We start from the raw sequence: 57,185 nt of genomic DNA, 5'->3' as shown, positions 1-57,185 counted from the left end.
CACCACCACGCGGCCCTCGAAGCCGTGCAGCCCGGCGATGCTTTCCAGCTTGTCGCGCACCGGATCGATCAGATCCTGTTCGACCCGGACGATGATGCGGGGCTCGTCGAGCACATGGGCGAAGCATTCCTGGACGGTGCGCACCACCTCGTCGAAGGCGTGCCGCTCGCAGGCGGCGGGCAGGATCTTTTTCAGCACGGCCATGGCGACGCGGGCCGCCACCCGCTGGTTGGCGTCGGCGGCCTCTTCCTGGGCCTGGCCCAGGCCGGCCAGGGCGGCGGCGACATGGGCGATGGCCTCGGACAGCCGATGCTCGGTGGAGGCCATGGCCTCGGCCTGGCCAGCGCGCAATCCCTCCTCGTAGGCGGCCTCCCGCACCACCTGGAGGTCTTCCTCGGTGAAGGTGGGGGCGGGCGGCGCCTCGGGTTCCGGCTCGTACTCGCGTTCGGCCTCCGCCGTCTCCTCCGGCTTGGGCCGGGAGGCCTGCGGCGAGAAGTCCAGGTCGAACATGAACTTCTTGTAGGTCATCAGTACACCAACTCGTCTTCCTCGCGGCCCTCGGAAATGACGATCTGTCCCGATGCCGCCAGTTCCTTGGCCATGACCACGATGGCCGACTGGGCCTGATCCACGTCCCTCAGGCGGACCGGTCCCAGCGCCTCCATGTCTTCGCGCAGCATCTTGCCGGCGCGTTCGGACATGTTCTTGAAGAACAGTTCCTTGACCATGTCGTTGCCGCCCTTGAGCGCGATGGCCAGCTTGTCCTTCTCGACCGAGCGCAGCAGCACCTGGACGCCGGCGGCGTCGAGGCGGATGAGGTCGTCGAAGGTGAACATGAGGGCCTTGATCTTTTCCGAGCTTTCGCGGTTGCGCTCTTCCAGGGCGCTCATGAAGCGGTTCTCGGTGTTGCGATCCAGGTTGTTGAAGATGTCGGCCATGAGTTCGTGCGAATCGCGGCGCTGGGTCCGGGCCAGATTGGTCATGAACTCGCTCCTCAGCGTCTTCTCGATGCCGTCCAGGACTTCCTTCTGCACCACCTCCATGCGCAGCATGCGCATGATGACTTCCATGGCGAAATTCTCGGGCAGCACGGCCAGCACGCGGGCGGCGTGATCGGGCTTGATCTTGGACAGCACGACGGCGACGGTCTGCGGGTATTCGTTCTTCAGGTAGTTGGCCAGCACCTGTTCCGAGACGTTGCCCAGCTTGTCCCACATGGTGCGGCCGGCGGGGCCGCGGATTTCCTCCATGATGGCGGCGACGCGGTCCTTGGGGATGGACTTCATCAGCAGGCGTTCGGTGGTGTCGAAGGTACCGGTCAGCGAGCCGGTGGACGACAGGGCGTCGGCGAACTCGACGAAGACGCGCTCGACCAGATTGGACGACACCGTGCCCAGGCTGGCCATGATCTGGGACAGTTCCTTGATCTCGTCGTCGCCCAGCATGCCGAACAGCTTGGCCGAGTGCTCCTCGTTCAAGGACAGCATGAACATCGCCGCCTTCTGCGGGCCGGTGAGGCTGCGGTAGTCTTCCTTGATACGGCCCATAAGACGCCCCTATCAGCTTTCCTGGTACAGCCAGTTGCGGATGATCGACAAAGCCTCTTCCGGATGCTTCTCGACGATCTCGCCGATCTTGCGGATCGAGGACGCCTTGACGCGGCCCTCGACCTTGTCGATGTCGATCAGTTCGTCGGCGATGACCTCTTCCTCGCCGCCCAGGCCGGGCACCGGCATGCCGCTGGCGCCGGGTCCGGTCAATTGCGGCATGGCACCGCCCTCGGCGGTCAGCAGGCGGCGGCCGTCGGGGCCGACCTGACCCTGCATGGATTCGATGGCGCGGCTGATGAGCGGGCGCAGCACCAGCAGCAGGAACAAGATGGCGACCACCGACAGGCCCAGGTTGGAGGCGACCCGCTCGACGAAGTCGCGCCGCATGCCGAAGATGAATTCGCCGGGTTCTTCCGCCTCCAGCAGTTCCTCACCCTTGTAGAAGGCCATGGAGGCGACCTTGACCTGGTCCTCGCGGTCCTTGGTGAAGCCGATGGCCGATTTCACCAGCGCCTCGATCTGGGCCAGTTCCTCGGGCGTGCGCTCACGATAGCTGGTCTGCTTGCCGTCGGCGGATTTCTCGCGGACGCCGTCGACGATGACGGCGGCCGAGACCTTGCGGATCTCGCCCATCTCGCGCACCGTGTTCTTGGTCTTGCGGGAAATCTCGTAATTGATGGTTTCCTGGCTCTTGTTGGCCTTGGTCGAGGTGCGGACATTGCCCGAGGCGGTGGCGTTGGGGTCGGGCAAGTTCTGCTGCACCGTCACCGGGGTCGGTTCGGAATCCTTGCTTTCCTCGCCTTCGTTGATGGTGACCTGCGAGCGGACCACCTTGGTCTCGGGGTCGAATATCTCCTCGGTGGTGACGGCATGGCTCATGTCCATGTCCACCGTGACCTCGGCCCGGACGCGGCCCGGTCCCAGCGAGCGTTCCAGAAGGTCCTCGATGGTCTTGACCAGCCGCGCCTCGATGTTGAGGCGCATCTCCTCGGCGGTCTGGGCCATGTGCTCCTTGGCGTTCTCGAAGCCCTTGGCCAGCAGGGTTCCCTTGTCGTCGACGATGGAGATGCGCGACGGCTTCATCTTGGGCACCGCCGCCGCGATCAGGTGCTGGATGGCGGTGGTCTGGGATTTTTCCAGCCGGGTGTTGCCCTGCATCTTCAGGACCACCGAGGCCGAGGGCTCCTGGGTCTCGCGCGAGAAGGCCTCGCGCTTGGGCAGCACCAGATGGACGCGGGCGAACTTGACCTTGTCGATGGAGCGGATGGTCTTGGCCAGTTCCCCTTCCAGGGCGCGAACCATGGTGATGTTCTGCTGGAAACTGGTGGAGCCCAGCGCGTCTTGCTTGTCGAACAGTTCGTAGCCGGCCATGCGGCCGCCGGTGGGTAGCGCCTGTTCGGCCATGCGCACCCGCAGGTCCAGCTTGCGGTCCTTGGGCACCCAGATCTCGCTGCCGTCCCTGCGCAGTTCGTAGGGAATCTTCTCGGTGGTCAGCTTTTCGATGATCTGCTTGGAATCGCTCAGGTCCAGGTCGCCGTACAGCAATTCCATCTGCGGCGCGGCGACGCGGCTCATCAGGTAGATGAAAAAGCCGAGAATGCTGACTCCGACGCCAGCGATGGCGGCGAGGCGCATGGGGCCCAGGCCGCGCAGCATTTGCAGGAATGCGTTCACGTCGTCTCCATCGCCCCGTCGCGTCGGCGGCCGTCGATGCGGCGCGCGACGGCGTCCAGCCTCGCTTCTGGTCGCCAGCCTATCGTCCGGTCACTGAAGAGATGGTTAACGGCCCGGCAAAATTTGCCGGGTCGGGACACCACCTAGGGCGGCAGCAGCGTTCGCAGCGCCCGCGCCGCTTCGGCCACCGAGGTCTTGAAGTCCAGCGGGTCGGGTTGGCGGAACAGCCGCATGGTGGGGTACCATGGCGATGTGGCGGGGTCGTCCTGCCAGCGCCAGTCCGAGACATGGCGCAGCAGGACCCAGACCGGCCGTCCCAGCGCTCCCGCCAGATGGGCGGTGGCGGTGTCGATGGTGACGATCAGGTCCAGTCGCGCCATCACCGCGGCGGTATCGGCGAAACTGGCGAGGGCCGGGGCGGCGTCGATCAGCAGGCGGTCGACCCCCAGCCGGGCCAGGTCGGCGGCGCGCGGCCCCAGTTGCAGGCTGTAGATCGCCACCCGCGCATCGGTGAACAGCGGCAGCAGGTCCTCCAGCGGCCACGACCGGTCCCTGGGCGTGGTCTTGCCGGCCCATACCAGCCCCACCGACAGGACGGTTCCCGGCGGACGCGGCACCGACAGGTCGGGGCGCGGCGGCGGGGTCAGATAGGGCACGGCGGCGGGGATGGTCTCGAAGGTGGTGCCCATGACGTGGGGCAGGCTGGCCATGGGCAGCCACAGGTCGTAGGGCGGCGGCGGCGCCCCCTTGCTCACCAGGGCGACGACGCCGGGCAGGCTCGCGAACAGGTCGGCCAGTTCCGGCTGGCATTCCAGCACGACGGCGGCGCCAAGTCCGGCCAGCAGCGGAACGTAGCGGGCGAATTGCAGGGCGTCGCCGAACCCCTGCTCGCTGGTCAGCAGCACGGTTCGGCCGGCAACGGATTCGGCGCCGGTCCAGCGCTGGCCGGGAACGTCGCGGCGGGGATTGCGGGCGAGGCCGAGGCGGGCCTCGTAGCCGGCGAAGCCGCGCCGGTAATCGCCCAGGTAAAGGCGGCTCAGCGCCAGATCCCACTGGTATTCGGCATTGGCCGGGTCCGACGCCAGCACCCGTTCCAGCAGGCCGGCGGCCTCGTGGTGGCGGCGCTGGTCGCGCAGCAGCAGGGCCAGATTGTAGAGAAAGCCGATGGAGCCGGGATCCAGTTCCACCGCCCGGCGCAACGCCGCCGCCGCTTCATCCAGCCGTCCGAGATCGCGCAGCGCGTTGCCCAGGTTGGACAGGGTGGCGGCCTGATCGGGCTCCAGCGCCAGGGCGCGGCGATAGCTGGCCACCGCCGCCTCGGACTTGCCCAGACGGCGCAGCGCCGCGCCCAGATTGGCGTGGGCGGTGGCCCAGCCGGGCCGCAACTGGGCGGCGCGGGCGAAGGCCTGGGCGGCAGCCTCGATCCTGCCGCCGCGCCAGGCCTCTCCTCCGGCGGCGAAGGCCCGCTGGGCCTCGGCTTCGGACGCGGCCGCCGTCATCATGCGCCTTCGCCCAGGGTGAACAGGAAGGTGGCGCCCTCACCCGGAACCGATTCTATCCAGATGCGGCCACCGTGACGTTCGACGATCTTCTTGCAGATGGACAGTCCGATGCCGGTGCCGTCGTAATGGTCGCGGGTGTGCAGGCGGGAGAAGATCTTGAAGATGCGGTCGAAATAGATCGGCTCGATGCCGATGCCGTTGTCGGCCACCGCGAAGACCCGGTGTCCGTCCCGCATCTCGGTGGTGACGCGGATCACCGGCGATCGGTCGGGCGAGCGGAACTTGACGGCGTTGCTGATCAGGTTCTGGAACAGCAGGAACAGCTCGTTGGCGCTGCACACCACTTCGGGCAGCGGCTGTGGCACCACGATCTCGGCCCGGGCCTCGGCGATGACGGCGCGCAGGACCTTGACGACGTTGGCGAGGACGGTCTCGGCCGAAACCGGCGCCGGCGGGTCGGCGATGCGGCCAACGCGGGAGAATTCCAGCAGGTCCTGGACCAGCCGGTCCATGCGGATGGCGCCCTCCTTGGCGTAGGCGATGAATTCGTGGCCGTCCTTGTCCAGGCGTTCGCCGTAGCGTCGTTCCAGCAGCGCCATGTAGCTGCTGATCATGCGCAGCGGCTCGCGCAGGTCGTGGGAGGCGACATAGGCGAACTGCTCCAGGTCGGCGTTGGAGCGTTCCAGCGCCTCGGTCCGTTCGGTCAGTGCCAGTTCCGCCTGCTTGCGTTCGGAAATGTCGCGAACCACCACCAGGAGCGCGTCGCCGCTTGTCCCCATGCTGGCGCGGCGCACGCCGACCTCGACCCAGAACAGGCTGCCGTCGCGCCGCCGGGCGTGCCACTCGAACAATTGCGGCTGGCCGGCCCTGGCCTTGGCCAGCCAGGCATGGGCGCTAGCCTCGTCATAGGGGGGCACGCCCTCGCTCAGCCGGCCGGCGGGGGCGCCGATCACTTCGGATTCGTCGTCGAAGCCGTACATCTCCAGCATGCGCCGGTTGACCGCCATCACGGTGTCGCCGTCGGTCCGGTGAATGAAGATGGCGTCGTTGATATTGTCGAAAATGGCGCGGAAGCGGCCTTCGCTGGCGGCCAGGGCCGCCTCGGCGTTCTTGGCCGGGGTGATGTCGGTGATGGTCCCGATGTAGCCGTCCAGCCGCCCTTCGCCATCATGGCGCGGCGACGCCTGTCCCAGGACCCAGGTGACCCGGCCGTCCGGGGCCAGGAAGCGGTATTCCGACTGGAACATTCCCCCCGTCTCCAGCGATCTGGTCCATTCCCCGGTCACCCGTTGGCGGTCGTCGGGATGCAGGGTTCCGGTCCAGCCGTATCCCAGCATGTCCTGGGGGGAGCACCCCAGGATTCCGGCGGCCGGCTGGTTGGCGAACACGCAGGCGCCGTTGGCGTCGGTCTCGAACATCCCCACCGGAGTCAGGCCGACCAGTTCGCGGTAATGGCGCTCGCTGTCGCCCAGGGATGCCAGCGCCGCCTCCAACTGGCGCGTGCGGGCGCGCACCTGCCGGCGCAGGCTCCAGGTCCAGACGCCCAGCAGCAGGCCGCCGGCGGCGGCAAGCCCCAGAATTGGAATGATCTTTTCCAGATAGTGGACGCCGGACGGCAGGGCGGTTCCCATCCATTTGGCCTCGATGCGGTCCCATTCGGCGGCGGTGATGCCGGCGAAACCGTTCTCCACCACCGTGGCGAGGTGCTGGTTGCCCTTGCGGTAGGCGCGGTGGAACTGGCCGGAATAAAGCGGGGCGGTATGGCGGAACTGGCCTTCCAGGGATTTCTTGTACAAGAAATGGCTGGCGGGGGGCTGGTCGGCGCAGAACAGCCGGACATCGTGCCGTCCGGCGGCCTCGATCATGGTTTCGTAGCTGGAATAGCGGCGCAGGCTCTTGATTCCCCGCTCCTCCAGCCAGTCGGCGCAGGCGTCGCCGTCCTTCACCCCGATGGTGAAGCCGCGCAGGGTGTCGACGTTGGAAATGCCGGAAATGCTCCTGTGGACGTAGATGGGGACGTCCAGCGTGGCGTAGGGCTTCGAGAAATCATAGGACTTCCGGCGTTCCGGCGTCTCGAAGATGGTGTCGATGACGTCGGCGCCGCCAGCCTCCATGGTGCGGCGCGCCCGTCCCCAATCCATGGCCAGCAGGTTGACGTGGATGCCGGTCCTGCGGCTCCATAATTCCCAGGCGTCGCGCAGGATGCCCTGTAGCGTTCCGTCGGCCGAGCGGAAGATGTAAGGGGGGTAGTTGTCGTCCATCACCACGGTGATGGCCTTGGGAGACGCATCGTCGTCGGCGGCCAGGGCCGGACCGGTGGCGGCCAGCCCTGTCGCCAGCACCGCCACGGTGGCAAGCCGCCTCCACCAATTCACAGCCATCAAGCAGCCATCCACGACTATTGGGCGGGAATCCCCATCCTCAATATCGCACGATGTTGCGGATCATGCCATCACCACCAGCAGGTCCTTGGCCTCGACCTGGGTTCCGGGGGTAACGGCGACCGAGGCCACCGTGCCGGCGCGTTCGGCCCGCACCGCCGTTTCCATCTTCATGGCCTCGATGGCGACCAGCAGGTCGCCCTTCTCGACCTCCTGGCCGGGGCGGGCGGCGACGCTGACCACCAGACCGGGCATGGGGGCGGCCACATGGTTGGCGTTGCCGGGCTCGGCCTTGGGCCGGGCCACCCGGACGGGGGCGACCTTGCGGTCGGCCACCTTGACGGTGCGGGGCTGGCCGTTCAGTTCGAAGAACACCTTGCACTCGCCGCCCTCGTCCGGTTCGGCGATGGCCAGGAAACGGACGATCAGGCTCTTGCCCTTTTCCAGGTCGATACTGATCTCCTGTCCCGGCTGCATGCCGTAGAAGAACACATCGGTCGGCAGGGTCGAGACGTCGCCGAAATGGCGCTGGTGCAAGGCGTAATCGGTGAAGACCTTGGGATACATCAGGTAGGAGGCCAGTTCCTCCTCGCTGATCCGGCGGCCGGCCTTCTTCTCGGCCTCGGCCCGCGCCGCGTCCAGGTCGGTCGGCGGCAGCACCGCGCCGGGCCGGACCGTGATGGGGCTGGCGCCGTTCAGCACCTTTCGCTGCAACGCCTCGGGGAAGCCGCCCGCCGGCTGGCCGAGATCGCCCCGGAAGAACGACACCACCGATTCGGGAAAGGCGATCTCCTTGTCCGGGGCCAACACGTCGGCCGGGGTGAGGTTGCTGGTGACCATCATCAGCGCCATGTCGCCCACCACCTTGCTGGTGGGGGTGACCTTGACCACGTCGCCGAACATCCGGTTGACGTCGGCATAGGCCTGGGCCACCCAGTCCCAATGCTGCTCGACTCCCAGCGAGCGGGCCTGGGCCCGCAGATTGGTGTACTGGCCGCCCGGCATCTCGTGGCGGTAGACGTCGGCGGTGCCGGAGCGGATATCGGCCTCGAACGGCGAATACAGCGCCCGCACCCCTTCCCAGTAGCGCGACAGGCCGTTGAGCGCCTGATGGTCCAGGCCGGGGTCGCGGTCGTGGCCCGAGAGCGCGGCGCAGATCGAGCCCAGCGGCGGCTGGCTGGTCAGGCCGCTCATGGCATCCATGGCGGCGTCCACCGCGTCGACTCCGGCGTCGACCGCCGCCAGCACCGAGGCGGCCGACAGGCCGGAGGTGTCGTGGGTGTGGAAGTGGATGGGCAGCCCCACCTCCTGCTTCAGCGCGCGCACCAGGGCGGCGATGGCGCGTGGCCGGGCGAGTCCGGCCATGTCCTTGATGCCCAGGATGTGGGCGCCGGCCTTTTCCAGCGCCTTCGCCATGGTGACGTAGTATTTCAGGTCGTACTTGGCGCGGTCGGGATCGAAGATGTCGCCGGTATAGCAGATGGCCGCCTCGCACACCTTGCCGGACTCGGCTACAGCATCCATGGCGACCCGCATGTTGTCGACCCAGTTGAGGGAATCGAACACCCGGAACACGTCGATTCCGTTTCCGGCCGCCTGCGCCACGAAGTGCCGGACGACGTTGTCGGGATAATTGGTGTAGCCGACCGCGTTGGCTGAACGCAGCAGCATCTGCAACAGCAGGTTGGGCATGGCCTTGCGGAAGCCGGCCAGGCGTTCCCACGGGTCCTCCTTGAGGAAGCGCATGGCGACGTCGAAGGTGGCGCCGCCCCAGCATTCCACCGAGAACAGGCCGGGCAGCAGCCGGGCATAGGCCGGGGCGGCCGCTTGCAGGTCATAGGTGCGCATGCGGGTCGCGATCAGCGACTGGTGGGCGTCGCGGAAAGTGGTGTCGGTCACCAGAACCCGTTTCTGGTCCAGCATCCACCGGGCCAGTCCCTTGGCGCCCAGCCGGTCCAGCAATTGCTTCGATCCGGCCGGCGGATCGCCGAGGGGATGAAGGGGGGTATCGGGGCGGATCAGGCTCTTGGGCTTGGCCAATCCGTCCACCTCGGGATTGCCGTTGACCATGACGTCGCCGATGAAGCGGAGTATCCGGGTGGCGCGGTCGCGGCGATCCTGCTTCGCGAACAGCTCCGGCGTCTCGTCGATGAAGCGGGTGGTGTAGGCGCAGCCGACGAAGCGGGGATGGCTGATCACCGCTTCCAGGAAGGTCAGGTTGGTGGCGACGCCCCGGATGCGGAATTCGCGCAGCGCCCGGTCCATGCGGGCGATGGCCTCCTCCGGATTCGGCGCCCAGGCGGTGACCTTCTCCAGCAGGGAATCGTAGTGCCGGGTGATCAGGGCGCCGGAAAAGGCGGTGCCGCCGTCGAGCCGGATGCCGAAGCCCGCCGCGCCGCGATAGGCGGTGATGCGGCCGTAATCGGGAATGAAGTTGTTGGATGGGTCCTCGGTGGTGATGCGGCACTGGATGGCGTGGCCGTTGAGGATGATGTCGGCCTGCCTGGGCACCTCGGACCCCGGGGTGCCGATGGCGCCGCCAGCGGCGATCCTGATCTGCGCCTTGACGATGTCGATGCCGGTGACCACCTCGGTCACCGTGTGCTCGACCTGGACGCGGGGATTGACCTCGATGAAGTAGAACGCCCCCGAATCCATGTCCATCAGGAATTCGACGGTGCCGGCGTTCTCGTAGCGGGCGGCGCGGGCCAGCTTCAGGGCGGATTCGCACAGCAGCGAGCGCTGGTGGCCGTCGAGATAGGGCGCGGGCGCCCGCTCGACCACCTTCTGGTTGCGGCGCTGGACCGAGCAGTCCCGTTCGAACAGATGCAGCAGGTTGCCCTTGGAATCGCCCAGGATCTGGACTTCCACATGGCGGGCGCGGCGCACCAGCTTCTCCAGATAGACCTCGTCGTTGCCGAAGGCGGCCTTGGCCTCGCGCCGGGCCATCTGAACCAGCTCGATCAGGTCGTCGGGGCCTTCCACCACCCGCATGCCGCGGCCGCCGCCGCCCCAGCTCGCCTTCAGCATCAGGGGGTAGCCGACCTCGGCCGCCAGTCTCAGGCAGCTCTCGCCGTCGTCGGGCAGCGGACCGGTGGCCGGCATCACCGGCACGCCGGCCGAGACCGCCAGATTGCGCGCCGCCACCTTGTTGCCCAGCAGGCGCATGACGTCGGAACTTGGTCCGACGAACACCATGCCGGCGGCGCGGACCGCGTCGGCGAAATCCGGGTTTTCCGCCAGGAAGCCGTAGCCGGGATGGATGGCGTCGCAGCCGGCCTCCCGGGCCAGGTGGACGATCTCGTCGATGGCCAGATAGGCCTCGATCGGCCCCTTGCCCTTGCCGATCAGATAGCTCTCGTCCGCCTTGAAGCGGTGAAGGGCGAATCGGTCCTCGGTGGAATAGACCGCCACCGTCGCCAGCCCAAGCTCGGTGGCGGCGCGACAGACGCGAATGGCGATCTCGCCGCGATTGGCGACCAGCAGCTTGCGGATGGGATGGCGAGGCGATGAGCTCATGGGGCGGCACCGATCATCATGTTGGGGTTCGGTGGATAAAACTTTTTACCAAGCTTGTAAAGCTGGTTTAATAGGTCTACATATGCTCCGTTGCGACTTTACATCAGCATTGCCTGAGGTTACAGACAGCTTATCCATCTCGGGGTCAAACAATGACGGAACCGATTCGGCCGGCCAAGCTGGCGGACACCATCGCCGATCACCTGGAACAGCTTATCCTGGAAGGCAGCCTGCGGCCGGGCGAGCGTCTGCTGGCCGAACGCGAACTTGCGCAGCGCTTCGACGTGTCGCGCCCCTCCTTGCGCGAGGCGCTGGAGAAGCTGGAGGCCCGGGGACTGCTGACCTCGGGGCGGGGCGGTTCGACCTATGTGGCGCCGCTGCTGGGCGAGGGCTTCACCGAACCGCTCTACGCCGCGCTGGCGTCCAGGCCCGAGACCACTTTCGACTACCTGGAATTCCGCCGTTTCGTCGAGGGCTCGGCCGCCTATTTCGCGGCGCTGCGCGGCACCGACGTCGACCGCGCCCTGATCCGGTCCTGTTTCGAGACCATGGAGGTGGCCCACCAGCAAGACGATTCCAGCGACGAGGCCGAGGCCGACGCCGCCTTTCACCTGTCGGTCTACGAGGCGTCGCACAATCTGGTGATGCTGCACATCATGCGCTCGCTGTCGGACATGCTGCGTAAGGACGTATTCTACAACCGGGTCAAGCTCTATCAGCGCCAGGGCGTGCGCGACCTGCTGCTGGAACAGCACCGCGCGGTCTACGAAACGGTCATGGCCGGCGACCCCGATGCCGCCCGCGCCGCCGCCGAGGTCCATATCGACTTCACCCGCGACGCCTTGCAGGAAATCGCCAAGGCCGAGGCCCGGTTGGAGGTTTCCCTGCGCCGAATCGCCCGCTCCGATCTGGTGTCCGCCCGGAAATAGCGAAGATGTCTCGACAATTTCGGTTCCGAGCGTGTAAACCCTGGTGTGGGGTGACGGTTCGGGGTTGATGACGGCATGAGTCTGTTTTCGCGACGTCCCGGGGTGGACTCTGTCCAGCCCGGCTGCGTGTTCCGCAAGATCGGAACCTATGGCGCCGACTGGGTGGTCGAGCGCCTGATCGATTATCCCGACATTCCCCGCCACGCCCGCCTGATCGACCAGGGCAGCGGCCGCACCATGACGGTGGCGGTCAGCATGCTGCTGGACCCCGAGGCCTTCGCCGAAATTCCCCGGCGCGGCTGATCGCTCCCTCAAACGAACAAGGAACAAAGGCGAACATTCCGCTTGTGTTCCGGAACAAACGATGTACTTTATTGCGTCATTGCATGACCGCCCGGTTCGGGATAGATGAAGGGGAACTGCCATGTCGCAGGCTGCATTGCGTCTCGTGGACAAGGATACCATGGATAGACAGAAGGCTCTCGAAGCCGCCGTCACCCAGATCGAGCGGGCGTTCGGCAAGGGCTCCATCATGAAGCTGGGGCAAAAGGATTCGGTGGTGGAGACCGAGGTGGTGTCCACCGGCTCGCTCGGCCTCGACATCGCCCTTGGCATCGGCGGCGTGCCGCGCGGCCGCATCATCGAGATCTACGGTCCGGAAAGCTCGGGCAAGACCACCCTGGCGCTGCACATCATCGCCGAGGCCCAGAAGAAGGGCGGCACCTGCGCCTTCGTCGACGCCGAACACGCCCTCGACCCCTCCTATGCCCGCAAGCTCGGCGTCAATCTGGACGAATTGCTGATCAGCCAGCCCGACGCCGGCGAACAGGCGCTGGAAATCTCGGATACCCTGGTCCGCTCCGGCGCCGTCGACGTGCTGGTGGTGGATTCGGTGGCGGCGCTGGTGCCCCGGGCCGAGCTGGAAGGCGAGATGGGCGACAACCACATGGGCCTGCACGCCCGCCTGATGAGCCAGGCGCTGCGCAAGCTCACCGGGTCGGTGTCCAAGTCCAAGACCATCGTCATCTTCATCAACCAGATACGCATGAAGATCGGCGTGATGTTTGGCAATCCCGAGACCACCACCGGCGGCAACGCCCTCAAGTTCTACGCCTCGGTCCGCATGGAGATCCGCCGGGTCGGCGCCATCAAGGACCGTGACGAGGTGGTGGGCAACCAGACCCGCGTCAAGGTGGTCAAGAACAAGTTGGCGCCGCCTTTCAAGGTGATCGATTTCGACATCATGTATGGCGAGGGCGTCTCCAAGATGGGCGAACTGATCGATCTCGGCGTCAAGGCCAACGTGGTGGAAAAATCGGGGGCGTGGTTCTCCTACAACTCCACCCGCATCGGCCAGGGCCGCGAGAACGCCAAGACCTATCTGCGCGAGCATCCGGAGATGGCCGCCGAGATTGAAGGCGCCATCCGCCAGAACGCCGGCCTGATCTCAGAGGTGCTGGCCGGCGGCCCCGGCGATCTGGACGGCGCTCCGACCGAGGAATAGGCGGGGCGTCACCCGCCCTGTCTGGGGACTGGCCGGGGGGCTGGCCGGTCCCGCCATCGGGGGCGCGGTCAGGCCCGCAGCAGCAGGGCCAGGCTGGTGACGCAGGAACCGAGCTTGGTCGGCCACGGCAAGGCGCCCAGCGGCAGCGCCACCAGGCCGGCGCCTTCCCGGCGCAATCTCTCGGTGGCCAGATAGGGACCTTCCAGGACGAAGCCGTTGGACCACAATGGCTTCAGTTCCGGGAAATAGTCATGAAGAACGATCACCCCGCCGGGGCGGAGAATCCTGAGCGCCGCCGGAATTTCCCGATAGACCGCCGCCGCCGAATGGTCGCCGTCCAGGAAGACGACGTCGAACCCGTCCGCGCCGCCGACGCATGACGCCATGTAGTCCAGGGAATCGCCGGCGACGAACGTCACCAGACCGCCAAGACCGAGCCTGTCGAGCATGTCGGCCGGTGAATGACGGCAGCCGTGCCTCAGCCATGGCCGGTCCTGGGCATGATTGACGTCCCGGATGTCGACGGTGGTCAATCCGCTCGTCCCGTCACCGTCACGCAGGGCGGCGGCGATGTGAAGGGTCGAGGCGCCGATGTGGGTTCCGATTTCCAGGACGGAACGCGGCCTCAGCGCCTTGATCAGGTGGTAGAGCGCCCGCCGGTCGCCCGGATTGACGCCGCCGGTTCCGTCCGGAATGGCGAAGGCGGCGATGGCGGCCTCGTCCAGGGGCCAGCGGCGTCCGGTTTCGGCCGAATGAAGGATGTCGGCGAGGTGAACGGCCTCCAGCGCCCGCAGGGCGGCGGTGTCGCAGTCCAGCGTCTCCAGCGCGTCGAGACCGTCCGCCGGCGGATTCATCAGCCGCCGAAGACCTTTTTCAGCAGGTCGGTGGAGCGTTTGGCGGGATCGCTGCGGATGCCGGCCTCTTCCCGCCCCAGATAGGCGAAGATGCCCGACAGCGCCTTGTTCAGGACGTGATCGGTCAACATGGACGGACCGGCCTGAAGCGCGTTCCCGACCATGGGCAGGCCCTGGGCCGCGCCCGCCATGCTGTTGAACGACTGCACCGCGCCGGATTGCGACACCGTCCGATCCACCACCGGCCGCATGGCGGTCTTGAGGTCGGGGGTCATGGTGCGCTTGAAATACTGGGTGGCGGCGTCGGACGGGCCGTCGAGGATGCCCTTGGCGTCGTCCAGGGTCATCTTCTGCACCGCGTTCCAGAAAATTTCCCTGGCCTTGGGAGTGGCGGCCTCGGCGGCGCGGTTGAGCTTCAGTTCCAGGTCATCGGCCAGGGCCGACTTGCCCGCCATGGCAAGGCCCTTGCGGACCATCTCCAGCTTTTCGGGCAGCGGAATGTGGACGGCCGGGTCGGCGTTGAAGCCGTCTGGGCGGCCCAACTGGCTCGTCACCCGGTCGGCGGCGACGCGCAACGCCTCCTTCAGTCCCGATCCGATCTCGCCGGCCGACAGCGACGATCCCGGGGACCCGCCGCCGATGGCCGAGGGCATGCGGCCGCCCATCTGGTCCTTCAGCACGCCCTTGCCCATGTCCATCAGCCCGCCCTGGGCGAGGGCCGGGGCGGCGGACAGCAATGCCAGGACGGACAGGGCGGCGCGGAGCGGATAGCGCATGGGGTCAGGCCTCCAGCATCTTGAGGATGGTTCCGTCGGCGCCAAAGCAGGCGGCGGTCAGCGGTCCCCCATGTCCAGATCCCGAATCCAGGGTGGCGATCAGGGCGCTGATCGCGACGCCGCGATGGCGGCGGTCGGAACCGCGCACCACCAGCCTGAATCCGGAATAGGGGGCGGCCATGGCGACGAAGTCGCTCGATCCCCACCAGAACGCATCCATCTGCGCCGATAGCGGCCGGGTGGGATCGAGGCCGGCATGGGTGAACAGCAGCAGGTTGTCGTCGGTGAAGGCGGCGTGCTTCAGCACGCTCATCAAGGTGGTATGGCCGTCATGGCCGCGCATGGTCTGGCGCAGTTGACCGGTCCAGCGGGTCAGCGCCAGGATGCCGTCGCGGATACAGTTGAATCCCTCGTCGGGATTGCCGCCATAGGCGGCGATGGTCGGGCCGATGCCGTGATCGAGCATCCAGCGCAGCACCTCGGCGGGATTGGGGGCGAACTGCAATTGCAGCAGCTTCTGCCACATTTCCTCCTGGGCGCCGCGCAGATGCACGACATCCTCCAGTTCGACCCCGGGGCGGGCGATGAAGGCGCGGCGGAAGGTCAGCAGTTCGTCGACGGTTTCCAGCACCGCCGGACCATAGCCGAGATAGTCGCCCAGATAGACCACCTGGTCGCCCGGCTTGCATTCCTGCGCCATGGCGCCATGCAGCGAGCGCAGGCGGCCATGCTCGCCGCGAATGGCTCCGACCGCCCAGATGCGTCCCCCGCCGCGCAAGGTGGCGAAGATATTGGGGTCGGACACGCTGATGGATGACCTTTCGGCTTCCGCGCTCATTCCCATGCTCGGTCTTTCCGCCGGGAAACCATGATGGTCGCAGCCGGCGGCGCCAACGTCAACGGCGGGCTGATCAGGCGGCTTCGAGCAGCTCTTGCAGCTTCTCGGTGGCGGCCTGGGTGTCGATGCGTTCCACCGCCGCCAGTTCCGACGCCAGCCGTTCCAGCGCGGCCTCGTAGATCTGGCGCTCGCTGTAGGACTGGTCGGGCTGGTTGGCGTTGCGGTGCAGGTCGCGCACCACCTCGGCGATGGACACCGGGTCGCCGGAATTGATCTTGGCCTCGTATTCCTGGGCGCGGCGGCTCCACATGGTGCGCTTGACCTTGGCGCGGCCCTTGAGGGTGGACAGCGCCGTCTCCATCACCGAGCGCGGGCTCAGCTTGCGCAGGCCCGACTTCTGCGCCTTGGTCACCGGAACGCGCAGCGTCATGCGGTCGCGATCGAAGGTGATGACGAACAATTGCAGCTTCATGCCGCCGATTTCCTGGGTCTCCACCGCCACAACCTGACCGACGCCATGGGTCGGATAGACCACATAATCGCCCTCGGAGAACGCAACGATCGTCATCTGTTCGGATTCCCTAGAAATAGAGGACCTGCGGCGTCAAGGCATCGCCGCCGCGCCCACTGGTGAACGCAACACCCCAACCCGCCGGGCACCCGCGCCGGATGGTTGCGATAGTACGGCTTTTCCTGATGGGCGAACGCCCGCCCCGATGGCCACTTGCCGATAAGCGCCCCGTCAACCCAATTCGACGGACCTGCCCTTATACCACGCCGGGCTCCGCAAGGAACAGAAAAAACCGGCCCGCCGACGGGGTCGGCGAGCCGGTCGCGGTCGTGCCGGCGTTCAGCGGCCGGGGTTGGGCGACAGCAACGCCTTCTTGCCGGACTTGGTCTTCCACTCGTCGGCATCGGAGGGGGCGTCGCCCTTGCGGGTGATATTGGGCCAGGAACCGGCGTATTGGCGGTTGGTTTCGGCCCAGTCGGCGGCCTTGGGATCGGAATCGGGGAAAATCGCCTCGGCGGGGCATTCGGGCTCGCAGACGCCGCAATCGATGCACTCGTCGGGATTGATGACCAGGAAGTTCTCGCCCTCGTAGAAGCAGTCCACGGGGCAGACCTCGACACAATCCTGATACTTGCACTTGATGCAGTTCTCGGTAACGACGTAGGCCATGCCGCTCTCCAATGTCCCATAAGGAAATTCGGCGAGAGCGATACCACAGCTGCCCGCGCCGCTCAACCCTACTCGGCCCCGGGTATTGGCCGGCGGGGCCTTCTGGCGGCGGCGACGGCGTCCAGCGGCACGAAGCCGGGGGTGGCGTCGCGGAACACCTTGAACGACTTCCGCCCTTGTCCCGACGCGAAATCGGCATGTGCCCGAGCCAGGGCGTCGCGGCAGCCGGCCTCGTCGGCCTCGGCGGGGATCAGGTCGCGGAACCGCTTCAGGATATGAAGGCGGTGGACCTCGACCACGGCGGGATCGTAGGGCACCGCCAGCGCCTCGAAGAACTGTTCGGCGTCGGACAGGCCGGCGAGGGTGTCCAGGATCATGGCGGCCTCCATCAGATCGGGGCGGGCGAGTCGCCGGCTTCGCGGTGAAAGCGGCGGAGATCGTCGGCGGTGGGTGGGGATTTGGTGCGGGCGGCGTGGCCGCGAATCCGGGCCAGCAGGGCGCGGGCCTGGGGGGCCGAGACCGGCAGCCCGATCTCGCGGCAGGCGTGCAGCACCGAGGTCAGCCCGGAATGCTTGCCCAGCACCAGACGGTGGCCGCGCCCCAGCTCGGCCGGGTCCAGCGCCTGATAGGCGCGGCGGTCCTTCAACAGGCCGCTGACGTGGATGCCGGCTTCGTGGGTGAAGATGTTGTCGCCGACGATGCTCTTGTCCACCGGCACCGGCCGGCCCGAGGCGTCGGCCACCAGCCGCGACACATGCCGCAGCGACCGCTTGTCGATGCCGGTCTTCAGGCCGTAGAGGTGGTCCAGCGCCACCGCGACTTCTTCCAGCGGCGCGTTGCCGGCGCGCTCGCCCAGGCCGTTGACGGTGGTGCTGACATGGCTGGCGCCGCCCCTGACCGCCGCCAGGGAATTGGCGGTGGCAAGACCGAGGTCGTCATGGGCGTGAATCTCCAGCTCCATGCCGGTGGCGCCGCGCAACCGGCGGAACAGGTCGAAGGTGGCGAAGGGGTCCATGATTCCCAAGGTGTCGGCGAAGCGGAAGCGGCGGGCTCCCGCCCGCTCGCAGGCCTCGACCACCCGGCACAGGAAGTCGGGATCGGCCCTGGACGAATCCTCGCCCCCCACCAGCACCTCGAAGCCCAGGACGCCGGCCTTGCGGATCATCGGGCCGAGATGGTCCAGCGCCCAGGCGCGGTCACGCCCCAGCTTGGCCGCCAGTTGCACGTCCGAGACCGGCAGCGACAGGTTGACGGTGCCGATTCCGCACCGGGCGGCGGCGGCGAGGTCGGCGTCCACCATGCGGCACCAGGCGATCAGCCGGGCGTTCAGCCCCAATGCCGACACGGCGCGGATGGCGGCCTGCTCGTCGGCGCCCATGGCGGGAATGCCCACCTCGATCTCGGGCACGCCGGCCCCATCCAGGGCGGTGGCGATGGCCAGCTTCTCGTCCAGGCTGAACGCCACGCCGGCGGTCTGCTCGCCATCGCGCAGCGTGGTGTCGTTGATGATGATCGGGGCGGCCATGGCCGTCGCCCTAGCCGCAGCTCTTCATGGCGCAGGAACAGCCGGCGGCGGCCGGCGGCGGCGTGTTGGGATTGTCGAACACGAAGCCCGATCCCATGGAGGACTCGTCCACGTAATCCATGGTCGCGCCGGCCAGCCACAACGCCGAGGCGGGGTCGAGGAACACCTTGATGCCGGCGAAGTCGAGCACCTGATCGTCGCCGCCGGCGGCGTCCTCCAGTCCCATGGAATAGGAAAAGCCGGAACAGCCCTTGTTCACCATGATGCGCAGGCCGGAATATTCGCCCTTGCAGACATCGCGGATGACGGTGACGGCCTTGTCGGTCAGGGTCAGCATGATGGCATCCTCCTTGGCGGAACGGGTCCGTGATTTGGACTTTGCAAGGGGGGTGCCAGATGACAAGTCATTGATTCGCAATGAATCGCCCCTGGGCCAGATCCGACATTGTCGGACTTGCGACAAGCGCCGACCCGTCCTCGGCGCCGAAGCACAGGCCGACGTCGGCGCAGACCTCGCAATTGGGCGACTTGCAGATGGCCACCCCTTCGCGCCGGCAGAGCTGGCGATAGAAGAATTTCTTCCATTTCATGTCGCCGCCGTTCAGTTTGACCAGTCCGGTGAAATGGCGCCGCATCAACGCCGACAGGTCGGCGCGGCTGGTCAGCCCCAGGTCCTGCCACAGATGGTTGGCGCCCAGGGCGCGCCGGGCGATGACGTGGGCCAGCCATTCCTCCTCCACCAGCCCGCGCGAGCGGTGTTCCAGCAGCAGGGAACGCAGATCGGGTTCCTCGGGCGCCAGACAGCCGTCGCCCTCGTCGGCCGACAGTCCGGCCAGCAGCGACGATGATCGAGGAAAGTGTCTTCCGATCAGGGCCGCCAGCGACAGCGCCGACAGCCCCAGGCCGCGGGTCAGCGTCTGGCCGGGGCCGTCGGCCAGCGCGGCGGCGATGGCGCAGGCGAACAGGTGGCGGTCGAACGGGTCGGGTGCCATGGCGCTATGCCGCCGCCAGCTTCTCGTGCGTCTGGGCCTTGGTGCCGCAGACTTGGGCACAGGCGCCGCAGCCGATGCAATCGCCGGCCTTGTCCAGCGTCATCACCTTGCGCTCGATTTCGCCGTCGTCGTCGTCGAACGGGTCGCAGAACTCGCCGTCCTCGTTGATGCCCATCAGCTTCATGACGGCCCGGGCGCAAACCTTGAAGCAGCGGCCGCAGCCGATGCACAGCTCGGCGCTGATGGCGGTCAGGTATTCCGGCACCCAGGGGCTGCCGTCGCGGGTGGCGAACTGGACGAAGGACATGGTTCGGTCTCCTCAATGCTCAGGCGGCGGCGACGTCGGGGAACCTGCCGATGGTGGCGGCGCCGTCCTCGATGATCCTGTCGGCCTTGGCGGCCATGGCCTCGGCCGAGTCGAAGCCGAAGCGGTGCAATTCGCGCAGGTAGGAATTCACCACCACCAGCCGGCCGGTGGTCAGCAGCATGCGGCCCCAGCCCTCGTGATGGATCTTCATGACGGGGGCGCAGGCGCAGCCGGTCCGGGCCTCGATGGCGAAGGCGACGGCGCTGTAGAACAGCTCGACCCGCCACAAGATGTCGGGATCGGGGTCGCCGATCAGCGGAATCTCGCGCCGCTGCTCCCTGGTGACGATGAAGGGCGCCAGGATCTCCCCGTCCGGCATGGTCTCCCAGGCGCCGCTGCCGTCATGGGCGCGGATCAGCCGGACCAGGGTCTTGATGAAGGGATCTGCGGTCATGGGGGCACTCCTCAGTCCTCGTCGTCGATGAAGCGTTCGTCGCCGGCCTCGGAATCGCGCAGGGCCTTGCGCAGCCAGGGCGGCGGATTGCCCTCCAGCATGGCGCGGACCCGCTCGATGACGTCGCCGATGGGCTCGTCGGCCGGCAGCTTGATGGGGTGGACGCGGGCGCGGACCACGCGGGCCGCCGCCGGACCGCCGATGGCGCGGCAGAACAGCAGCGACGAGCCTTCCAGTGCCCCGATCTTGGCCGACAGGCGGTCGTCGCCGTCCTCGGCATGGCGGCCGCTCTGGTCGCTGACGCCGTCGAACTGCACCGCCTCCAGGAAGGTGTGGCCGGTGGGGCCGATGTCGTAGAACATGAAGGTCCGGGCGCTGGCGAAATGGGCGTCGACGCGCTGGCGATCCTGGGTTGCGACGGCGATTCTCATGTGACCTCCCTTGGGTGGCGGCGGACGGCCGCTGTCTGGTCCGGCCGGATCAACCAGCCGCAGCCGCCGCGTGGTCATGGACATGCTCCGTGTCTGGGGCGTGGCCTGGGCTTTCCATCAAGATGTTGCCCAGGCCGGTGATCAGGTCGCGGGTGCCGCCATAGCCGGCGCCGACCATGTGGGCGGCGCCCAGGCGGTCGAACACCGGAAAGCCGGCGCGGAACAGCGGAATGCCGTGCCGGGTCGAGACCTGGCGGGCGTTGGAATTGGCGATGATCAGGTCGCAGCCGCCGGCTTCGAGGATCTGGTCCTCCATGTCCTCGAAATCGCCGACGATGACCCGCTCGGCCGGCAGGTCGGCCAGCAGCGGCTGGGTCCGGGTGGTGACGGCCGCCGCGATGGTGGCGCCCAGGTCGGCGACCAGCCGGCCCATGGTCCAGACCAGCGAGGGCTCGCCCGCGATGGCGATCCGGCGGCCGGCGAAGTAGAAATGGCCGTCCAGCATGGCGTCGACCAGCTGCGACCGGGCGCGGCGCTGGCGGGCCGGCACCGGCACGCCGGCGACGCTGGACAGGCACACCATCAGGCGGTCCACCGCCTCCAGCCCGGTGACCCGGTCCAGCACCACGAAGGGCACCCCGGTCCTGTCCTCCAGGGTCTTTGCGGCGATGCGCATGTGCTCGCCGACGGCGATGGTCAGGCGCGAGCGCCCCATCTCGCCCACATCGGCTGTTCCGGTGCCGCCAAGGGTGGTGGGCATGTAGGACTCCGGGACGTGGCCGTCCAGCGAATCCGACAGGTCGGGCAGCACCACCGCCTCCAACCCGAAGCCGGCGACGATGTCCTTCAGCGCCTCGACGTCGCCGGGGGTGAGGTGGCAGCCGGGCAGCAGGTTGACGCGGTTCAGGGCGGCCTTGCCGCCGGCCGGCCGGACCAGCTGGCGGATGATGGCGGTCACCGCCTTGCCCCAGCCGGTCTCCAGTGAGCCGGCGAAATCGGGGGCGCTGACGTCGATCACCGCGATGTCGGCCAGTTCGCGGTTGCGGGCGCGGATGGCGCGGACGTCGCCTCCCATGTCCTCGCCCCGGGTCTCGGTCAGGGCGGTGGAGATCAGGCCGATCATCTCGGGCCTGGCCCGCCTGGCGATGTTGAGCAGCCCCTGCTCCACCTGGTCCATGCCGCCCAGGATGGTGCTGATCTCGTTCATGGCGGTGGTCTGGAGCGGAATGGCCTCGCGGAAGTGGCGCACCATCATCACCAGGGCGAAGGCGGTGCAGCCCTGGCTGCCGTGGAACATGGGCAGGCATCCCCTCATCCCCATGAAGGCCAGGGCGGCGCCCAGCGGCGCGCTGACCTTGAGCGGGCTGGAGGACAGCGCCTTGTTGTGGTCGATGATCAGGGCCATGGTCAGGACTCCTCCCAGGGCGCCGGGGCGCGCACCCGCGCCCAGATGGGATTGTTGATGGACAGGTCGATCTGGCGCACCAGTTCCACCATGCCGTCATAGGCGGCATAGCCGTGGTGGCGTTCCTGGTTGATGTCGATCCAGGGGGTGCGGGCCTTCAGCGCCACGAATTGCGAACGGCCGCCTGAAAGCATCATGTCGGCCTTGCCGTCCTTGAACATGGCGTACATGTCCCGGGGCGTGATGGCATCGGCCAGCTTGTCCTCGTCGCCGCCCAGCCGTTCCAGCGCCTTGATCCGGTCGGCCTCGGTGGCCTTGCGCACCGACGAGCCCACCACCTCCATCCCCACTTCCTGAAGGGCCTGGATCACCGACCAGCTTTTTACGCCGCCGGTGTAAAGCAGTACCTTGCGGCCGGCCAGGCGGGCCTTGTAGGGCGCGAGCCGTGCCCAGGCGCGGGCCTCCTCTTCGGCGATCAGGTCTTCGGTCCGTTGGATCAAGGTGGACTCGGCGCCGCGCCCGACCAGCATGCGGGCGATGGCCCGCAATGCCTCCGAGGTGTCGGAAATGCCGTAGAACGACCCCTCGAAATAGGGGATGCCCCATTTCTCCTCCATGCGCCGCGCCAGGGTGACCAACGCCTGACTGCACAGCACCATGTTGGCCCTGGCGGTGTGGGCGGCGGCCACGTCGCGGTAGCGGGAATCGCCGGTGATGGAGGCGCGCAGCCGGATGCCGAGCCGGCCCAGCAGCGGCCGGAACTGATCCAGTTCGCCGGCCACGTTGTATTCGCCCAGGATGTTGATGTCGCAGGGACCGGCATCATCGGGCTCCACCGTGCCGATGACGTGCTCGAACAGGGCGTCGCCGCCCAGCCGGTTGCCCAGGTTCTTCGAGCCGGCGAACCCCGGCGCGTTGATGGGAATGACCGGAGTGCCCAGGCGTTGGGCGGCGGCCCGGCAGACCGCGTCGACGTCGTCGCCGATCAGGGCGCCGACACAGGTCTGATAGACGAAGACGGCGGCGGGCTGGTGGCGTTTGATGGCCTGGCGGATGGCCTTGTACAGCTTCCTCTCGCCGCCCTGGACGATGTCCAGATTGCCGAGATCGGTGGTGAAGCCGCGCCGGTACAGGCTTGATCCGCTGCTCCACGAATTGCGGCCGTCCCAGGAATTGCCCTCGCAGGCGATGGGACCGTGGACCAGGTGGACCACGTCGGTGATGGGTTGCAAGGCGATCTTGGCGCCGTCGAAGGCGCAGCCGCCGGCCGCCGCGCCCGGCACCAGCGACGTGCCGCAGCCCTTCCTGCGGTCGGTGTCGGACTTCGCCCGGTTGATGGCGCAGCCCGGCTCGGTCATCAGCTCCTGGATCTTGCGCTTGAGCATGCGACGGTCTCCCGGTGCGGTTCACCGGGACCTTCGCAAGCCCTGTGCCAGGATGCGGAATGGCGGAAACGCTGGATTTGTCTCGTCCGACGCGGCCGATTGTCGGAGTCTCGACATTTCCTTTGTCGGCTCTCCGCCGGTCCGCCCCGGCCGGGAGGGGTCAGTCGGGACGCAGCATGTAACCGACGCCGCGCACCGTCTGGAGATAGCGCGGCAGGCGGGGGTCGTCCTCGATCTTCTTGCGCAGGCGGGTGACCTGGACGTCGACGGTGCGGGGGTTGGCGGAATTGCCGGTGCGCAGCGCCAGTTCGTCGCGGCCGACGCCCTGGCCGGCCACTTCGGCCAGCACCGCCAGCAGGTCGCGCTCCGCCTGGGTCAGGTGCGCCGGCACGCCGCCTTGGCGCAGTTCCGAGCGGTCCATGTCCCAGACGAACGAGCCCAGCCGCAATTCGCGGGCCGGCGGTGGCTCGTCGCGCGGGGCGCGGCGCAGGATGGAGCCGAGGCGCAGCAGCAACTCGCGAGGCTCGAACGGCTTGGACAGATAATCATCGGCGCCGGCCTCCAGCCCCCGGATGCGGTCGTCGACCTCGCCCCTGGCTGTCAGCAGCAGCACCGGCACCCGGTTGCCGTCAGCACGCAGGCTTCGGGTCAGTTGCATCCCGTCCTCGCCCGGCATCATGACGTCGAGCACGATCAGGTCGAAGCTGACCCCGGCCATGCGGGACCGGGCCTCGGCGGCATCGGCGGCGGTGGCGACCAGATAGCCGTTGTCGGACAGGTATTTGCGCAGCAATTCGCGCAGCCGCCGATCGTCGTCCACCACCAGGATGTGGGCGTCGTCCATGTCGGGTCTCATCCGGTCCGGCGGGGAGAGGGACGCGACGGGAAGCGGGCGCGGTCGGCTTCCTCCACCAGGCCCAGCAGCACCTTGCGGAAGCCGTCCACCGCCTCGGCCCCGGCCTCGCGGTAGGTGCGGGCGATGCGGGCGCGCTGGCGCTCGGTCAACTGACGTTCCAGCTCGATGCCCTTTTCGGTCAGTTCCAGCAGCCGCTGGCGGCGGTCGCGCGAGCCGGGACGCTGGATGATGAAGTTCTCGGCCACCAGCTGGCTCAGCACCCGAGACAGGCTCTGCTTGGTGATGCGCAGTATCTCCAGCAGGTCGCTGACCGTGATGCCGGGATGACGGCCGACGAAATAGATGACGCGGTGATGGGCGCGGCCGAAACCGTACTCGGCCAGGATGGCGTCCGGCTCGGCCGTGAAGTCGCGATAGGCGAAGAACAGCAGTTCGATGCCTTGGCGCAGTTCCTCCTCGCGCAGGAAGAGGGGATTGAATCCGGTTTTTATGTCAGTCATATTGACATATATGACCTATAGATGTTACGCCGTGCAAGTGCGAATGGTAATTTTCCGTCGCACCCGCTTTTCCGCCACCCCTTGCGAATGGACATTCCCATGGCAGCCCCTTCCTTCGACGACCGCGACGGCTTCATCTGGTTCGACGGCAAACTGGTCGACTGGCGCGCGGCCGGCATCCATGTGCTGACCCACGGCCTGCATTACGGATCCTGCGTGTTCGAGGGCGAGCGGGTGTACAACGGCAAGGTGTTCAAGCTGCGCGAACATTCGCAGCGCCTGCTGGATTCGGCCAGGATCCTCGGCTTCGAGGTCCCGTTCAGCGTCGAGCAGATCGACCAGGCCACCTTGGACACCATCAAGGCCAACAATATCGTCGACGGCTATGTCCGGCCGGTGGCGTGGCGCGGCAGCGAGATGATGGGCGTCGCCGCCCAGTCGTCGCGCATCCGGGTCGCCATCGCCACCTGGTCGTGGCCCAGCTACTGGAGCCCCGAGGCCCGCATGCGCGGCATCCGCCTCAACATGAGCGAGTGGAAGCGCCCCCATCCCGAGACGGCCCCGACCAACGCCAAGGCGGCGGGACTTTACATGATCTGCACCATGAGCAAGCACAAGGCCGAGGGGGACGGCTACGAGGATTCGCTGATGCTTGACTGGCGCGGCCAAGTCGCCGAGGCGACCGGCGCCAATATCTTTTTCGTGTACGGAAATGAACTCCACACTCCGCTGCCCGATTGCTTCCTCAACGGCATCACCCGCCAGACCGTGATCGATCTCGCCCGGGCGCGTGGAATCAAGGTGGTGGAGCGGGCAATCATGCCTGAAGAAATGATCAATGCCGCCGAATGCTTCCTGACCGGCACCGCCGCCGAGGTGACGCCGGTCCGCGAGATCGGAACCTATACCTTCACCCCCGGCGAGATCACCCGCCAGTTGATCGCTGATTATGACGCCTTGGTAAGGTCTTAAGTAATATCGGCGCGGCGCCCGTTTTTTTTCGCAGGGAAGCGGTTTTCTTTTTCATGGTTTCGTAATAGTCTTCCCGCGGGGTATCTTGGGCGCCGCGGCTTGGCGAAGAGCCGGCCGCCTGGACGGATGGAGTGTCCGTGTCGCACGCATGGCGCAATATGCGGCTGTCCAGCCGCTTCATGATCATCGTCGGATTGGGGGTCGTCGCCCTGATCGCGGCCGTCGTCGTCTCCATCGCCCGCTTCGAGCGCGCCGAGATGGAACGCCAGTTGCAGCAGATGTCGGTCAACGAGATGACCTCGCTGCACGCCCTGATCCAGAACGTCATGGCCAAGCGGCCCGAGGACGGCGACAACATCGGCATCGCCGTCTTCAACAACTGGTTCGACAGCCGCAACATCCACTATCCCGGCAAGGTGTGGAGCGCCTGGGGGCCGAAGGTCGTCGCCTACATGAAGGACGCCGAGCCCGACCGCGCCCCCAAGCTGCCCAAGGACGACATCGACAACGAGGCGGTGGCGACCAAGGTCGCGGTCGGCCGCTTCGTCGACGGCTTCTATCGCTATTCGCTGCCCATCGTGCTGGGCGTCACCGAGGGCGCCAAGGACGAGGTCTGCCACGCCTGCCATGGCGCCATGGATATGAAGGACGGCGACGTCATCGCCGTGCTGTCGTCGTCGCTGTCCACCGACGAGACCGAGGCCCGCCTCAACACCGTGCTGATCTGGCTGATGGCCGGCGGCGTTCTCGCCACCATCGTCGCGGTGCTGGGCGTGCGCGCCATCCTCAAGCGGATCATCGCCGATCCCATCGAAGACATGACCCACCGCATGAACAACCTCGCCCAGGGCGATGTGTCGGTGAGCGTGCCGGAACTCGACCGCCGGGACGAGATCGGCGACATCGCCCGCGCCGTGCAGGTGTTCAAGGACAACACCGTCGCCAAGCAGCAGATGGAGGTCGAGGCCCGCGCCAGCACCGCCGCCCGCGAGGCGCGCATGCGCCGCCTGGAGGACCTGATCGCCAATTTCGACCGGACGGTGACGACGGTGCTCGATGCCGTCGCCTCGTCGGCGCTTCGGATGACCGGGGCGGCGCGCGGCATGGTGGATTCCGCCGACCACGCCCTTGACCGGGCCAACGCCGCCGCCAACCAGGCCAGCGAGGCCAATCAGAACGTCCGCATGGTCGCCGCCGCCGCCGACAAGCTGACCTCCTCCATCAGCGAGATCGCCCGGCAGGTGGGCCGCTCCAACGAGGTGGCCGCCTCGGCCACCAAGGAGGCCGCCTCGGTCAATACCCGCGTCCAGGGGCTGGCCGGCGCCGCCGAGAAGATCGGCGAGATCATCGAGATGATCACCGGCATCGCCGAGCAGACCAATCTGCTGGCGCTGAACGCCACCGTCGAGGCCGCCCGCGCCGGCGAGGCGGGCAAGGGCTTCGCCGTGGTCGCCTCCGAGGTCAAGAATCTGGCCCGCCAGACCGTCGGGGCCACCGAGGACATCTCGGCCCAGGTTTCCACCATCCAGCAGCAGACCGATCTGACGGTCCGCGCCATCCGCGGCATCGGCACCACCATTTCGTCCATGGACGGCATTTCCACCACCATCGCCACGGCGGTGGAGGAGCAGGGCGCATCCACCCAGGAGATCGCCCGCAATATCGACGACGCCGCCACCGGCACCAATTTCGTGTTCGAGACCATTTCCGGCGTGTCGGAAACCATCCAGGAAACCGACCGCGCCGCCCGCGACGTGCTTGGCGCCGTCGAGGCGTTGCAGCAGCAGGCCGGAACCCTGCGGGCCGAGGTCGACCGCTTCCTGAACGGGATCAGGGAGGCGTAGCCTCCCGCGCCCCCTCCCTTCGGGTGGGGCAAATCCCATTCCGGGTAGGTTTTCCTTGAGCGAGTCCAGGGGCTTAAACTTCCGGTCGGACCACTCTGGGCGCAAGTCGTGGGAAACGCCGACTTTTTTACCGGGGGCGCGTTGCGTCCGTTGCATGCCAATCCGCTTGCCCTTGGGCGAGAATCGGGTTACCTAAGCCCCCCATGGCCTTGGGCCTGCGTCATTGCGGCCCACCCGTTCGTCCAGAACTCATCTCACCGTTCGAGGGAACCCCATCCATGGCACGCAAGAAGATCGCTCTCGTAGGGTCCGGCAATATCGGCGGCACTCTCGCCCACCTGATCGGCCTCAAGGAACTGGGCGATGTCGTCATGTTCGACATCGCCGAGGGCATCCCTCAGGGCAAGGGGCTCGACATCCTGCAATCGACCCCGGTCGAGGGATGCGACGCCCGCTATTCCGGCGCCAACGACTACTCCGCCATCAAGGGCGCCGACGTGGTCATCGTCACCGCCGGCGTGCCGCGCAAGCCCGGCATGAGCCGCGACGATCTGGTTGGCATCAACCTCAAGGTGATGGAAGCCGTCGGCAAGGGCATCAAGGAAAACTGCCCCGGCGCCTTCGTGATCTGCATCACCAATCCGCTGGACGTGATGGTCTGGGCGCTGCAGCACTTCTCGGGCGTTCCCGCCAACATGATCGTCGGCATGGCCGGCGTGCTGGATTCGGCCCGCTTCCGCACCTTCCTGTGCGAGGAGTTCAATGTTTCGGTCGAGGACGTCACCGCCTTCGTGCTGGGCGGCCATGGCGACACCATGGTGCCGCTGGTCCGCTATTCCACCGTCGCCGGCATTCCGCTGCCCGACCTGGTGAAGATGGGCTGGACCACCCAGGAGAAGCTGGACAAGATCGTGCAGCGCACCCGTGACGGCGGCGCCGAGATCGTCAACCTGCTGAAGACCGGCTCGGCCTATTACGCTCCCGCCGCCTCCGGCGTCCAGATGGCCGAAGCCTTCCTGAAGGACAAGAAGCGCGTGCTGCCCGTCGCCACCCTGGTCAAGGCCGGCACCTACGGCCAGCCCGACGACGTGTTCGTCGGCGTGCCGGTGGTGATCGGCGACAAGGGCGTCGAGCGCATCGTCGAGATCGCGCTGGATGCCGAGGAGCAGGCCGCCTTCAACAAGTCCGCCGATGCCGTCCGTGGCCTGGTCAAGGTCGCCAAGGGCCTGATGGGCCAGTAAGCCAGGCATCCGAGGAACAACAGGCGGGCCGCGTCAGGCGGCCCGCCGGTCTACGCGAAAGGGGAAGCGAATCCCATGAATATCCATGAGTATCAGGCCAAGCAGCTGCTGGCCAAGTACGGCGTCGCCGTGCTGAAGGGCGGCGTCGCCTACACCGCCGCCGAGGCCATCCAGGTGGCCAAGGAACTGGGCGGCCCGGTGTGGGTGGTCAAGTCGCAGATTCACGCCGGCGGCCGTGGCAAGGGCAAGTTCAAGGACGATCCCTCGGGCAAGGGCGGCGTCCGCGTCGTCAAGTCGGTCGAGGATGTCGGCGCCAATGCCGAGGACATGATCGGCAAGGTGCTGGTCACCGCCCAGACCGGCCCGGCCGGCAAGGAGGTCAAGCGCGTCTACATCGAGCAGGGCTGCGACATCAAGCGCGAGCTGTACCTGTCCATGCTGATCGACCGCGCCACTTGCCGCGTCACCATCGTCGCCTCCACCGAGGGCGGCATGGAGATCGAGGAGGTCGCCCATAGCCATCCCGAGAAGATCCTGAAGGTCGCCATCGATCCGGTCGAGGGCTTCCAGCAGTATCACGGCCGCAACATCGCGTTCGGCCTGGGGCTGGAGGGCAAGCAGGTCAACACCGCCGTGAAGTTCATCGGCGGCCTGTACAAGGCCTTCATGGACCTGGATTGCTCGATCGTCGAGATCAATCCGCTGGTGGTCACCGGCGCCGGCGAGATCATCGCGCTGGACGCCAAGGTTAACTTCGACGACAACGCCCTGTTCCGTCACAAGGACATCGAGGAACTGAGGGACGAGTCCGAGGAAGACCCGGCCGAGCTGGAGGCCGCCCGCCACTCGCTCAATTACATCAAGCTGGACGGCCAGATCGGCTGCATGGTCAACGGCGCCGGTCTCGCCATGGCCACCATGGACATCATCAAGCTGTACGGCTCCGAGCCGGCCAACTTCCTCGATGTCGGCGGCGGCGCCACCAAGGAGCGCGTCACCACCGCCTTCAAGCTGATCCTCTCGGACCCCAACGTCGAGGGCATCCTGGTCAATATCTTCGGCGGCATCATGCGTTGCGACGTCATTGCCGAGGGCGTCGTCGCCGCCGCCCGCGAAGTCAGCCTGAACGTTCCGCTGGTGGTCCGCCTCGAAGGCACCAACGTGGAACTGGGCAAGAAGATCATGGCCCAATCGGGCCTGCCCATCATTGCCGCCGACAATCTCGCCGATGCCGCCGAGAAGGTGGTGAAGGCCGTCAAGGAGGCTGCATAACATGGCCGTTCTCGTTAATTCCAACACGAAGGTGATCTGCCAGGGCTTCACCGGAGCCCAGGGCACCTTCCATTCCGAGCAGGCCATCGCCTACGGCACCAAGATGGTCGGCGGCGTCACCCCCGGCAAGGGCGGCACCACCCATCTCGACCTGCCGGTGTTCAACACCGTCGCCGAGGCCAAGGCCAGGACCGGCGCCAACGCCACCGTGATCTACGTGCCGCCGCCGTTCGCCGCCGACGCCATCCTGGAGGCCATCGACGCCGAGCTGGAACTGGCGGTCTGCATCACCGAGGGGATTCCGGTGGCCGACATGCTGGCGGTCAAGCGGGCGCTCCAGGGCTCCAAGACCCGCCTGATCGGGCCGAACTGCCCGGGCGTCATCACTCCTGGAGAGTGCAAGATCGGCATCATGCCGGGCCATATCCACATGCGCGGCAAGATCGGCATCGTGTCGCGGTCGGGCACCCTGACCTACGAGGCGGTCGCCCAGACCACCGCCACCGGCCTGGGCCAGACCACCTGCATCGGCATCGGCGGTGACCCCATCAACGGCACCAACTTCGTCGATTCGCTGGAGCTGTTCCTGGCCGATCCCGAGACCCAGGCGATCATCATGATCGGCGAGATCGGCGGCGACGCCGAGGTCCAGGGCGCGGAACTGCTGAAGCGCTCCAAGGTCAAGAAGCCGACGGTGGGCTTCATCGCCGGCCGCACCGCCCCGCCCGGCCGTCGCATGGGCCATGCCGGCGCGGTGATCTCGGGCGGCAACGATACCGCCGACTTCAAGGTCGAGGCCCTGAAGTCCGCCGGCATCGCCGTCGCCGACTCGCCGGCCTCGCTGGGCTCGACCATGGTCGAGCTGCTGAAGAAGGGCTGATCGGGACAACAAGGTCCGGCACGCCGCCGGGGTGCCGGACCACCCCCGCTCTTGCATAACAAGAAGAAACGTTGTTTGCGCCGTCAACGATGCGGCGCCCGGCGGCGCCGCCCCGGCCCCAAAACGAAAGGGACGCGGGCAAGAACCTGCGTCGAGCAGCGATGACAAAGCAGTTTGAAGAACCGTCATTCCTTACGGGCGGCAACGCCGTCTTCATCGCGGAGCTGTATGCCCGCTATCTCGACGATCCCGATTCGGTGGATGCGTCCTGGATATCGTTCTTTCAGGACCTGAAGGACGAGGGCGCCGCCCTGGCCAAGGATTTCAAGGGCACCGACGGCGCCCGGCGCGATCTCAAGGTGATCGGTGCCGTCGATCCCGAGGCCGCGGCCGCCGCGGCGAAAAAAGGCGACAAGGGCTCCCGTCCCGCCGCCGCCGGCCCCTCCCAGGCCGAGATCCGTCAGGCGCAGACCGATTCCATCCGCGCCCTGATGATGATCCGCTCGTACCGCGTGCGCGGTCATCTTCAGGCGCAGCTCGACCCGCTGGGCCTCGCCAAGATCGAGCAGCATCCGGAACTGGATTACCGCACCTACGGCTTCACCGATTCCGACCTCGACCGCGAGATTTTCATCGACCATGTGCTGGGCCTGGAAACCGCCAAGCTGCGCGACATCATCCGCGTCGTTCAGGAGACCTATTGCGGCTCCATCGGCGTCGAATTCATGCATATCCAGGACCCGGACCAGAAGGCCTGGATTCAAAAGCGCATCGAATCCATCCAGAACCGCACCGACTTCACGCCGCGCGGCAAGCAGGCCATTCTGGAGCGTCTTGCCGAGGCCGAGGGCTTCGAACGCTTCCTCCAGATGAAGTATACCGGCACCAAGCGCTTCGGGCTGGAGGGCGGCGAGACCGTGGTTCCTGCGCTGGAACAGATTTTGAAGCGCGGCAGCCAGCTCGGCATCGAGGAGGTGGTGATGGGCATGGCCCATCGCGGCCGTCTCAACATCCTGGCCAATTTCATGAAGAAGCCCTACCGGGCCATCTTCTCGGAATTCCAGGGCAACGCCGCCAACCCCGAGGACGTCCAGGGCTCGGGCGACGTCAAGTATCACCTCGGCACCTCGGCCGACCGCGATTTCGACGGCAAGGTGGTGCATCTGTCCCTGATGCCCAATCCGTCGCACCTGGAAGTGGTCGGCCCGGTGGTGGTGGGCAAGGTCCGGGCCAAGCAGACCCAGAAGGGCGACGAGGATCGCGGCCGGGTCATGGGCATCATCCTGCACGGCGACGCCGCCTTCGCCGGCCAGGGCGTGGTGCCCGAGACGCTGCTGCTGTCCCAGTTGAAGGGCTATGCCACCGGCGGCACCATCCACATCATCGTCAACAACCAGATCGGCTTCACCACCGCGCCGCAATACTCGCGGTCCGGTCCCTATTCGTCGGACGTGGCCAAGGGCCATCAGGCGCCGGTGTTCCACGTCAACGCCGACGATCCGGAAGCGGTGGTCCACGTCGCCCGCATCGCCACCGAGTTCCGCCAGGAATTCAAGGCCGACGCGGTGATCGACATGGTCTGCTACCGCCGCCACGGCCACAACGAATCCGACGAGCCGGCCTTCACCCAGCCGCTGATGTACCGCAAGATCGCCAGCCAGCCGACCACGCGGGCGGTCTATGCCGACAAGCTGGTCCGCGAAGGCACCATCACCCGCGAACAGGCCGAGGCCATCGTCACCGACTTCCAGGCGCTGCTGGAGGCCGAGTTCCAGGCCGCCAAGAGCTTCAAGGTCAACAAGGCCGACTGGCTGGAAGGCAAATGGCAGGGGCTGGTGCAGTTGGCCGGCGAGGAGGAGTTCCGGGAGGACAAGACCGGAATTGCCCCCAAGCTGCTGAAGGAGATCGGCCACGCCCTGGCGCGCACGCCCGAGGGCTTCAACGTCAATCGCAAGATTGTCCGCCAGCTTCAGTCCAAGAAGGAAATGGTCGACAGCGGCCAGGGCATCGACTGGGCCACCGCCGAGGCGCTGGCGTTCGGCTCGCTGCTGCTGGAAGGCCATCCGGTCCGCCTGTCGGGCCAGGATTGCGGACGCGGCACCTTCTCGCAGCGCCATTGCCGCCTGACCGATCAGGAAAACGAAAGCCGCTTTGAACCCCTGAACCACATCAGGGACGGGCAGGCCCGGTTCGAGGTCATCGACAGCCCGCTGTCGGAAGAGGCGGTGCTGGGCTTCGAATACGGCTATTCCCAGGCGGAACCCAACGCCCTGGTGCTGTGGGAGGGCCAGTTCGGCGATTTCGCCAACGGCGCTCAGGTGATCATCGACCAGTTCATCAACTCGGGCGAGTCCAAGTGGCTGCGCATGTCGGGCCTGGTGATGCTGCTGCCCCACGGCTACGAAGGCCAGGGGCCGGAGCATTCCTCGGCCCGCTGGGAGCGCTATCTGCAAATGTCGGCCGAGGACAACTGGCTGATCTGCAACATCTCGACTCCGGCCAACTATTTCCACGCCCTTCGCCGTCAGCTGCACCGCAATTTCAGGAAGCCTCTGATCGTGATGAGCCCGAAATCGCTGCTGCGCCACAAGCTGTGCGTCTCCAGCCTGAGCCAGCTCGCCACCGGCACCCGCTTCATGCGCGTGCTGGAGGAGCCGGAAAAGCTGGTGGCTGATGCCAAGGTCCGCCGGGTGCTGCTGTGCTCGGGCAAGGTCTATTACGATCTGGTCGAGGAACGCACCAAGCGCGGCATCAAGGATGTTGCCATCGTCCGGGTGGAACAGCTTTATCCCTGGCCCAAGGACGCGATCAAGCATCAGCTGGCCCGCTATCCCAACGCCGAACTGGTGTGGGTGCAAGAGGAGCCGGCCAACATGGGGCCGTGGTTCTTCGTCGACCGCCGCATCGAATTCATTTGCGAGGAACTGGAAATCAAGGCGAAGCAGGCATTGTATTGCGGTCGTCGCGCCGCGGCATCGCCGGCCACCGGTCTGTACAAGACCCACATGGCCGAACAGGAATGGATCGTCGACATGTCACTGGCCGGTAATCTGGCCGACTTGCCGCAACCGTTCCGCCGCGCCTCCAAGCTGTCCAGCCTGCACGCCTAGACCAAAAAAAGGGATTCAAAGCAATGTCCATCGAAGTCAAGGTCCCCACCCTGGGCGAATCCGTCTCCGAGGCCACCATCGCCAAGTGGTTCAAGAATGTCGGTGACGCGGTCAGGGCAGACGAGCCGCTGGTCGAGCTTGAGACCGACAAGGTCACCGTCGAGGTCAATTCACCCGCCGCCGGCACGCTGACCGAGATCGCCGCCGCCGCCGGCACCACCGTCGAGGTCGGCGCCCTGCTGGGCGTGATCGGCGCCGCCGGGGCCGCCGTCGCGCCCAAGGCGGCCGCTCCCGCCGCCGCTCCGGCTCCGGCCAAGACGGCTCCCGCCGCCGCCCAGCCCGCCGTCATGCCCTCGGCCAAGAAGATCGCCGCCGATAGCGGCATCGACACCTCGGCCATCGCCGGCACCGGCAAGGATGGCCGCGTCACCAAGGGCGACGTGCTGGCCGCCGCCGCCGCTCCGGCGGCTCCCGCCCCGGCTCCCAAGGCCGCCGCCCCCTCCGGTCCTCGTGCCCGGGCCGAACTGGAGGAGCGGGTGAGGATGACCCGCCTGCGCAAGACCATCGCCGGCCGCCTGAAGGAAGCCCAGAACACCGCCGCCATGCTGACCACCTTCAACGAGGTGGACATGACGGCGCTGTTCGATCTGCGCAACCAGTACAAGGACCAGTTCGAGAAGAAGCACGGCACCAAGCTGGGCTTCATGTCGTTCTTCGTGAAGGCCTCGGTCGCGGCGCTGAAGGACTGGCCGGCGGTCAACGCCGAGATCGACGGCGACGATCTGGTCTACAAGAAGTACTACGACATCGCCGTCGCCGTCGGCACGCCGCAGGGTCTGGTGGTGCCGGTGCTGCGCGGCGCCGACCGGCTGTCATTCGCCGGGGTCGAGCAGGGCATCGCCGACCTGGGCAAGAAGGCCCGCGACGGCAAGCTGTCCATGGAGGACCTGACCGGCGGCACCTTCACCATCTCCAATGGCGGCGTCTACGGCTCGCTGATGAGCACCCCCATCCTCAACACGCCCCAGTCCGGCATCCTGGGCATGCACAAGGTGCAGCAGCGCCCGATGGTCATGCCCGACGGTTCCATCAAGGCGCGGCCGATGATGTATCTGGCGCTCAGCTACGACCACCGCATCATCGACGGCCGCGAGGCGGTGTCCTTCCTGGTGCGCGTCAAGGAATGCATCGAGGACCCGCAGCGCATCCTGCTGGAAATGTGATCCACTCCATTGTCGTCATGGCCGGGCATGACCCGGCCATCCATGGACCCCCGGATCAAGTCCGGGGGTGACGCTGGTTCAGGGGACAATCAACATGAGCGAGAACACCTTTGACGTCGTCATCATCGGCGGTGGCCCCGGCGGCTATGTCGCCGCCATCCGCGCCGCCCAGCTGGGCCTGAAGACCGCCTGCGTCGAGAAGCGCGGCTCGCTCGGCGGCACCTGCCTCAATGTCGGCTGCATTCCGTCCAAGGCGCTGCTGAGCGCGTCGCACCACTTCCACGCCGCCGGCCATGAACTGGCCGCTTTCGGCGTCAAGGTGGGCAAGGTCGAACTCGACCTCGCCGCCATGATGGGCCACAAGGACAAGGTCGTCGCCGACAACACCAAGGGCATCGAGTTCCTGTTCAAGAAGAACAAGGTCGCCTACGTGATCGGCGCGGGCGAGATCACCGCCCCCGGCCAGATCACGGTTTCGGCCAAGGACGGGGCCAAGGTGCTGACCGCCAAGCATATCATCATCGCCACCGGCTCCGACGTCACGCCGCTGCCCGGCATCGCCATCGACGAGGAGGTCATCGTGTCCTCCACCGGCGCCCTGGCCCTGCCCAAGGTGCCCAAGCATCTGGTGGTGATCGGCGGCGGCGTCATCGGCCTGGAACTGGCCACCGTCTGGGGCCGCCTGGGCTCCAAGATCACCGTGGTGGAATTCCTCGACCGCATCCTGCCGTTCAACGACGGCGAGGTCTCGAAGCAGATGCAGCGGATTCTGGCCAGGCAGGGCATGGAGTTCAAGCTGGGCACCAAGGTCACCGGCGTCGAGAAGAAGGGCAGGAAGGCCACCGTGACGGTCGAGGCGGCCAGCGGTGGCACGGCCGAGACCATCGAGGCCGATTGCGTGCTGGTGGCGATCGGCCGCAAGCCCTACACCGACGGCCTGGGCCTCGACAAGGTGGGCGTGGCGCTCGACAAGCGCGGCTTCGTCCAGATCGACGGCCATTTCCAGACCAATGTGCCCGGCATCCATGCCATCGGCGACGTGGTCGGCGGCGCCATGCTGGCCCACAAGGCCGAGGAAGAGGGCGTCGCCCTGGCCGAGATCCTGGCCGGCCAGCACGGCCATGTGAACTACGAGGTGATTCCGGCGGTGGTCTACACCTGGCCGGAAGTGGCTTCGGTGGGCCGGACCGAGGAACAGCTGAAGGCCGACGGCATCGCCTACAAGGCCGGCAAGTTCCCCTTTACCGCCAACGGCCGGGCGCGGTCGATGAACGAGACCGACGGCTTCGTCAAGATCCTGGCCGACGCCGCCACCGACAAGGTGCTGGGCGCCCATATCGTCGGCCCCAATGCCGGCGACCTGCTGGCGGAAGTGGTGCTGGCGATGGAATTCGGCGCGGCGGCCGAGGACATCGCCCGCACCTGCCATTCCCATCCCGGCCTGGGCGAGGCGGTCAAGGAAGCGGCCCTGGCGGTGGACGGACGTCCCCTGCATACCTGACGGAACGGATGCGCGGGGGGCGGCGCTTCCCTCGCGCATCCCGATCCCGGAAATAATGCTACGAACTTCCGAATCGGGGCACTAGTCTACGCGCATCCTTCACCTTGCGGCTTGCCCCCATGTCCGACACCCTCACCATCGCGCTGGCCCAGATCAACCCCGTCGTCGGCGACGTCGCCGGCAATATCCGCCTGATCCGCGACGCCCGCGCCCGGGCGGCGGCGGCGGGCGCCGATCTGGTGGTGTTCGGCGAATTGTGCGTCTGCGGCTATCCGCCCGAGGATCTGGTGTTGAAGGGCGCCTTTCTCGAGTCCTGCGAAGCCGCCGTCCACGATCTGGCCGAGGAGACCGCCGAGGGACCGGCCATGCTGGTGGGGGCGCCGTGGCGGGTGGCGGGCAAGCTGCACAACGCCGCCCTGCTGCTGGATCACGGCCGCGTCGCCGCCACCCGGCTGAAGCACAACCTGCCCAATTACGGTGTGTTCGACGAAGCCCGCGTCTTCGTCGCCGGCCCCGCGCCGGGACCGGTGGCGTTTCGGGGAATCCGTCTCGGCGTCATGGTGTGCGAGGACATGTGGTATCCCGACGTCGCCGAGACCCTGGGGGAAAGCGGCGCCGAGATCCTGGTGGTGCTGAACGGTTCGCCCTTCGAGATGGACAAGCCGAACCTCCGCCTGGAGCATGCCCGCGCCCGAATCGCCGAGACCGGCCTGCCGCTGGTTTACGTCAACCAGGTGGGCGGCCAGGACGAACTGGTGTTCGACGGCTCGTCCTTCGTGCTGGACGGGCAGGGACGGCCGGCGGCCGGCGTCGCGCCCTGGACCGATGCGGTGGAGATCACCCGCTGGAGCCGCGAGCCCGACGGCTGGTGCTGCGAAGGCGCCCTGGCCGCGCCGGTATCCCGGCTGGAGAACGTCTATCGGGCGCTGGTCACCGGCCTGCGCGACTATGTGGTCAAGAACGGCTTTCCCGGCGTGGTGCTGGGTCTGTCGGGCGGCATCGACAGTGCGCTGTGCGCCGCCATCGCCGTCGACGCCCTTGGCCCCGACAAGGTGTGGTGCGTCATGATGCCGTCGCCCTACACCTCGGCCGACAGCCTGGAGGATGCCGCCCTGGTCGCCGGAATGCTGGGAACCCGGCTGGACACCATCTCCATCGAGCCGGCCATGGCGGTGTTCGGGTCCATGCTGGCCCCGGTCTTCGCCGGACGCGAGGCCGACATCACCGAGGAGAACCTTCAGTCCCGCGCCCGCGGCCTCACCCTGATGGGCATCTCCAACAAGTTCGGCCCCATGGTGCTGTCCACCGGCAACAAGAGCGAGATGAGCTGCGGCTACGCCACCTTGTACGGTGACATGTGCGGTGGCTATGCCGTGCTGAAGGACGTCTACAAGACCACGGTGTTCGCCCTGTCCTCGTGGCGCAACCACACCCGCCCGCCCGGCTGCCTCGGCCCCGGGGGGGCGGTCATGCCCGAGCGGGTGATCGCCAAGCCGCCCTCGGCCGAACTGAAGCCCAATCAGACCGACCAGGATTCGCTGCCGCCCTACGATGTGCTGGACGCCATCCTGGACTGCCTGATCGAGGGCGAGATGAGCGTGCCCGAGACCTGCGCCCACGGCTTCGACGAGGACATGGTGCGCCGGGTCTGGCGCATGCTGGACCGCGCCGAATATAAGCGCCGTCAGGCCCCGCCCGGCGTCAAGGTGTCGTCCAGGGCCTTCGGGCGCGAACGTCGCTATCCCATCACCAACGCATTCACCCGGCTGATATGACCGTCACTCTCCGCTTCGCCCCCAGCCCGACCGGCCTCTTGCACGTAGGCAATGCCCGCATCGCCCTGATCAACTGGCTGTTCGTCAGGGCCAGCGGCGGACGCTTCATCCTCAGGCTTGACGACACCGACCGGGAACGCTCGAAGCCGGAATTCGCCGAGGCCATCCAGCGGGACCTGCGCTGGCTGGGCCTGGCCTGGGACCGGCTGGAAACCCAGTCGAGTCGGCTGGAGCGCTACGCCGCCGTCGCCGAGGCGCTGAAGGCCTCCGGCCGGCTCTATCCCTGCTGGGAAACCGCCGAGGAACTGGACTTCAAGCGCAAGCTCCAGATGGCGCGCGGCCGGCCGCCGGTCTACGACCGCTCGGCCCTGGCTCTTTCCCGTGATGACCGGCTCAAATACGAGGTCGAGGGCCGCCGGCCGCACTGGCGCTTCAAGCTGGAGCACGAGGAGGTCCGCTGGGACGATTGCGTGCGGGGCGCCAGTCATTACCACGGCGCCAACCTGTCCGACCCGGTGCTGATCCGGGGCGACGGCACCTTTCTCTACACCTTGCCCAGCGTGGTTGACGACATCGATTTCGGCGTCACCCATGTGGTGCGCGGCGAGGATCACGTCACCAACACCGCGCCGCAGATTCAGCTGTTCCAGGCGCTGGGCGGAACGCCCCCCGCCTTCGCCCATCTGCCGCTGCTGACCGGGGCCGGCGGCGAGGGCCTGTCCAAGCGGCTGGGTTCGGGGTCGCTGGGCGAATTGCGGGAACGTGGCGTCGAACCCATGGCGCTGTGCTCGCTGCTGGCCCGGCTGGGGACCTCGGATGCCATCGTCGTCAGCCATTCGCTGGACGAACTGGCCGCCGGCTTCGCCTGGGACAAGTTCGCCCGTGGCACGCCCAAATTCGATCCGGCCGAGCTGGAGCGCCTCGACGCCCGGCTGCTGCACACCGCCGGCTTCGACGAGGTCAGGGACCGTCTCGACCTGCCCGAGGCTGACGAGGCGTTCTGGCTGGCCATCCGCGCCAATCTGACCCAATTGTCCGACGCCGCCCAGTGGTGGGCCATCTGCCGCGCCGAACTGGCCCCGGTGATCGAGGATGCCGGCTTCACCATGGCCGCCGCCGCCCTGCTGCCACCCGAACCGTGGGATGCCGGAACCTGGCCCGCCTGGACCGGGGCGGTCGGACAGGCCACCGGCCGCAAGGGCAAGGCGCTGTTCCATCCGTTGCGCCTGGCGCTGACCGGCCGCGAGAATGGACCGGAACTCAAGACTCTGTTACCTCTGATCGGGCGGGTCCGGGCCGAGGCGAGGCTGTCCGGACAACGGGCCTGACCGAGGGGAGATTGAAGTCGTGCCGCTGGTTCTCTACAACACGCTGACTCGCGCCAAGGAGGCGTTCGAGCCCCTGGTTCCCGGCCATGTGGGCATGTATGTCTGCGGCCCCACCGTCTATGACCGCGCCCATATCGGCAACGCCCGTCCCGTCATCGTGTTCGACGTTCTGTACCGGCTGCTGAGGACGCTGTATCCGTCGGTGCGCTATGTCCGCAACATCACCGACGTGGACGACAAGATCAACCAGCGGGCCAAGGATTCGGGCGAGCCCATCGCCGCCATCACCGAGCGCACCACCCGCATGTTCCACGAGGATATGGCGGCGCTGAACTGCTTGCCCCCCGATGTCGAACCCCGCGCCACCGCCCATGTCGCCCAGATGATCGCCATGATCGAGACGCTGATCGCCAAGGGCCACGCCTACGCGGCCGAGGGCCACGTCCTGTTCGCCGTCGCCTCCATGTCCGATTACGGCCGCCTGTCCAGGCGGTCCCAGGATGAGATGATCGCCGGCGCCCGCGTCGAGGTGGCGCCCTACAAGAGGGATGCCGGCGATTTCGTGCTGTGGAAGCCGTCCACCGACGACCTGCCCGGCTGGGACAGCCCATGGGGACGCGGCCGGCCCGGCTGGCACATCGAGTGCTCGGCCATGAGCCTTCAGCATCTCGGCCAGACCTTCGACATTCACGGCGGCGGCCAGGATCTGGTGTTCCCCCACCACGAGAACGAGATCGCGCAGAGCACCTGCGCCAACGGCGCCCCCTTCGCCCGCGTCTGGCTGCACAATGGCTGGCTGATGGTCGAGGGCGAGAAGATGTCCAAGAGCCTGGGCAACTTCTTCACCGTGCGCGATCTTCTGGATCAGGCGGCCGACGAGAAGCAGGGGGGCGAGGCCATCCGCCTCGCCATGCTGTCGACCCATTACCACCAGCCGTTTGACTGGACCGCCGACGGGCTGAGGCAGGCCAAGGCGACTCTCGACCGCCTCTATACCGCCCTTCGCGGCGTCGCCGGAATCGATTCCAACGGCTATCATCAGGTTCCGATCGACGTCCTGGCGGCGCTGGAGGACGACATCAACACGCCGCTGGCCATCAGCCATCTGCATGAACTGGCCACCGCGCTGAACAAGGCCGCCGGCCTGGAGGACAAGGCGCGGCACAAGGGGGCGCTGCTGGCGTCGGGCCACCTGCTGGGCGTGCTGTTCCAGGACCCCGAGGCGTGGTTCAAGGCGGCCCCGGCCGGCGGGCTGGCGGATGCCGAGATCGAGGCGATGATCGCCGCCCGCGCCGAGGCCCGCAAGGCGCGGAACTTCGCCGAGGCCGACCGTATCCGCGCCGCCCTGCTGGAACAGGGCGTGGCGCTGGAGGACGGCGCCGGCGGCACCAGCTGGAAGAGGGGCTGACCCGCATGCCCCGCGTGCCGCTTACCGGCAGGAAGCTGGCATGGCATGCCCTGACCTTCGTGCTGGTGGTGGCGCTGATGATGGCGCCGGCCCTGTGGAACGGCTACCCGCTGATCTATTTCGACAGCGAGGATTACGTGGAGATGGCCTTCACGTTCCAGCCCATCGTCTGGCGCATCATGACCTATGGCGTGATGATGACGGTGGCGCGGGCCTTTGACACCCTGTGGGTGATTCCGCTGTTGCACGCCGTCTTGGTGACCTGGGTGTTGCACGAGGCGGTGATGGGGTTCATCGGCCGTTGGCGCCACATGGTGTTCCTGGGGGTCGGACTCGCCCTGGCGCTGTTCACCGGCCTGCCCTGGGTGGCGTCGCAGCTGCTGGCCGACGTGTTCGCCGGCACCGCCGTGCTGGGCATCGCCGCCCTGGCGTTCGGCGAGGGGCTGCAACGCTGGCGCCGGGCGGCGCTGGCGGTGATCTCGGCGGTGTCCATCTGCGTCCACATGTCGCATGTGGCGGTGGCGGCCGGCCTGCTGCTGGTGCTGGTGGCGATGTGGGGGCTGTCGCGCTGGCTGCGGCGGATGCCGCGTCCGCGCATGGTGGCGGCCTCGGCCGCCCTGGTCGGCGGCATCCTGCTGGTTCCCGTTACCCATTACCTGATCATGGGCCGTTTCGTGTTCAGCGAATCCGGCCAGGTGCTGCAACTGGCGCTGTTCGTGCAGAACGGCGTCGCCAAGGCCTATCTGGACGAGGTCTGCCCGGCCGGCGCCCCGCTGCGGATGTGCGAGTACAAGGACGATCTGCCGCGTACCGCCGACGAGTTCCTGTGGGGCGACAGCCCGTTCAGCGAGATGGGCGGCTGGAGCGAGCTGCATGACGAGTCCGGCTTCATCGTCAAGGACGCCATGCGGCGGTTTCCGATGCTGGTCCTGCGGGCGGCGGGCGTCAATTTCGTCGAGCAGCTGGGCGCCATCGAAAGCGGCGAGGATCTGGTGCCGATGACCTGGCACTTCGTCAAGACCCAGCTGCGGCGCTATCCCGACGAGTTCAAGCAATTCCGCTTCGCCCGCCAGCAGCGCCGTCCGGCGATCGATTTCGCGCCGATCAACGACTTTCAGATTCCCATCAACCAGGCGGCCGAGGTCGTGACACTGCTGCTGCTGCTGCTGGCGTGGCGCCGTCGCGACCGCACCACCACCGGGCTGGCGCTGCTGGTGGCCGCCGCCATCCTGGGCAACGCTTTCGTCTGCGGGGCGCTGTCCAATCCCCACGACCGTTATCAGAACCGGGTGGTGTGGCTGGCCCTGTTCACCGCCATGGTGGGGGCCGTCCGCCTGGATCAGCGCTTCGCCGGACGGCGTTTGGCCATCATCTCCGGCAATCGGGAGCTGGCCGAGGATGGCCGGCGCAGTTAAGGAGAGCCCCGTGGCCAAGGCCGAACCCTATCATTGCACCCTGGACGCCCCCGAATCCGAGGACGTCTTCCGCCGCTTCGTCGATTCCATCTGCGGTGAAGCCGGCCACGCCCGTCACGCCGCCCTGGCGGTCGGGCCGGAGGGGCCGCGCTGCCTGTTGCAGAACAGCGGCCGCTGCATCGACACCGGCACGCCGTGGCGAATGGCGCGCGACACCTACGGGCCGTTGCTGCGCTTCGACGATGCCGTGGAATGGGTGGCGCTGTTTCCCCTGGACGACTGGCAGATGCGTTGCGACGCCGCCCTGTCGGCATCGCTGGACGGCGGCGCCTCGTGGTCGCGGCTGCTGGCCGAGGAACTGCTGGCGGAATTGCCGCTGGTGCCGCATTTGATCATCCGGCGCTGACGCACCCTTTCCTTGACCTCGGCGACCCTTGCGTCTACTAGGTCGCAGCATCGTGTTGCCCTGACCGGAGAAGCCCCCATGGCCTCGTACCAGTACGTCTACGTCATGAAGAACCTGACCAAGGCCTATCCGGGCGGCAAGGAAATCATGAAGGGGCTGTATCTCAGCTTTCTGCCGGGCGCCAAGATCGGCGTGCTGGGCGTCAACGGCGCGGGCAAGTCGACCCTGCTCAAGATCATGGCCGGCCTCGATACCGAATACGGCGGCGAGGCCTGGGCGGCCGAGGGGGTCAAGATCGGCTATCTCCCGCAGGAACCCCATCTGAACCCCGCCAAGGACGTCATGGGCAACGTCATGGAGGCGGTGGCCGAGACCAAGGCGCTGCTCGACCGCTTCGAGGAGGTGTCGGCCCGCTTCGCCGAGGAGCTGACCGACGACGAGATGAACGACCTGATCGCCGAGCAGGGCGAATTACAGGAAAAGATCGACCATCTCAACGCCTGGGACCTGACCCGCACCCTGGAAATCGCCATGGACGCGCTGCGCTGCCCGCCCGGCGACGCCGACGTCTCTACCCTGTCGGGCGGCGAAAGGCGCCGGGTCGCCCTGTGCCGCCTGCTGCTGTCGCATCCCGACATGCTGCTGCTGGACGAGCCCACCAACCATCTCGACGCCGAATCGGTGGCCTGGCTGGAACGCTTCCTGGAGGATTATTCCGGAACCGTGGTGATGGTCACCCACGACCGCTACTTCCTGGACAACGTCACCGGCTGGATTCTGGAGCTGGAGCGCGGTCACGGCATTCCCTACGAGGGCAATTACACCAGCTGGCTGGAGCAGAAGGGCAAGCGCCTGGAACAGGAAGAGCGGGAGGAGACCGCCCGCCAGCGCGCCATCAAGGACGAGCTGGAATGGGTGCGGTCCTCGCCTAAGGCCCGCCAGACCAAGAGCAAGGCCCGCATTTCCGCTTTCGAGGATCTGGTGAACAAGTCGCAGGAAAAGGCCACCGGCCCCGCCGTCATCAGCATTCCTCCCGGTCCCCGCCTGGGCGGCAAGGTGATCGAGGCCGAGAACGTCTCCAAGGCGTTCGGCGACAACCTGCTGTACGAAAACCTGAACTTCCGCCTGCCGCCGGGCGGCATCGTCGGAATCATCGGCCCCAACGGCGCCGGCAAGACCACCTTGTTCCGCATGATCACCGGCCAGGAGACGCCGACCTCCGGCAGCTTCACCGTCGGCGAGACCGTGGTGCTGGGCTATGTGGACCAGAGCCGCGATTCGCTGGACCCCGACAAGACCGTGTTCCAGGAAATCTCGGACGGCCAGGAGGAAATCGACCTGGGGCGGCGCAAGATCAATTCCCGCGCCTATGCCGGCCTGTTCAACTTCAAGGGCGCCGACCAGCAGAAGAAGGTCGGCGTCCTGTCGGGCGGCGAGCGCAACCGCGTCCACCTCGCCAAGATGCTGAGCCGTCCCGCCAACGTCATCCTGCTGGACGAACCCACCAACGACCTGGACGTGGAAACCCTGTCGGCGCTGGAAGACGCGCTGTCCGAATTTCCCGGCTGCGCCGTGGTCATCAGCCACGACCGCTTCTTCCTCGACCGCATCGCCACCCATATCCTGGCTTTCGAGGGCGATTCCCAGGTGGTGTGGTTCGAGGGCAACTACCAGGATTACGAAGCCGACCGCAAGCGCCGCCTGGGCGCCGAGGCCGACCAGCCGCATCGCATCAAGTACAAGCCGCTGAAGCGGTAGGGGAACGGCGGGGCGCCGGCGTCCTTGCCGGCCTATCCGACGATCTGGAAGACCGTGACCTCGCGCTGGGTCCGGTCCTCCAGGTCCAGGCTGGTCTGGACGGTGTAGGAGCCGACCCGCAGCAGGCCGGTCCTGGGCAGGTAGGCGCGGCCCGGATCGGCCATCACCACGGTGGCGCCGTCCGCCGCCAATTGTCTCAGCCACGGCCAGATATGGGCGGTCATCGGCGCTTCGTAGCAGACGTCGCCGGCCACCACCACGTCCCAGCGGCAGGGGCTGCCGACCACGTCGTCCTTCAGGACATCGACCGAGACGCCGTTCAGTTCGGCGTTCAGCGCGATGGCGTGGCAGGCCATGGCGTCGATCTCGGCGGCTTCGACGCGGGTGGCGCCGCACAGGCCGGCGGCCATGGCGGTGACGCCGGAACCGGCGGCGAAGTCCAGCACCCGCTTGCCCCGCACCAGGTCGGGATGATCCAGAACCCAGCGGGTCAACGCCTGGCCGCCGGCCCAGCAGAACGCCCAATAGGGCGGCGGCAGGTTGACCCGCAGCAGGGCGGCCTCGGTGGCCTCCCACAGCGGCGTCACCTCGGTGGCGGTCCACAGCCTGATCTCGGGGCAGGCCGGCGGGCTGGCGATCTCGGTATTGGCCAGGATGAAGGCGCGGGCGGCCTCCAGGGTCTCGGAAACCGGGCTCACGCGCTCAGCCTTCCGGCGACGATGGCGGCCAGCAACAGCCAGCCGAAATGGCGGTTGGACTTGAACTTGGCCAGGCAATCGGCGGAATCGTGAATGTCGACCCGCAGGATCTGCCAGACCAGATGGCCGCCGGCCAGGGCGAGGCCCGGCCAGAAGGCCCAGCCCAGGCCGGCGGTCCAGCCGGCGGCGCCCATCAGGGTCAGGGTCGCGCCATAGAACAGCCACAGCCATTTCGGCGTGGCGTCGCCCAGCGCCAGGGCGGTGGACTTCACGCCGATCAGGGCGTCATCCTCCTTGTCCTGATGGGCGTAGATGGTGTCGTAACCCAGCGTCCAGAATGGTCCGGCGGCGTAAAGCAGCAGGGCGGGCAGATCGATCTGGCCCCTTACCGCCGCCCAGCCCAGCAGGGCGCCCCAGTTGAAGGTCAGACCCAGCCAGGCCTGCGGCCAGTAGGTGATGCGCTTCATGAACGGATAGGGGAACACCAGCAGCAGCGACGCCATGCCCACCGACACCGCGAACGGGTTCAACTGCATCAGGATCGCCAGCCCCAGCAGCAGCAGCAAGGCCAGGAACAGCAGCGCCTGGTTGGCGCTGACCGCCCCCGAGGGGATGGGGCGCGAGGCGGTGCGGGCGACGCGGCCGTCGAAATCGCGGTCGGCCCAGTCGTTGAAGGTGCAGCCGGCGCCGCGCATCACCACGGCCCCGACGGCGAACAGGACCAGCAGCCAGGGATCGGGCAGCCCGTCGGCGGCCAGGGCGGCGCTCCACCAGCAGGGAAACAGCAGCAGCCAGGTGCCGATGGGGCGGTCGAGCCGCATCAGCCGCAAATAGGGCCTGATGGCGGCCGGCATCAGGCGGTCGATCCAGTCACCGACCGGAATGTCGCCCTTCAGGGTCTGTGAGGTGCTCATGGATTATGGATAGCCGCCTACCCCTTGAAGTACAAGAGTCCCTTGCGCCATTCCAGGGTATTGGTCTTCCAGGCGGTGACGATGTCGTTGGTGGCCGGGTGGGCCGGCTTTCCGAAATACCAGCCCTGGCCGAAGCGGACCTTGAGCAGTTTCAGCAGGTTGGCGGTCTCGGCGTCCTCGACATACTCGGCGGTGGTGGTGACGCCGAGTTCGGTGCACAGCTGGACGATCGCCTTGATGAACGAGACGTTCTCGTTGTTGCGCATGGCGTCCTTGATGTAGCTGCCGTCGATCTTGACGTTGTCCACCTTCAAGGCCCGCAGATAGTGGAAGGCGGCGTGGCCGGCGCCGAAATCGTCCAGGCAGACCTCGTGTCCCTGCTTGCGGATGCTCTGGATGACGTCATTGACCGCCGACAGGTCGCTGATGTCGGCGGATTCCGTCATCTCGAACACCAGCCGCTTCCTGAGATCCTTGGTGGTGGCGAGGATGGCCTGAAGCTTCTTCACCACCGCCGGGTCCGACAGGGTGCGGCCCGACAGGTTGACGGCGAAGCGCAGCGATTCGGTGTTGGCGATGCTGGAACGCATGGTGCCGATGGCGCGTTCCAGCAGGGCCATGTCCAGCATGCCGGCCATGCCCACGTCCTCGGCGAAGGCCACGGTCTCGTAGGGTGACTTGTTGTCGTTGCCCTTGAAGCGGACCAGGCATTCGAAGTGGTGGACCACGTTGGTCCACAGATCGACGATGGGCTGGTACATCAGGTTGAAGTCGCCGGTCATCACCGTCTGGCGGACGTCGTTCATCTGCTTGACGGTGGCCGACAACCGCGGCTGGAGGTCCTTCATCAGCGAGGCGAGGTCGCCGCCATTGGCGGAATCCTTGGCGAAGCGGTTCAGGGTATAGGTCAGGGCGCGGGCGGCCTCCTCCGGCGGAATGTCGGCGACGTCCAGCACCAGGGTGGCCAGCTTGGCCTCGATGGGCGGCGCGTCCGGCATCACCGTATGGGCGGCCTGGGTCACCGACTGGCTGATCTTTTCGGCCGAGACCGACGCCGCATGCAGGACGCCGAACTTGCCGTCGTCCAGTTGTCCGACCGCGTCGCCGCCCACCGACAGCGATTTCAGCCGGTTGCCCAGTTCGCTGGCCAGGGCCGCCTGGGTCGCCGCGCCGGCCTCGCTCTGGAAGTGGGGGATGTCGGGCAGCTCGACCAAGGTCAGCTGATAGGGGTCGTCCGGCGCGGCGGTTTCCAGCAGCTGGGCCGCCATGGCCTGGAAGGTGTGCTTGTCCAGCAGGCCGGACTCGGACCGCTTCTCGATCAGCGGCGGCAGGCCGCCGGGATGGCTGAACGCCACCAGCAGCCGTTCCTTGTTGCCGGGGTGGCGGTAACCGGACAGGGCGACGGGGGCGGCGCGGCCGTCGGGCAGCAGGACCCGGATCATGACGTTGCGGACCCGCTCGCCCCGGCCCATCTGGAGCAGGGACTGGCCCAGCAGGTCCTGGTCGCCGGGATGGATGATCTTTTTCAGTGGCTGGCCGATCAGCGACCGGGCGCCGCGCCCCAGCAGCGCCATGGCGGCGCCGACGGCGAAGGCGGTGGTGCCGTCGGGCGCGGTCTCGACCAGGACGTCGGCGGCGGCGAAGGCGAACGCCACGTAGACATCGCTGGATCTGCCCAGATCGTCCTTGTCAGCCGCCATGCCCACATCCTGTCCATACTGGAGGGCACCAGCCTACGGAAACGTCCGATATCCCGCAAGTATTGGTTTGCGCGGGTCACCAATGCTTGTCGAAGAACACCCCGATGAACAGCAGCAGCAGATAGGGCATGGACGCGGCGAAGTTCCAGCCCGCCCAATAGCGGGTCGGAGTCAGGACCAGCTTGAGGTTGAAGGCCAGCAGGCCGATGCCGGTCACCACGGCGGTGACGCCGTAGACCGGCCCCAGCAGCCCCATGGTCCAGGGCAGCAGCGACGACCCCACCAGCGCCACCGAATTGGCGAGAATCCAGTAGGCGGTCTGCTGTTCGCCCACCACCACCGGCAGCATGGGCACGCCGGCGTCGCGGTAATCGTCCTTCAGCAGGATGGCCAGCGCCCAGAAATGGCTGGGCGTCCACAGGAACAGCACCAGCGCCAGCACCATGGGCAGCATCCAATCGGTCTGATTGACCGCCGCCGCGCCGGCCAGGATGGCGAAGCTGCCGGCGGCGCCGCCGATGATGATGTTGGTCCAGTGGCGGCGCTTCAGCCATACGGTGTAGACCGCCACGTAGACGAAGCCGCCGAGGAACAGGTGCAGCGCCACCACCCAGTTGAAGACCAGATGCGCCACCGTCATGCCGGCGATCATCAGCACGGCGGCCAGGGCGAAGCCGACCGCCGGCGTGCCGGCTCCGGTGGCCATGGGCCGCTTGGCGGTGCGGCGCATCAGCCGGTCGATGTCGCGGTCCCAGACATGGTTGAAGACCGCCGAGGCGGCCGAGCCCAGCACCATGGCCAGCGTCAGCAGCAGCAGCGCCAGGGTGTCGACCTTGTCGGCGACGGCGACATAGCCGGTGACGGCGGTCAGCGCGATCATCAGCGCGATACGCGGCTTCAGCAGCTCGATGAATTGCCTGAACGTCACATCCGCCTCCGGTTCCAGCCAGTCCCTGGCTTAAAAGACAGTCAGACTACACCGTCCGTGGGGGCGGAGAACTTTACTATGGTCAAGTCCATCGGCTCAGGTCCAGTCGATACGATAGAGCATGACATATACGATGATGCCGGTGACCGACACATACAGCCAGATCGGCAATGTCCATCGCGCTATTCCCTTATGAGGGGCGATACGGCCTTTCAGCGCCCGCACCAGGGTCAGGACGATCATGGGCGTGACCAGGGCGGCCAGGATGACGTGGCTGATCAGCAAGGCGTAATAGACCGGCCGGATGGCGCCGGTGCCGCGAAACACGAAGATCGGCGCGGCGAAGTGGTAGACGACGTAGACCACCAGGAACAGGCCCGAGGTCGCCACCGCCGCCAGCATGGCGCGGCGATGCAGGTCGCGGCGTCCGGCCCGGATCAGGATGAAGCCGGCCACCAGGAAGCACAGCGCGATGGCGTTGAGGCTGGCGGTGACGTGGGGCAGGGTGTTGGCGGCGGTCATGATCGGCCTACCATCCCATCCAGCCGCCGACCCGCAGCCACGCCACCGCGATGGCCATGGTGGCCAGGGTCATGGGGATGCCGGCGCGGGCGAAGTCGGTGAACGACAGCCGGGTTCCCGCCGCCAGCGCCCGTTCGGCGACGATGATGTTGGCCATGCTGCCGACCAGCAGGAAATTGCCGGCCAGGGTCGACAGCAGCGCCAGGCCGGTCAGCGCCCCCGGATCGGGGGTGTGCCACACCGCCAGGATCAGCATCACCGCCGGCACGTTGCCGATGGTGTTGGAGGCGGCCAGGGCCAGCGGCACCATCACCCCCAGGGTCTCGGGGAACAGGCCGCGCTCGGCCAGCGCCTCCATCCAGCGCCGCGCCACGTCGGTGTCGGCGAAGGCGCCGGTCACCACGAACAGGCAGGCGAACAGCAGCAGCAGATGCCAGTCCACCGTGCCGATCATCTCGCGCGACGACATCCGGCGGCTGGCCAGCAGCAGGCCGGCGATGACCAGGGCGCCGACCTCGCGGGGCAGCGGTGCCGCGAACAGCAGCAGCAGCCCGATCAGGGCGCCGGCCCCCTTGATCGCCTGCCAGCGGTTGAAATCGGGGATGACGGCGTCGTCGGCCCGGGTGGGCGTCGCGCTCAGTTCGGCGCGCCAGATCAGGCACAGCGTCAGGTGGACCACCGCCAGCGACAGGACGGCCGGCACGGCGCAGGCGGCGAGGAAGTTCCAGAAGTCCAGCCCGCCCACCTGGCCGATCAGGATGTTCTGGGGATTGCCGATCAGGGTGGCGGCGCTGCCGGCGTTGGCGGCGCCCACCAGCCCCAGCAGATAGGGGCGGGGGTCGAGGCCGCGGCCCCGGATGCCGACGGCGATGATGGGGGCCATGGCGAAGCACACCACGTCGTTGGCCAGCACCGCCGACAATCCGCCGGCCACAGCGATGACCAGGGCCAGCAGCCGCCGGGGCGAGCCGGCGGCGGCGGCCACCCGGGCGGCCACATGACCATAGACGCCGGCCATCTGGAACTGGGCCGAGACGATCATCAGGGCGAACAGCAGCAGCAGGGTCGGCACGTCGATGGAACTGCCCATGGCCTTGACGCCGACCTTGCCGGAGACCAGCAGCGCCACCACCGCCAGCAGGGCGATGCCGGTGCGGTCCAGCTTCAGGCCGCGGACGCTGCCGAAGGCCATGCCGAGATAGGTCAGCAGGAAGACGACGATGACGAAGGTATCCATGACCCTAGCTTATGGCCCGTCGATGCCGTTCCGGCAAGCCCGTCCTGCCGGAGCCGCCTTCCTATCTCGGCATCAGGACGGTATAATCCAGGTCCAGCACCGGCATGGCGACGGCGTTGCCGAAGCCGTCCTCCTCCGCCTTCATGGGGAATTTGGCGCAGGGCTGGTTCTTGGTGGCGACCAGGCGCAGGCGCAGCGCGCCGACGTCGGAGCGGCCGGGAATCTCCAGCTTGTCCAGCACTTCCGACCACGCATAGATGGTGTCGCCGGCGAAGGTCGGGTTGGTGTGGCGGCCGCCGTTCAGGGCCACGACCTTGAAGGCGTTGGCCAGTCCGTTGAACGACAGGGCGCGGGCGATGCTGATGATGTGGCCGCCATAGATCAGGCGGCGGCCGAACCGGCCCTGGCTCTCGGTATGCTGGTTGAAATGGACCTTGGCGGTGTTCTGCCACAGCCGCGTCGCCATCATGTGCTCGGCCTCCTCGATGGTCATGCCGTCGACGTGGTCGATCTTCTCGCCCACCGAATAATCGCCCCAGCGATGGGGGTTGCCCGCCAGTTCGGCGTCGTAATCGCCCAGGGTCAGGGTCTCGGGGACGATCAGGTCGGCGGCGGCGACGGCGGCCGGCAGGTCGGGGACCTTCTCCTCGGCGATGGCGGCGTTGACGTCGCGCTTTCTCACCATCACCCAGCGGATGTAGTCGACGACCATCTCGCCCCGCTGGTTGGCGCCGACCGAGCGCACGTAGACCACGCCGGTCTGCTTGTTGGAATTCTCCTTCAGCCCGATCACGGTCGAGGTGGTGGCCAGGGTGTCGCCGGGATAGACCGGGGCGCCGAAGCGGCCGGCGGCATAGCCCAGATTGGCCACCGCGTTGAGACTGACGTCCGGCACCGTCTTGCCGAAGGCGACGTGGAAGGCCAGCAGGTCGTCCACCGGGGCGGCGCCGCCGGAGGCGAGGCCGATGGAGCGGGCGAACTCGGCCGAGGAATTGACGGCGAAGCGCGAGCCGTACAGCGAGGTGTACAGCGCCACGTCGCCATGGGTGACGGTGCGCGGGGTGGCGTGGCGGATCACCTGGCCGAGGCGGAAATCCTCGAAGAAATTGCCCGAATTGGTCTTGGTCATGATGTGTCCTTTTATCTGTCCCTCAGGCGCCGGGCGGGGGCATCCGGCCGCCTCAGGCCGTCAGGTCCGCCGTCAGGGCGGCGATGCGCTCGCCCAGGGCGACGATGCGCCGGGCGTTCTCCACATGCAGGTTCTCGACCAGCTTGCCATCGACCACCACCACGCCCTTGCCGGCGGCGGCGGCCTCGGCATGGGCGGCGATGATCTTGCGCGACCATTCCATCTCCTTGTCCGACGGCGCGAAGACGCGGTTGGCGGCGTCGATGGTCTTGGGATGAATCAGGGTCTTGCCGTCGAAGCCCAGGTCCAGTCCCTGGCGGCAGGCGTATTCGAAGCCCTCGTCGTCGTTGAGATCGAGATAGACGCCGTCGATGGCGGCCAGACCATGGGCGCGGGCCGCCAGCAGGCACAGCCCCAGCGAGGTGATCATGGGCAGGCGGTCGCGGGTGTGGGCGCAGTGCAGATCCTTGGCGAGGTCCGAGGTTCCCATGACGAAGCCGGCCATGCGCGGGCTGGCGGTGGCGATCTCCTCGGCGCGCAGGATGCCGCGCGGCGTCTCCATCATGCACCAGATGGCCATGTCGGCCGGCGCGCCGGCGGCGGCCATGATCGCCTCGACCAGACGCACCGCGTCGCCGCTTTCCACCTTGGGAATCAGGATGCCGTCGGCGCCCGAGGCGCTCGCGGCGGCGACGTCGGCCTGCCCCCAGGGGGTGGCGAGGGAATTGACCCGGATCAGCAGCTCGCGCTGGCCGTAGCCGCCGGTCCTGACCGCCTCGACCACCAGCCGGCGGGCCTCGTCCTTGGCGTCGGGCGCCACCGCGTCCTCCAGGTCGAGGATCAGGCCGTCGGCGGCCAGGGTGCGGGCCTTTTCCAGCGCTCGCGCATTGGAACCGGGCATGTAAAGGACAGAGCGGCGCGGACGGGCGGTGGTCGCCATGGTGAACAACTCCTGAAGGCGTGAGGCGGCGCAGCCTACCAAACCCCCCGACCCGAACGCAAGGTTGCGGCGCAACAAAACGTCGCCGGCGCCGGGGCGGGCATGTGGATTCTTGCTCTTTCGCGGCGTCGTCCCATCAGGGTATTGCTGTCACGGCCGACAGTAATCGCGGCGTAATTATGCCTTTTGGCAACGCAACCTTCGTATGACTGGAGTGATTGCAAGGTCACCGTCAGTGGTGCTTTCGAGGGGGGGGAGTCATTCTTGGCGGCCTTTGACGTTCATCATGATGTGGCGAGGATGGATTTTGCCCTTCGGCTGTTTTTGTCTGGCAACCATGCCTAGTTGAATAGCTAGGTTCCGACATGTCGCTTGATTGCGCGCATAACCACACATACTGTCGTTTTATAGGTGTACTTTCTTAAGGTGTGGCGGTGGACGAATCCAACCAGCAAGAGCTTTTGACGGAACGCGAACGCGACGTTCTGCTGCTGGTTGCCTATGGCAAGAGCAGCAAGGAAGTCGCAAGACATCTGAATATTTCCGTTGGCGGCGCCAATTTCCATATCAACAACGCCATGAAGAAGCTTGGCGCGGCAACGCGGGCGCATGCGGTGGCGCTGGCGATTTTCAGGGGCATCCTGACCGCCTGCGACCGGTCACCGGGGGCGAGGGGCGGGCCGCCCTGATGGACACCAACGCCTGGAGCGAAGCGTTCCGTCTTGACGTGGGCGCGGCCGCCCAGGACTGGTTCGAGACCTCGGTATTCCGTATCGCCGACATGGTCCTGACCACCGGAGAGAGGGTCGATCTGGCCGTTTCCCGCTATCTGGCCGACCATCGGCGCGACCGCTTCGACGATTACCTGTCCCCCGACCTGATCATCTGTGTCGCCGAACTGGTCCAGGGCGTCCAGGAGGCGACGGATGACCGGACGGCGGCGCGCCGGTTCCTGCGTCAGGCCCATGGCCTGTGGCGAGGGGCCAGGTCGCGCCATTCTTCCCCGATTTCCAACGGACCGACAAGAATTCAGGCATGCATCGGCAATATAAGGAATGCACTTCGGCATTCCGATGTCGGCATCAATCAAAAAGATGAATAATAGAATATAAAATCCATTAAAAATTATGCGTACAGATATTCACGCAATCAGTGCGGGTGGCGCGGAATGCCGCAAATTCCATGGAATAAAAGCCTATTCATCCATTGGGCGAGCGGACGGGGCGCCGATGGTCCCCGCCAGCGCTTAATCGTCCCTTAACCGGGGCCTGCTAGGGTGACTGCTTCCGCAGGAACCGAGCCCATGCCGCCGATGTCGCTGGATTTCCGTGAAGGCCTGTCCGATGCCCGCCGCCGTCGCCAGATCGGCGACATTCTGGTGACCATGGTCTGTCTGGCGTGGCTGGCGGCGTCCGGCTGGGTGTTCTTCAGCGACGTTCCCGACGAAATCTTCGATAACCACACCTCCAAGGCCATGCAGGAACGCATGAAGGCGTGCGAGGGCAGCTTCCAGAAGCGCTACGAATGCAAGCAGCAGTTGCTGCTTACCGGCGAGCGCTGGGGCTTCGCGGTGGCGCTGAACCGGATATTGCTGATGTGCGCCCCGCCCATCACCCTCTGGATCGTGTGGTCGGCGATCAAACGCCGCGAGGAACGATAGGCTGCCGCCGATCGCGGGCGCGCCTATCCGTCCTTTCCGATCTCCACCGCCTGGAACACGCTGGCCCGGAAGCCGGCCGATCCGTGGCCGGGGGCCATGCCGGCCTTGGCCTTGAGATGGGCGAGGAACTGGCGCTTGTCGGGCAGCTGCTCCCACACCGAGGGCAGGAACAGGGCGCGGTGTCCGCCATCCTCGATGATCAGGCCGTCGACGCGCACCCGCAACTGGGCCAGCAGGTCGGCCTCGTCCTTGAAGCGAAGCGGCGCCGGCGGGGTCAGCACCGACAGCGACAGGTCCAGGTCCGCCAGTTCGGACTGGCTCAGCGGCGGAAAGCGGGGGTCGCGGAAGGCGGCCTTGAAGGCGTTGTCCACCACGTCCTCGGCCAGCGGCCGCCACGCCACCGCCGAACCGATGCAGCCGCGCAGCTGGCCGTGGCGGTTCAGGGTGACGAAGACGGCGCCGGGGCGGCGCAGGACCTCGGGGGCGCTGTCGTCGACCCGCGCCTTGGGGGGGGCGCCGTCGGCAAGGCCGTGGCGGATCGAGGCCCAGGCGGCGTCCAGCAAGGTCCGTCCCACCGAGCGGATGGCCTCCTCCTCCGAGACGGGTTCGAACAGCGCCCACGAGCCATAGCCGACCACCTTGTCCCTGGGGCCGGCGGTGTCGCCGGAATTGCGCACGTCCAGGGTGACGATGTCCAGGCCGCGCCGTCGGGCGGCCAGCAGCAGCCCGCCCACCGGAACGCGGCCGCAGGCGCCGTCGCGGACGATCCCGGCGGGGTCCAGCCCCTCGATGGCGGCGACGGTGGCGCGGTCGGCGGCCTGGCAGGCGGCGTAATCCAGATAATGGGACAGATCGGTGGAAACCACGATCAGGGTTTCCGGACCGCCCCATATGGCGTCCAGGGCATCGGCGACCATTTCGGGCGGGGCGTCGCCGACCACCAGGGGCAGCAAGGCGAAATCGCCCAGCACCGCCTGGAGGAAGGGGATGTGGACTTCCAGCGAATGCTCCTGGGCGTGGGCCTGATCCGATACGCCGACGCCGGGCAGCGTCTTCAGCCGCTCGGCCCCCTGGCGATCCAGCCGCACCGCCCCCAGCGGCGAGGCCCATTCATCTGCCCCCGACAGCGCCAGGCCGCGGAACGCCACCCGGTGGCTGGGACCCAGCAGCACCACCCGTTCGATGGTTCCCCTCAGCGGCCGCAGCAGGGCGTAGGCGCTGGCCGCCACCGCCCCGGAATAGACCCAGCCGGCATGGGGCGCGATCAGGGCCTTCGGCGGGCGGGCGGCGGGGGATGGCGCCGCCGCTCCGGCCAGGAAGGCCTCGACCTGGCGGCGGGCCTCGACGGAATCGGCGGGATAGAACATGCCGGCCACGGCGGCGGGGCGGATTGCGGTCATGGTCTCTCTCCTGTGATGGATCATCATAGCAGATCGACGGGGGTTGAACCGACCCCGAAGACGGGCGTAGCCTGTTATCGGATGCCGTTCGGGGGACAGGCCATGGTCGAGATCGTCTGGCAGAAGTGGTTCGAGCTGGGAAATTTCCGCATCGATTCCGAACACCGGGTGTTCCTGGATCTGGTGATGGGGCTGAACCGCGATTTCAAGGCCGGTCTGACGCCGGAGAAGCAGGCCCGGTCGCTGCGGGAAATCCTGAAATACGCCGAGTTCCACTTTCTCAGCGAAGAGAACATGATGATCGACATCGGCTATCCCGACCGCCAGATTCACACCGAGGAGCACCGCAAGCTTCTGGCGACGCTGGAGGCCAGCATCCGCCGCCTCAACGCCGGCGAGGACATCCTCGACGAATTCCTGACCTTTCTCTACGAATGGTTCTGCGAACACACCGTCGGCGTCGATTACCGGCTGGCCCAGTTCATCGCCGCCCGCCCGGGATAAGCCATGACCGCCGGACTGGAAGGTTCGCACCACCCCGCCCGTCACTGGCACCGCCTGGATGACGGCCGGGTCCAGTGCGACGTCTGTCCGCGCGCCTGCAAGCTGCACGACGGCCAGCGCGGCCTGTGCTTCGTCCGCGCCGCCGCCGACGGCGGCATGGTGCTGACCACCTACGGCCGGTCGTCCGGGTTCTGCGTCGATCCGGTCGAGAAGAAGCCGCTCAACCACTTCCTGCCCGGCACCCCGATCCTGTCGTTCGGCACCGCCGGCTGCAACCTGACCTGCAAGTTCTGCCAGAACTGGGACATCTCGAAGGCGCGCGAGATCGACCGGCTCAACGACCGCGCCGACCCCGAAGCCATCGCCGAGGCCGCCGTGCGGTTGGGATGCCGGTCGGTCGCCTTTACCTACAACGACCCGGTGGTGTTCATGGAATACGCCATCGACGTGGCCAAGGCCTGCCACGCCCGGAACGTCCGGACGGTGGCGGTGACCGCCGGCTATATCCTGCCCGAGGCCCGGCGCGAGTTCTACGCCCACATGGACGCCGCCAACGTCGACCTCAAGGCCTTCACCGAGGAGTTCTACCACAGCTTGTGCGGCGCCCATCTGGAGGCGGTCAAGGACACCCTGGTCTATCTGAGGCGCCAGACCAGCGTGTGGTTCGAGATCACCACCTTGCTGATTCCCGGCCGCAACGATTCCGCCGAGGAGATCGACGCGCTGAGCCGCTGGGTGATGGAGGCGCTGGGGCCGGACGTGCCGCTGCACTTTTCCGCCTTTCATCCAGACTGGAAGATGGCCGACCTGCCCAATACGCCGCCGGCCACCCTGACGCGGGCGCGCGACATCGCCCGG

General features: G+C 67.1%; 53 protein-coding genes (2 of these 53 only partly in view). 22 read left to right on the top strand and 31 right to left on the bottom strand.

The window, feature by feature from the left end:
- From MTBSS4_RS12655 to MTBSS4_RS12630, 6 genes are all read right to left on the bottom strand, one after another.
- A protein-coding gene (locus tag MTBSS4_RS12655) for a FliH/SctL family protein (RefSeq protein ID WP_173983765.1) crosses the window boundary here: on the bottom strand, window positions 1–528 show its 5' portion. Its footprint begins 147 nt before the window's first position; the window shows 528 of its 675 coding nt (coding positions 1–528); its start codon is at window positions 526–528; the stop codon falls past the left edge of the window.
- Window positions 528–1,547, bottom strand: a complete 1,020-nt coding sequence (gene fliG / locus MTBSS4_RS12650; RefSeq protein WP_173983764.1) for a flagellar motor switch protein FliG — start codon at window positions 1,545–1,547, stop codon at window positions 528–530. The genes MTBSS4_RS12655 and fliG overlap by 1 nt, the downstream gene beginning before the upstream one ends.
- A gap of 12 nt (window positions 1,548–1,559) precedes the next feature.
- Complete coding sequence (gene fliF / locus MTBSS4_RS12645) at window positions 1,560–3,224, bottom strand: flagellar basal-body MS-ring/collar protein FliF (protein WP_173983763.1); 1,665 nt, start codon at window positions 3,222–3,224, stop codon at window positions 1,560–1,562.
- A gap of 143 nt (window positions 3,225–3,367) precedes the next feature.
- Window positions 3,368–4,726, bottom strand: a complete 1,359-nt coding sequence (locus tag MTBSS4_RS12640; protein ID WP_254432528.1) for a tetratricopeptide repeat-containing glycosyltransferase family protein — start codon at window positions 4,724–4,726, stop codon at window positions 3,368–3,370.
- Window positions 4,723–7,107 carry a PAS domain S-box protein gene (locus tag MTBSS4_RS12635; RefSeq protein ID WP_173983762.1) on the bottom strand — a complete coding sequence of 795 codons (2,385 nt, stop codon included), beginning with the start codon at window positions 7,105–7,107 and terminating at the stop codon, window positions 4,723–4,725. Before MTBSS4_RS12635 ends, MTBSS4_RS12640 begins: the two co-directional genes overlap by 4 nt.
- 63 nt (window positions 7,108–7,170) lie before the next feature.
- Complete coding sequence (locus MTBSS4_RS12630; protein ID WP_173983761.1) at window positions 7,171–10,626, bottom strand: pyruvate carboxylase; 3,456 nt, start codon at window positions 10,624–10,626, stop codon at window positions 7,171–7,173.
- Window positions 10,627–10,778: 152 nt separating this feature from the next.
- Here MTBSS4_RS12630 and MTBSS4_RS12625 point away from each other — a divergent pair, with 152 nt between their 5' ends.
- The 3 genes from MTBSS4_RS12625 to recA all read left to right on the top strand — a co-directional run bounded on the left by MTBSS4_RS12625 (window position 10,779) and on the right by recA (window position 13,059).
- Complete coding sequence (locus MTBSS4_RS12625; protein WP_173983760.1) at window positions 10,779–11,555, top strand: FCD domain-containing protein; 777 nt, start codon at window positions 10,779–10,781, stop codon at window positions 11,553–11,555.
- Between the two features lie 75 nt (window positions 11,556–11,630).
- Complete coding sequence (locus MTBSS4_RS12620) at window positions 11,631–11,858, top strand: hypothetical protein (protein ID WP_173983759.1); 228 nt, start codon at window positions 11,631–11,633, stop codon at window positions 11,856–11,858.
- Window positions 11,859–11,979: 121 nt separating this feature from the next.
- Window positions 11,980–13,059, top strand: coding sequence for a recombinase RecA (gene recA, locus MTBSS4_RS12615; RefSeq protein WP_173983758.1), 1,080 nt, complete (start codon window positions 11,980–11,982; stop codon window positions 13,057–13,059).
- A 68-nt stretch (window positions 13,060–13,127) separates the two neighbouring features.
- On the opposite strand, the gene MTBSS4_RS12610 is transcribed toward recA, so the two are convergent.
- From MTBSS4_RS12610 to MTBSS4_RS12535, 16 genes are all read right to left on the bottom strand, one after another.
- Window positions 13,128–13,913 carry an O-methyltransferase gene (locus MTBSS4_RS12610; RefSeq protein WP_173983757.1) on the bottom strand — a complete coding sequence of 262 codons (786 nt, stop codon included), beginning with the start codon at window positions 13,911–13,913 and terminating at the stop codon, window positions 13,128–13,130.
- Window positions 13,913–14,689, bottom strand: coding sequence for a DUF4197 domain-containing protein (locus tag MTBSS4_RS12605; protein WP_173983756.1), 777 nt, complete (start codon window positions 14,687–14,689; stop codon window positions 13,913–13,915). Before MTBSS4_RS12605 ends, MTBSS4_RS12610 begins: the two co-directional genes overlap by 1 nt.
- A 4-nt stretch (window positions 14,690–14,693) precedes the next feature.
- The gene (locus MTBSS4_RS12600; protein ID WP_173983755.1) at window positions 14,694–15,527 is read right to left on the bottom strand and encodes a hypothetical protein; all 834 of its coding nucleotides are present in this window, start codon (window positions 15,525–15,527) and stop codon (window positions 14,694–14,696) included.
- 73 nt (window positions 15,528–15,600) lie between these two features.
- Window positions 15,601–16,095 carry a CarD family transcriptional regulator gene (locus MTBSS4_RS12595; RefSeq protein WP_173983754.1) on the bottom strand — a complete coding sequence of 165 codons (495 nt, stop codon included), beginning with the start codon at window positions 16,093–16,095 and terminating at the stop codon, window positions 15,601–15,603.
- Between the two features lie 282 nt (window positions 16,096–16,377).
- On the bottom strand, window positions 16,378–16,707 hold the full coding sequence (fdxA, locus tag MTBSS4_RS12590; protein WP_173983753.1) for a ferredoxin FdxA: 330 nt from the start codon (window positions 16,705–16,707) through the stop codon (window positions 16,378–16,380).
- Between the two features lie 68 nt (window positions 16,708–16,775).
- Window positions 16,776–17,084: a nitrogenase-stabilizing/protective protein NifW gene (locus MTBSS4_RS12585; RefSeq protein WP_173983752.1), complete on the bottom strand. Its 309-nt coding sequence runs from the start codon at window positions 17,082–17,084 to the stop codon at window positions 16,776–16,778.
- An 11-nt stretch (window positions 17,085–17,095) separates the two neighbouring features.
- Window positions 17,096–18,232 (bottom strand): homocitrate synthase, encoded by a 1,137-nt coding sequence (nifV, locus tag MTBSS4_RS12580; RefSeq protein WP_173983751.1) that lies wholly within the window; start codon window positions 18,230–18,232, stop codon window positions 17,096–17,098.
- A 10-nt stretch (window positions 18,233–18,242) separates the two neighbouring features.
- A complete protein-coding gene (locus MTBSS4_RS12575) occupies window positions 18,243–18,569 on the bottom strand; it encodes an iron-sulfur cluster assembly accessory protein (RefSeq protein WP_173983750.1) in 327 nt (108 codons plus the stop codon).
- Between the two features lie 67 nt (window positions 18,570–18,636).
- The gene (locus tag MTBSS4_RS12570; protein WP_173983749.1) at window positions 18,637–19,224 is read right to left on the bottom strand and encodes a nitrogen fixation protein NifQ; all 588 of its coding nucleotides are present in this window, start codon (window positions 19,222–19,224) and stop codon (window positions 18,637–18,639) included.
- A gap of 4 nt (window positions 19,225–19,228) precedes the next feature.
- Complete coding sequence (fdxB, locus tag MTBSS4_RS12565; protein WP_173983748.1) at window positions 19,229–19,531, bottom strand: ferredoxin III, nif-specific; 303 nt, start codon at window positions 19,529–19,531, stop codon at window positions 19,229–19,231.
- 19 nt (window positions 19,532–19,550) lie between these two features.
- Window positions 19,551–19,985, bottom strand: a complete 435-nt coding sequence (locus MTBSS4_RS12560; protein WP_173983747.1) for a NifX-associated nitrogen fixation protein — start codon at window positions 19,983–19,985, stop codon at window positions 19,551–19,553.
- An 11-nt stretch (window positions 19,986–19,996) separates the two neighbouring features.
- Window positions 19,997–20,416: a nitrogen fixation protein NifX gene (gene nifX, locus MTBSS4_RS12555; RefSeq protein ID WP_254432527.1), complete on the bottom strand. Its 420-nt coding sequence runs from the start codon at window positions 20,414–20,416 to the stop codon at window positions 19,997–19,999.
- 49 nt (window positions 20,417–20,465) lie between these two features.
- On the bottom strand, window positions 20,466–21,821 hold the full coding sequence (nifN, locus tag MTBSS4_RS12550; protein ID WP_173983745.1) for a nitrogenase iron-molybdenum cofactor biosynthesis protein NifN: 1,356 nt from the start codon (window positions 21,819–21,821) through the stop codon (window positions 20,466–20,468).
- Between the two features lie 2 nt (window positions 21,822–21,823).
- Window positions 21,824–23,206 carry a nitrogenase iron-molybdenum cofactor biosynthesis protein NifE gene (gene nifE / locus MTBSS4_RS12545; protein WP_173983744.1) on the bottom strand — a complete coding sequence of 461 codons (1,383 nt, stop codon included), beginning with the start codon at window positions 23,204–23,206 and terminating at the stop codon, window positions 21,824–21,826.
- 160 nt (window positions 23,207–23,366) lie between these two features.
- Window positions 23,367–24,050 carry a response regulator gene (locus tag MTBSS4_RS12540; RefSeq protein ID WP_173983743.1) on the bottom strand — a complete coding sequence of 228 codons (684 nt, stop codon included), beginning with the start codon at window positions 24,048–24,050 and terminating at the stop codon, window positions 23,367–23,369.
- Window positions 24,051–24,058: 8 nt separating this feature from the next.
- A complete protein-coding gene (locus tag MTBSS4_RS12535) occupies window positions 24,059–24,562 on the bottom strand; it encodes a MarR family winged helix-turn-helix transcriptional regulator (RefSeq protein WP_173983742.1) in 504 nt (167 codons plus the stop codon).
- Window positions 24,563–24,661: 99 nt separating this feature from the next.
- Between MTBSS4_RS12535 and MTBSS4_RS12530 the strand changes: the two genes are divergently transcribed.
- The 14 genes from MTBSS4_RS12530 (at window position 24,662) to ettA (ending at window position 44,695) form a co-directional block, all read left to right on the top strand.
- Entirely contained in the window at window positions 24,662–25,534 is an 873-nt protein-coding gene (locus MTBSS4_RS12530) for a branched-chain amino acid aminotransferase (protein ID WP_173983741.1), read from the top strand.
- A 137-nt stretch (window positions 25,535–25,671) separates the two neighbouring features.
- Window positions 25,672–27,378, top strand: a complete 1,707-nt coding sequence (locus MTBSS4_RS12525) for a methyl-accepting chemotaxis protein (protein ID WP_254432526.1) — start codon at window positions 25,672–25,674, stop codon at window positions 27,376–27,378.
- Window positions 27,379–27,656: 278 nt separating this feature from the next.
- The gene (gene mdh, locus MTBSS4_RS12520; protein WP_173983740.1) at window positions 27,657–28,619 is read left to right on the top strand and encodes a malate dehydrogenase; all 963 of its coding nucleotides are present in this window, start codon (window positions 27,657–27,659) and stop codon (window positions 28,617–28,619) included.
- 75 nt (window positions 28,620–28,694) lie between these two features.
- Window positions 28,695–29,891 (top strand): ADP-forming succinate--CoA ligase subunit beta, encoded by a 1,197-nt coding sequence (sucC, locus tag MTBSS4_RS12515; protein ID WP_173983739.1) that lies wholly within the window; start codon window positions 28,695–28,697, stop codon window positions 29,889–29,891.
- A gap of 1 nt (window position 29,892) precedes the next feature.
- Window positions 29,893–30,771 carry a succinate--CoA ligase subunit alpha gene (gene sucD, locus MTBSS4_RS12510; protein ID WP_173983738.1) on the top strand — a complete coding sequence of 293 codons (879 nt, stop codon included), beginning with the start codon at window positions 29,893–29,895 and terminating at the stop codon, window positions 30,769–30,771.
- Between the two features lie 161 nt (window positions 30,772–30,932).
- Window positions 30,933–33,881 (top strand): 2-oxoglutarate dehydrogenase E1 component, encoded by a 2,949-nt coding sequence (locus MTBSS4_RS12505; protein ID WP_173983737.1) that lies wholly within the window; start codon window positions 30,933–30,935, stop codon window positions 33,879–33,881.
- Window positions 33,882–33,904: 23 nt separating this feature from the next.
- Complete coding sequence (odhB, locus tag MTBSS4_RS12500) at window positions 33,905–35,104, top strand: 2-oxoglutarate dehydrogenase complex dihydrolipoyllysine-residue succinyltransferase (RefSeq protein WP_173983736.1); 1,200 nt, start codon at window positions 33,905–33,907, stop codon at window positions 35,102–35,104.
- A gap of 94 nt (window positions 35,105–35,198) precedes the next feature.
- Window positions 35,199–36,605 carry a dihydrolipoyl dehydrogenase gene (lpdA, locus tag MTBSS4_RS12495; RefSeq protein WP_173983735.1) on the top strand — a complete coding sequence of 469 codons (1,407 nt, stop codon included), beginning with the start codon at window positions 35,199–35,201 and terminating at the stop codon, window positions 36,603–36,605.
- A gap of 119 nt (window positions 36,606–36,724) precedes the next feature.
- Window positions 36,725–38,380, top strand: a complete 1,656-nt coding sequence (locus MTBSS4_RS12490; protein ID WP_173983734.1) for an NAD+ synthase — start codon at window positions 36,725–36,727, stop codon at window positions 38,378–38,380.
- Window positions 38,377–39,708: a glutamate--tRNA ligase gene (gltX, locus tag MTBSS4_RS12485; RefSeq protein ID WP_173983733.1), complete on the top strand. Its 1,332-nt coding sequence runs from the start codon at window positions 38,377–38,379 to the stop codon at window positions 39,706–39,708. The genes MTBSS4_RS12490 and gltX overlap by 4 nt, the downstream gene beginning before the upstream one ends.
- A gap of 19 nt (window positions 39,709–39,727) precedes the next feature.
- The gene (cysS, locus tag MTBSS4_RS12480) at window positions 39,728–41,116 is read left to right on the top strand and encodes a cysteine--tRNA ligase (RefSeq protein ID WP_173983732.1); all 1,389 of its coding nucleotides are present in this window, start codon (window positions 39,728–39,730) and stop codon (window positions 41,114–41,116) included.
- Between the two features lie 5 nt (window positions 41,117–41,121).
- Complete coding sequence (locus MTBSS4_RS12475) at window positions 41,122–42,531, top strand: hypothetical protein (RefSeq protein WP_173983731.1); 1,410 nt, start codon at window positions 41,122–41,124, stop codon at window positions 42,529–42,531.
- A 10-nt stretch (window positions 42,532–42,541) separates the two neighbouring features.
- On the top strand, window positions 42,542–42,937 hold the full coding sequence (locus MTBSS4_RS12470) for a hypothetical protein (protein ID WP_173983730.1): 396 nt from the start codon (window positions 42,542–42,544) through the stop codon (window positions 42,935–42,937).
- A gap of 78 nt (window positions 42,938–43,015) precedes the next feature.
- Window positions 43,016–44,695, top strand: coding sequence for an energy-dependent translational throttle protein EttA (ettA, locus tag MTBSS4_RS12465; protein ID WP_173983729.1), 1,680 nt, complete (start codon window positions 43,016–43,018; stop codon window positions 44,693–44,695).
- 32 nt (window positions 44,696–44,727) lie between these two features.
- Here the strand turns inward: ettA and MTBSS4_RS12460 are convergent, their stop codons facing one another.
- From MTBSS4_RS12460 to MTBSS4_RS12425, 8 genes are all read right to left on the bottom strand, one after another.
- A complete protein-coding gene (locus tag MTBSS4_RS12460) occupies window positions 44,728–45,393 on the bottom strand; it encodes a methyltransferase (RefSeq protein WP_173983728.1) in 666 nt (221 codons plus the stop codon).
- Entirely contained in the window at window positions 45,390–46,307 is a 918-nt protein-coding gene (ubiA, locus tag MTBSS4_RS12455) for a 4-hydroxybenzoate octaprenyltransferase (RefSeq protein WP_173983727.1), read from the bottom strand. The genes MTBSS4_RS12460 and ubiA overlap by 4 nt, the downstream gene beginning before the upstream one ends.
- 17 nt (window positions 46,308–46,324) lie before the next feature.
- The gene (locus MTBSS4_RS12450; RefSeq protein WP_173983726.1) at window positions 46,325–48,007 is read right to left on the bottom strand and encodes an EAL domain-containing protein; all 1,683 of its coding nucleotides are present in this window, start codon (window positions 48,005–48,007) and stop codon (window positions 46,325–46,327) included.
- A gap of 76 nt (window positions 48,008–48,083) precedes the next feature.
- On the bottom strand, window positions 48,084–48,935 hold the full coding sequence (gene cyoE, locus MTBSS4_RS12445; RefSeq protein ID WP_173983725.1) for a heme o synthase: 852 nt from the start codon (window positions 48,933–48,935) through the stop codon (window positions 48,084–48,086).
- 96 nt (window positions 48,936–49,031) lie between these two features.
- Entirely contained in the window at window positions 49,032–49,457 is a 426-nt protein-coding gene (locus MTBSS4_RS12440) for a DUF420 domain-containing protein (RefSeq protein WP_173983724.1), read from the bottom strand.
- A 7-nt stretch (window positions 49,458–49,464) separates the two neighbouring features.
- Window positions 49,465–50,694, bottom strand: coding sequence for an anion transporter (locus MTBSS4_RS12435; RefSeq protein WP_173983723.1), 1,230 nt, complete (start codon window positions 50,692–50,694; stop codon window positions 49,465–49,467).
- A 61-nt stretch (window positions 50,695–50,755) separates the two neighbouring features.
- Complete coding sequence (locus MTBSS4_RS12430) at window positions 50,756–51,823, bottom strand: MaoC family dehydratase (protein WP_173983722.1); 1,068 nt, start codon at window positions 51,821–51,823, stop codon at window positions 50,756–50,758.
- A gap of 52 nt (window positions 51,824–51,875) precedes the next feature.
- A complete protein-coding gene (locus MTBSS4_RS12425) occupies window positions 51,876–52,763 on the bottom strand; it encodes a CoA ester lyase (RefSeq protein WP_173983721.1) in 888 nt (295 codons plus the stop codon).
- Window positions 52,764–53,197: 434 nt separating this feature from the next.
- On the opposite strand from MTBSS4_RS12425, the gene MTBSS4_RS12420 reads away from it, so the two are divergent.
- The 3 genes from MTBSS4_RS12420 (at window position 53,198) to MTBSS4_RS12410 (ending at window position 54,423) form a co-directional block, all read left to right on the top strand.
- A complete protein-coding gene (locus tag MTBSS4_RS12420; protein WP_173983720.1) occupies window positions 53,198–53,452 on the top strand; it encodes a helix-turn-helix transcriptional regulator in 255 nt (84 codons plus the stop codon).
- The gene (locus tag MTBSS4_RS12415; RefSeq protein WP_173983719.1) at window positions 53,452–53,865 is read left to right on the top strand and encodes a hypothetical protein; all 414 of its coding nucleotides are present in this window, start codon (window positions 53,452–53,454) and stop codon (window positions 53,863–53,865) included. The genes MTBSS4_RS12420 and MTBSS4_RS12415 overlap by 1 nt, the downstream gene beginning before the upstream one ends.
- Window positions 53,866–54,039: 174 nt before the next feature.
- Entirely contained in the window at window positions 54,040–54,423 is a 384-nt protein-coding gene (locus tag MTBSS4_RS12410) for a hypothetical protein (RefSeq protein ID WP_254432525.1), read from the top strand.
- 23 nt (window positions 54,424–54,446) lie between these two features.
- On the opposite strand, the gene amrB is transcribed toward MTBSS4_RS12410, so the two are convergent.
- On the bottom strand, window positions 54,447–55,823 hold the full coding sequence (amrB, locus tag MTBSS4_RS12405) for an AmmeMemoRadiSam system protein B (RefSeq protein WP_173983718.1): 1,377 nt from the start codon (window positions 55,821–55,823) through the stop codon (window positions 54,447–54,449).
- A 102-nt stretch (window positions 55,824–55,925) separates the two neighbouring features.
- Here amrB and MTBSS4_RS12400 point away from each other — a divergent pair, with 102 nt between their 5' ends.
- A complete protein-coding gene (locus MTBSS4_RS12400) occupies window positions 55,926–56,327 on the top strand; it encodes a bacteriohemerythrin (RefSeq protein ID WP_173983717.1) in 402 nt (133 codons plus the stop codon).
- Window positions 56,328–56,330: 3 nt separating this feature from the next.
- Window positions 56,331–57,185: the 5' portion of an AmmeMemoRadiSam system radical SAM enzyme gene (gene amrS, locus MTBSS4_RS12395; protein ID WP_173983716.1), read on the top strand. The gene runs 234 nt beyond the window's last position; only the first 855 of its 1,089 coding nucleotides appear in the window; it begins with the start codon at window positions 56,331–56,333; its stop codon lies beyond the right edge, outside the window.

Source organism: Magnetospirillum sp. SS-4, from assembly GCF_902729425.1.
Classification (GTDB): domain Bacteria; phylum Pseudomonadota; class Alphaproteobacteria; order Rhodospirillales; family Magnetospirillaceae; genus Phaeospirillum.
Note: the sequence above shows the minus strand (reverse complement) of the source record. Positions and strands in the feature narration are given on the sequence as shown.

Coding starts and splice junctions, on each gene's coding strand:
- MTBSS4_RS12450 (WP_173983726.1), bottom strand. CDS start 48,007: ATGGCGGCTGACAAGGACGATCTGGGCAGATCCAGCGATGTCTACGTG.
- amrB (WP_173983718.1), bottom strand. CDS start 55,823: ATGACCGCAATCCGCCCCGCCGCCGTGGCCGGCATGTTCTATCCCGCC.
- gltX (WP_173983733.1), top strand. CDS start 38,377: ATGACCGTCACTCTCCGCTTCGCCCCCAGCCCGACCGGCCTCTTGCAC.
- MTBSS4_RS12430 (WP_173983722.1), bottom strand. CDS start 51,823: ATGACCAAGACCAATTCGGGCAATTTCTTCGAGGATTTCCGCCTCGGC.
- MTBSS4_RS12475 (WP_173983731.1), top strand. CDS start 41,122: ATGCCCCGCGTGCCGCTTACCGGCAGGAAGCTGGCATGGCATGCCCTG.
- ettA (WP_173983729.1), top strand. CDS start 43,016: ATGGCCTCGTACCAGTACGTCTACGTCATGAAGAACCTGACCAAGGCC.
- MTBSS4_RS12620 (WP_173983759.1), top strand. CDS start 11,631: ATGAGTCTGTTTTCGCGACGTCCCGGGGTGGACTCTGTCCAGCCCGGC.
- odhB (WP_173983736.1), top strand. CDS start 33,905: ATGTCCATCGAAGTCAAGGTCCCCACCCTGGGCGAATCCGTCTCCGAG.
- MTBSS4_RS12595 (WP_173983754.1), bottom strand. CDS start 16,095: ATGACGATCGTTGCGTTCTCCGAGGGCGATTATGTGGTCTATCCGACC.
- nifN (WP_173983745.1), bottom strand. CDS start 21,821: ATGGCCCTGATCATCGACCACAACAAGGCGCTGTCCTCCAGCCCGCTC.
- nifX (WP_254432527.1), bottom strand. CDS start 20,416: ATGAGAATCGCCGTCGCAACCCAGGATCGCCAGCGCGTCGACGCCCAT.
- MTBSS4_RS12530 (WP_173983741.1), top strand. CDS start 24,662: ATGGCAGCCCCTTCCTTCGACGACCGCGACGGCTTCATCTGGTTCGAC.
- MTBSS4_RS12605 (WP_173983756.1), bottom strand. CDS start 14,689: ATGCGCTATCCGCTCCGCGCCGCCCTGTCCGTCCTGGCATTGCTGTCC.
- recA (WP_173983758.1), top strand. CDS start 11,980: ATGTCGCAGGCTGCATTGCGTCTCGTGGACAAGGATACCATGGATAGA.
- MTBSS4_RS12505 (WP_173983737.1), top strand. CDS start 30,933: ATGACAAAGCAGTTTGAAGAACCGTCATTCCTTACGGGCGGCAACGCC.
- MTBSS4_RS12415 (WP_173983719.1), top strand. CDS start 53,452: ATGGACACCAACGCCTGGAGCGAAGCGTTCCGTCTTGACGTGGGCGCG.
- MTBSS4_RS12540 (WP_173983743.1), bottom strand. CDS start 24,050: ATGGACGACGCCCACATCCTGGTGGTGGACGACGATCGGCGGCTGCGC.
- MTBSS4_RS12640 (WP_254432528.1), bottom strand. CDS start 4,726: ATGATGACGGCGGCCGCGTCCGAAGCCGAGGCCCAGCGGGCCTTCGCC.
- MTBSS4_RS12490 (WP_173983734.1), top strand. CDS start 36,725: ATGTCCGACACCCTCACCATCGCGCTGGCCCAGATCAACCCCGTCGTC.
- MTBSS4_RS12610 (WP_173983757.1), bottom strand. CDS start 13,913: ATGAATCCGCCGGCGGACGGTCTCGACGCGCTGGAGACGCTGGACTGC.
- nifE (WP_173983744.1), bottom strand. CDS start 23,206: ATGCTCAAGCGCAAGATCCAGGAGCTGATGACCGAGCCGGGCTGCGCC.
- MTBSS4_RS12440 (WP_173983724.1), bottom strand. CDS start 49,457: ATGACCGCCGCCAACACCCTGCCCCACGTCACCGCCAGCCTCAACGCC.
- MTBSS4_RS12435 (WP_173983723.1), bottom strand. CDS start 50,694: ATGGATACCTTCGTCATCGTCGTCTTCCTGCTGACCTATCTCGGCATG.
- MTBSS4_RS12630 (WP_173983761.1), bottom strand. CDS start 10,626: ATGAGCTCATCGCCTCGCCATCCCATCCGCAAGCTGCTGGTCGCCAAT.
- MTBSS4_RS12535 (WP_173983742.1), bottom strand. CDS start 24,562: ATGACTGACATAAAAACCGGATTCAATCCCCTCTTCCTGCGCGAGGAG.
- MTBSS4_RS12625 (WP_173983760.1), top strand. CDS start 10,779: ATGACGGAACCGATTCGGCCGGCCAAGCTGGCGGACACCATCGCCGAT.
- lpdA (WP_173983735.1), top strand. CDS start 35,199: ATGAGCGAGAACACCTTTGACGTCGTCATCATCGGCGGTGGCCCCGGC.
- mdh (WP_173983740.1), top strand. CDS start 27,657: ATGGCACGCAAGAAGATCGCTCTCGTAGGGTCCGGCAATATCGGCGGC.
- MTBSS4_RS12570 (WP_173983749.1), bottom strand. CDS start 19,224: ATGGCACCCGACCCGTTCGACCGCCACCTGTTCGCCTGCGCCATCGCC.
- sucC (WP_173983739.1), top strand. CDS start 28,695: ATGAATATCCATGAGTATCAGGCCAAGCAGCTGCTGGCCAAGTACGGC.
- fdxA (WP_173983753.1), bottom strand. CDS start 16,707: ATGGCCTACGTCGTTACCGAGAACTGCATCAAGTGCAAGTATCAGGAT.
- MTBSS4_RS12585 (WP_173983752.1), bottom strand. CDS start 17,084: ATGATCCTGGACACCCTCGCCGGCCTGTCCGACGCCGAACAGTTCTTC.
- MTBSS4_RS12600 (WP_173983755.1), bottom strand. CDS start 15,527: ATGAGCGCGGAAGCCGAAAGGTCATCCATCAGCGTGTCCGACCCCAAT.
- MTBSS4_RS12425 (WP_173983721.1), bottom strand. CDS start 52,763: ATGGCGACCACCGCCCGTCCGCGCCGCTCTGTCCTTTACATGCCCGGT.
- fliG (WP_173983764.1), bottom strand. CDS start 1,547: ATGGGCCGTATCAAGGAAGACTACCGCAGCCTCACCGGCCCGCAGAAG.
- MTBSS4_RS12575 (WP_173983750.1), bottom strand. CDS start 18,569: ATGCTGACCCTGACCGACAAGGCCGTCACCGTCATCCGCGATGTCTGC.
- MTBSS4_RS12560 (WP_173983747.1), bottom strand. CDS start 19,985: ATGACCGCAGATCCCTTCATCAAGACCCTGGTCCGGCTGATCCGCGCC.
- MTBSS4_RS12635 (WP_173983762.1), bottom strand. CDS start 7,107: ATGGCTGTGAATTGGTGGAGGCGGCTTGCCACCGTGGCGGTGCTGGCG.
- ubiA (WP_173983727.1), bottom strand. CDS start 46,307: ATGAGCACCTCACAGACCCTGAAGGGCGACATTCCGGTCGGTGACTGG.
- fdxB (WP_173983748.1), bottom strand. CDS start 19,531: ATGTCCTTCGTCCAGTTCGCCACCCGCGACGGCAGCCCCTGGGTGCCG.
- sucD (WP_173983738.1), top strand. CDS start 29,893: ATGGCCGTTCTCGTTAATTCCAACACGAAGGTGATCTGCCAGGGCTTC.
- nifV (WP_173983751.1), bottom strand. CDS start 18,232: ATGGCCGCCCCGATCATCATCAACGACACCACGCTGCGCGATGGCGAG.
- MTBSS4_RS12400 (WP_173983717.1), top strand. CDS start 55,926: ATGGTCGAGATCGTCTGGCAGAAGTGGTTCGAGCTGGGAAATTTCCGC.